The organism is Vibrio sp. KMM 9700 (genome assembly GCF_058545285.1).
Genome location: NZ_CM178589.1, coordinates 1,268,032 through 1,325,702, shown reverse-complemented (window position 1 = coordinate 1,325,702; position 57,671 = coordinate 1,268,032). Strand labels below are relative to the sequence as shown.

52 protein-coding genes (2 of these 52 only partly in view) are annotated in these 57,671 nt (G+C 41.2%); 21 read left to right on the top strand and 31 right to left on the bottom strand.

Annotation, left to right across the window (positions count from 1 at the left end; all coding sequences use genetic code 11):
* Nucleotides 1–329, top strand: the 3' end of a protein-coding gene (locus tag AC2VOY_RS05915) for an ABC transporter ATP-binding protein (RefSeq protein ID WP_491830374.1). It extends 673 nt beyond the left edge of the window; only the last 329 of its 1,002 coding nucleotides appear in the window; the start codon falls outside the window, past its left edge; the stop codon is at nt 327–329.
* A gap of 9 nt (nt 330–338) precedes the next feature.
* Here AC2VOY_RS05915 and AC2VOY_RS05910 read toward each other — a convergent pair whose 3' ends face one another.
* Together AC2VOY_RS05910 and AC2VOY_RS05905 are read right to left on the bottom strand one after the other, a co-directional pair.
* The gene (locus tag AC2VOY_RS05910) at nt 339–1,238 is read right to left on the bottom strand and encodes a DMT family transporter (protein WP_491830373.1); all 900 of its coding nucleotides are present in this window, start codon (nt 1,236–1,238) and stop codon (nt 339–341) included.
* A 118-nt stretch (nt 1,239–1,356) separates the two neighbouring features.
* Nucleotides 1,357–1,788, bottom strand: coding sequence for a universal stress protein (locus tag AC2VOY_RS05905; protein ID WP_491830371.1), 432 nt, complete (start codon nt 1,786–1,788; stop codon nt 1,357–1,359).
* A 262-nt stretch (nt 1,789–2,050) separates the two neighbouring features.
* On the opposite strand from AC2VOY_RS05905, the gene ftnA reads away from it, so the two are divergent.
* The 4 genes from ftnA to AC2VOY_RS05885 all read left to right on the top strand — a co-directional run bounded on the left by ftnA (nt 2,051) and on the right by AC2VOY_RS05885 (nt 4,684).
* A complete protein-coding gene (ftnA, locus tag AC2VOY_RS05900) occupies nt 2,051–2,581 on the top strand; it encodes a non-heme ferritin (RefSeq protein WP_491830370.1) in 531 nt (176 codons plus the stop codon).
* Between the two features lie 89 nt (nt 2,582–2,670).
* Nucleotides 2,671–2,988 (top strand): universal stress protein UspB, encoded by a 318-nt coding sequence (locus AC2VOY_RS05895; RefSeq protein ID WP_491830368.1) that lies wholly within the window; start codon nt 2,671–2,673, stop codon nt 2,986–2,988.
* 124 nt (nt 2,989–3,112) lie between these two features.
* Complete coding sequence (locus AC2VOY_RS05890; protein ID WP_491830367.1) at nt 3,113–4,300, top strand: BaiN/RdsA family NAD(P)/FAD-dependent oxidoreductase; 1,188 nt, start codon at nt 3,113–3,115, stop codon at nt 4,298–4,300.
* A 117-nt stretch (nt 4,301–4,417) separates the two neighbouring features.
* Complete coding sequence (locus AC2VOY_RS05885; RefSeq protein ID WP_491830366.1) at nt 4,418–4,684, top strand: hypothetical protein; 267 nt, start codon at nt 4,418–4,420, stop codon at nt 4,682–4,684.
* A 236-nt stretch (nt 4,685–4,920) separates the two neighbouring features.
* Here the strand turns inward: AC2VOY_RS05885 and ahpF are convergent, their stop codons facing one another.
* Both ahpF and ahpC read right to left on the bottom strand, forming a co-directional pair.
* Complete coding sequence (gene ahpF, locus AC2VOY_RS05880) at nt 4,921–6,489, bottom strand: alkyl hydroperoxide reductase subunit F (protein WP_491830365.1); 1,569 nt, start codon at nt 6,487–6,489, stop codon at nt 4,921–4,923.
* Between the two features lie 247 nt (nt 6,490–6,736).
* Nucleotides 6,737–7,294, bottom strand: a complete 558-nt coding sequence (gene ahpC, locus AC2VOY_RS05875; protein ID WP_491830364.1) for an alkyl hydroperoxide reductase subunit C — start codon at nt 7,292–7,294, stop codon at nt 6,737–6,739.
* A 436-nt stretch (nt 7,295–7,730) separates the two neighbouring features.
* On the opposite strand from ahpC, the gene AC2VOY_RS05870 reads away from it, so the two are divergent.
* From AC2VOY_RS05870 to AC2VOY_RS05850, 5 genes are all read left to right on the top strand, one after another.
* On the top strand, nt 7,731–9,905 hold the full coding sequence (locus tag AC2VOY_RS05870) for a bifunctional 2',3'-cyclic-nucleotide 2'-phosphodiesterase/3'-nucleotidase (protein WP_491830363.1): 2,175 nt from the start codon (nt 7,731–7,733) through the stop codon (nt 9,903–9,905).
* Between the two features lie 41 nt (nt 9,906–9,946).
* On the top strand, nt 9,947–11,599 hold the full coding sequence (locus AC2VOY_RS05865) for a hypothetical protein (protein WP_491830361.1): 1,653 nt from the start codon (nt 9,947–9,949) through the stop codon (nt 11,597–11,599).
* Between the two features lie 50 nt (nt 11,600–11,649).
* Nucleotides 11,650–12,030 (top strand): hypothetical protein, encoded by a 381-nt coding sequence (locus AC2VOY_RS05860; protein ID WP_491830360.1) that lies wholly within the window; start codon nt 11,650–11,652, stop codon nt 12,028–12,030.
* Between the two features lie 188 nt (nt 12,031–12,218).
* Nucleotides 12,219–12,665 (top strand): hypothetical protein, encoded by a 447-nt coding sequence (locus tag AC2VOY_RS05855; RefSeq protein ID WP_491830359.1) that lies wholly within the window; start codon nt 12,219–12,221, stop codon nt 12,663–12,665.
* Nucleotides 12,666–12,885: 220 nt separating this feature from the next.
* Nucleotides 12,886–13,182 carry a hypothetical protein gene (locus AC2VOY_RS05850; protein ID WP_491830358.1) on the top strand — a complete coding sequence of 99 codons (297 nt, stop codon included), beginning with the start codon at nt 12,886–12,888 and terminating at the stop codon, nt 13,180–13,182.
* A gap of 73 nt (nt 13,183–13,255) precedes the next feature.
* Here the strand turns inward: AC2VOY_RS05850 and AC2VOY_RS05845 are convergent, their stop codons facing one another.
* The 5 genes from AC2VOY_RS05845 to AC2VOY_RS05825 all read right to left on the bottom strand — a co-directional run bounded on the left by AC2VOY_RS05845 (nt 13,256) and on the right by AC2VOY_RS05825 (nt 21,267).
* Nucleotides 13,256–14,320: a fimbrial protein gene (locus tag AC2VOY_RS05845; RefSeq protein ID WP_491830357.1), complete on the bottom strand. Its 1,065-nt coding sequence runs from the start codon at nt 14,318–14,320 to the stop codon at nt 13,256–13,258.
* A gap of 11 nt (nt 14,321–14,331) precedes the next feature.
* Nucleotides 14,332–16,863: a fimbria/pilus outer membrane usher protein gene (locus tag AC2VOY_RS05840; RefSeq protein WP_491830356.1), complete on the bottom strand. Its 2,532-nt coding sequence runs from the start codon at nt 16,861–16,863 to the stop codon at nt 14,332–14,334.
* Nucleotides 16,864–16,958: 95 nt separating this feature from the next.
* Nucleotides 16,959–17,684: a fimbrial biogenesis chaperone gene (locus AC2VOY_RS05835; RefSeq protein ID WP_491830355.1), complete on the bottom strand. Its 726-nt coding sequence runs from the start codon at nt 17,682–17,684 to the stop codon at nt 16,959–16,961.
* A gap of 116 nt (nt 17,685–17,800) precedes the next feature.
* Entirely contained in the window at nt 17,801–18,340 is a 540-nt protein-coding gene (locus AC2VOY_RS05830) for a fimbrial protein (RefSeq protein ID WP_491830354.1), read from the bottom strand.
* A gap of 590 nt (nt 18,341–18,930) precedes the next feature.
* The gene (locus AC2VOY_RS05825; protein WP_491830353.1) at nt 18,931–21,267 is read right to left on the bottom strand and encodes a lamin tail domain-containing protein; all 2,337 of its coding nucleotides are present in this window, start codon (nt 21,265–21,267) and stop codon (nt 18,931–18,933) included.
* Between the two features lie 460 nt (nt 21,268–21,727).
* Between AC2VOY_RS05825 and AC2VOY_RS05820 the strand changes: the two genes are divergently transcribed.
* A complete protein-coding gene (locus AC2VOY_RS05820) occupies nt 21,728–23,194 on the top strand; it encodes an SLC13 family permease (protein ID WP_491830351.1) in 1,467 nt (488 codons plus the stop codon).
* A 76-nt stretch (nt 23,195–23,270) separates the two neighbouring features.
* On the opposite strand, the gene AC2VOY_RS05815 is transcribed toward AC2VOY_RS05820, so the two are convergent.
* The 8 genes from AC2VOY_RS05815 to AC2VOY_RS05780 form a co-directional block, all read right to left on the bottom strand.
* Entirely contained in the window at nt 23,271–25,007 is a 1,737-nt protein-coding gene (locus AC2VOY_RS05815) for a bifunctional lysophospholipid acyltransferase family protein/GNAT family N-acetyltransferase (protein WP_491830350.1), read from the bottom strand.
* An 11-nt stretch (nt 25,008–25,018) separates the two neighbouring features.
* Nucleotides 25,019–25,477 carry a hypothetical protein gene (locus tag AC2VOY_RS05810; protein ID WP_491830348.1) on the bottom strand — a complete coding sequence of 153 codons (459 nt, stop codon included), beginning with the start codon at nt 25,475–25,477 and terminating at the stop codon, nt 25,019–25,021.
* Between the two features lie 65 nt (nt 25,478–25,542).
* Entirely contained in the window at nt 25,543–26,007 is a 465-nt protein-coding gene (locus AC2VOY_RS05805) for a YHS domain-containing (seleno)protein (RefSeq protein WP_491830347.1), read from the bottom strand.
* 54 nt (nt 26,008–26,061) lie between these two features.
* Nucleotides 26,062–26,835, bottom strand: a complete 774-nt coding sequence (locus AC2VOY_RS05800) for an NRDE family protein (RefSeq protein WP_491830346.1) — start codon at nt 26,833–26,835, stop codon at nt 26,062–26,064.
* A complete protein-coding gene (locus tag AC2VOY_RS05795) occupies nt 26,822–27,379 on the bottom strand; it encodes a DinB family protein (RefSeq protein WP_491830345.1) in 558 nt (185 codons plus the stop codon). Before AC2VOY_RS05795 ends, AC2VOY_RS05800 begins: the two co-directional genes overlap by 14 nt.
* A 21-nt stretch (nt 27,380–27,400) precedes the next feature.
* Nucleotides 27,401–28,528: a D-alanine--D-alanine ligase gene (locus AC2VOY_RS05790; RefSeq protein WP_491830343.1), complete on the bottom strand. Its 1,128-nt coding sequence runs from the start codon at nt 28,526–28,528 to the stop codon at nt 27,401–27,403.
* Nucleotides 28,507–29,076, bottom strand: a complete 570-nt coding sequence (locus tag AC2VOY_RS05785; protein ID WP_491830342.1) for a DedA family protein — start codon at nt 29,074–29,076, stop codon at nt 28,507–28,509. Before AC2VOY_RS05785 ends, AC2VOY_RS05790 begins: the two co-directional genes overlap by 22 nt.
* Nucleotides 29,077–29,314: 238 nt before the next feature.
* Complete coding sequence (locus AC2VOY_RS05780; RefSeq protein ID WP_491830341.1) at nt 29,315–29,620, bottom strand: DUF4870 domain-containing protein; 306 nt, start codon at nt 29,618–29,620, stop codon at nt 29,315–29,317.
* Nucleotides 29,621–29,862: 242 nt separating this feature from the next.
* Here AC2VOY_RS05780 and uvrD point away from each other — a divergent pair, with 242 nt between their 5' ends.
* The 3 genes from uvrD (at nt 29,863) to pfkA (ending at nt 34,405) form a co-directional block, all read left to right on the top strand.
* On the top strand, nt 29,863–32,046 hold the full coding sequence (uvrD, locus tag AC2VOY_RS05775) for a DNA helicase II (RefSeq protein ID WP_491833030.1): 2,184 nt from the start codon (nt 29,863–29,865) through the stop codon (nt 32,044–32,046).
* Between the two features lie 76 nt (nt 32,047–32,122).
* Nucleotides 32,123–33,043, top strand: a complete 921-nt coding sequence (gene fieF / locus AC2VOY_RS05770) for a CDF family cation-efflux transporter FieF (protein ID WP_491830340.1) — start codon at nt 32,123–32,125, stop codon at nt 33,041–33,043.
* Between the two features lie 399 nt (nt 33,044–33,442).
* Entirely contained in the window at nt 33,443–34,405 is a 963-nt protein-coding gene (gene pfkA / locus AC2VOY_RS05765) for a 6-phosphofructokinase (protein ID WP_491833028.1), read from the top strand.
* Between the two features lie 342 nt (nt 34,406–34,747).
* On the opposite strand, the gene tpiA is transcribed toward pfkA, so the two are convergent.
* Nucleotides 34,748–35,518: a triose-phosphate isomerase gene (gene tpiA, locus AC2VOY_RS05760; RefSeq protein WP_491830339.1), complete on the bottom strand. Its 771-nt coding sequence runs from the start codon at nt 35,516–35,518 to the stop codon at nt 34,748–34,750.
* Between the two features lie 222 nt (nt 35,519–35,740).
* On the opposite strand from tpiA, the gene AC2VOY_RS05755 reads away from it, so the two are divergent.
* Entirely contained in the window at nt 35,741–36,097 is a 357-nt protein-coding gene (locus tag AC2VOY_RS05755) for a 5-carboxymethyl-2-hydroxymuconate Delta-isomerase (protein ID WP_491830337.1), read from the top strand.
* On the opposite strand, the gene AC2VOY_RS05750 is transcribed toward AC2VOY_RS05755, so the two are convergent.
* Nucleotides 36,092–36,712: a helix-turn-helix transcriptional regulator gene (locus AC2VOY_RS05750; protein ID WP_491830335.1), complete on the bottom strand. Its 621-nt coding sequence runs from the start codon at nt 36,710–36,712 to the stop codon at nt 36,092–36,094. The genes AC2VOY_RS05755 and AC2VOY_RS05750 overlap by 6 nt on opposite strands.
* Nucleotides 36,713–36,892: 180 nt before the next feature.
* Nucleotides 36,893–37,900: a class II fructose-bisphosphatase gene (gene glpX, locus AC2VOY_RS05745; RefSeq protein ID WP_491830333.1), complete on the bottom strand. Its 1,008-nt coding sequence runs from the start codon at nt 37,898–37,900 to the stop codon at nt 36,893–36,895.
* 247 nt (nt 37,901–38,147) lie between these two features.
* On the opposite strand from glpX, the gene zapB reads away from it, so the two are divergent.
* A complete protein-coding gene (gene zapB, locus AC2VOY_RS05740) occupies nt 38,148–38,390 on the top strand; it encodes a cell division protein ZapB (RefSeq protein WP_491830331.1) in 243 nt (80 codons plus the stop codon).
* 105 nt (nt 38,391–38,495) lie between these two features.
* Here the strand turns inward: zapB and rraA are convergent, their stop codons facing one another.
* The 7 genes from rraA to priA form a co-directional block, all read right to left on the bottom strand.
* Nucleotides 38,496–39,014: a ribonuclease E activity regulator RraA gene (gene rraA / locus AC2VOY_RS05735; RefSeq protein ID WP_491830330.1), complete on the bottom strand. Its 519-nt coding sequence runs from the start codon at nt 39,012–39,014 to the stop codon at nt 38,496–38,498.
* 92 nt (nt 39,015–39,106) lie between these two features.
* Nucleotides 39,107–40,015 carry a 1,4-dihydroxy-2-naphthoate polyprenyltransferase gene (locus AC2VOY_RS05730; RefSeq protein ID WP_491830328.1) on the bottom strand — a complete coding sequence of 303 codons (909 nt, stop codon included), beginning with the start codon at nt 40,013–40,015 and terminating at the stop codon, nt 39,107–39,109.
* A gap of 182 nt (nt 40,016–40,197) precedes the next feature.
* On the bottom strand, nt 40,198–41,535 hold the full coding sequence (gene hslU, locus AC2VOY_RS05725) for an ATP-dependent protease ATPase subunit HslU (RefSeq protein WP_491832953.1): 1,338 nt from the start codon (nt 41,533–41,535) through the stop codon (nt 40,198–40,200).
* 10 nt (nt 41,536–41,545) lie between these two features.
* Nucleotides 41,546–42,064 carry an ATP-dependent protease subunit HslV gene (gene hslV, locus AC2VOY_RS05720; RefSeq protein WP_491832952.1) on the bottom strand — a complete coding sequence of 173 codons (519 nt, stop codon included), beginning with the start codon at nt 42,062–42,064 and terminating at the stop codon, nt 41,546–41,548.
* 140 nt (nt 42,065–42,204) lie between these two features.
* Complete coding sequence (locus AC2VOY_RS05715) at nt 42,205–42,816, bottom strand: SPOR domain-containing protein (RefSeq protein WP_491832950.1); 612 nt, start codon at nt 42,814–42,816, stop codon at nt 42,205–42,207.
* A gap of 170 nt (nt 42,817–42,986) precedes the next feature.
* Complete coding sequence (cytR, locus tag AC2VOY_RS05710) at nt 42,987–43,994, bottom strand: DNA-binding transcriptional regulator CytR (RefSeq protein ID WP_491832948.1); 1,008 nt, start codon at nt 43,992–43,994, stop codon at nt 42,987–42,989.
* 154 nt (nt 43,995–44,148) lie between these two features.
* A complete protein-coding gene (priA, locus tag AC2VOY_RS05705; protein ID WP_491832946.1) occupies nt 44,149–46,347 on the bottom strand; it encodes a primosomal protein N' in 2,199 nt (732 codons plus the stop codon).
* Between the two features lie 327 nt (nt 46,348–46,674).
* Here priA and rpmE point away from each other — a divergent pair, with 327 nt between their 5' ends.
* Together rpmE and AC2VOY_RS05695 are read left to right on the top strand one after the other, a co-directional pair.
* Nucleotides 46,675–46,890 carry a 50S ribosomal protein L31 gene (gene rpmE / locus AC2VOY_RS05700; RefSeq protein ID WP_491832944.1) on the top strand — a complete coding sequence of 72 codons (216 nt, stop codon included), beginning with the start codon at nt 46,675–46,677 and terminating at the stop codon, nt 46,888–46,890.
* A 290-nt stretch (nt 46,891–47,180) separates the two neighbouring features.
* The gene (locus tag AC2VOY_RS05695; protein ID WP_491832943.1) at nt 47,181–48,440 is read left to right on the top strand and encodes a malic enzyme-like NAD(P)-binding protein; all 1,260 of its coding nucleotides are present in this window, start codon (nt 47,181–47,183) and stop codon (nt 48,438–48,440) included.
* Nucleotides 48,441–48,531: 91 nt separating this feature from the next.
* Here AC2VOY_RS05695 and metJ read toward each other — a convergent pair whose 3' ends face one another.
* Complete coding sequence (gene metJ, locus AC2VOY_RS05690) at nt 48,532–48,858, bottom strand: met regulon transcriptional regulator MetJ (RefSeq protein ID WP_491832941.1); 327 nt, start codon at nt 48,856–48,858, stop codon at nt 48,532–48,534.
* 177 nt (nt 48,859–49,035) lie between these two features.
* On the opposite strand from metJ, the gene AC2VOY_RS05685 reads away from it, so the two are divergent.
* From AC2VOY_RS05685 to metF, 3 genes are all read left to right on the top strand, one after another.
* On the top strand, nt 49,036–50,244 hold the full coding sequence (locus tag AC2VOY_RS05685) for an O-succinylhomoserine (thiol)-lyase (protein WP_491832939.1): 1,209 nt from the start codon (nt 49,036–49,038) through the stop codon (nt 50,242–50,244).
* Nucleotides 50,245–52,668 (top strand): bifunctional aspartate kinase/homoserine dehydrogenase II, encoded by a 2,424-nt coding sequence (locus AC2VOY_RS05680; RefSeq protein WP_491832938.1) that lies wholly within the window; start codon nt 50,245–50,247, stop codon nt 52,666–52,668.
* Between the two features lie 298 nt (nt 52,669–52,966).
* Nucleotides 52,967–53,869 carry a methylenetetrahydrofolate reductase gene (metF, locus tag AC2VOY_RS05675; protein ID WP_491832936.1) on the top strand — a complete coding sequence of 301 codons (903 nt, stop codon included), beginning with the start codon at nt 52,967–52,969 and terminating at the stop codon, nt 53,867–53,869.
* Nucleotides 53,870–53,961: 92 nt separating this feature from the next.
* On the opposite strand, the gene AC2VOY_RS05670 is transcribed toward metF, so the two are convergent.
* From AC2VOY_RS05670 to ppc, 3 genes are all read right to left on the bottom strand, one after another.
* Entirely contained in the window at nt 53,962–55,839 is a 1,878-nt protein-coding gene (locus AC2VOY_RS05670) for a phospholipase D-like domain-containing protein (RefSeq protein ID WP_491832934.1), read from the bottom strand.
* Nucleotides 55,840–55,962: 123 nt separating this feature from the next.
* Nucleotides 55,963–56,469 (bottom strand): PadR family transcriptional regulator, encoded by a 507-nt coding sequence (locus AC2VOY_RS05665; protein WP_491832932.1) that lies wholly within the window; start codon nt 56,467–56,469, stop codon nt 55,963–55,965.
* 136 nt (nt 56,470–56,605) lie between these two features.
* On the bottom strand, nt 56,606–57,671 hold the final stretch of the coding sequence (ppc, locus tag AC2VOY_RS05660) for a phosphoenolpyruvate carboxylase (protein ID WP_491832931.1). Its footprint extends 1,565 nt past the window's final position; only the last 1,066 of its 2,631 coding nucleotides appear in the window; the start codon falls outside the window, past its right edge; its stop codon occupies nt 56,606–56,608.

Below are 57,671 nucleotides of genomic sequence, written 5' to 3'. Positions count from 1 at the left end.
TGAGTTTATTTAAACAACCTGCGAGTATTTGGGCTAGTGAGTTTCTTAATGCCGGTAACTTATTGCAAGGTGAATCGATTGGAGAAGATAAAGGAACTTGGCTTGTGCCTCGAACGGCTTTTGATTTGACCTTGAAAAAACCAGATAGTAGATCGCAAGCCAAATCCTTAGCCATAGAAGTTAAAGATTGTTTATTTTTAGATGATAGGTTTGAGGTCGTGGGTAATTTAGGCGGACAAAATGTTTATTTTTATGCGGATAGGGCGTTGCAAAATAAACAAATTGTCCATGCTAGCTTAGTCAAAGAGTTGTTAGTACAGCTTAATTAACAGCCAAGCTTAAGAATTGACTTGTTGGGGTGACGCTAAGGTGCGCTTTTTCACCCAAGACTGATTAAACCAAAGTGAAAACACAATAATTGCGCCGCCAATGCCAAGGCGAAGCAAGTCGGCATCTTTGTTCCAAATCAGTAAGTTGACAATTAAACCTGCGGGCACAAGGGCGTTATTCATCGCTGCAAGTGTCCCTGCATTGACCAAGCAAGCACCTTTGTTCCATAAGAAATAGCCAAGACCGGAGGCGACAATTCCAAGATAAATCAAAATCCCCCATTGGGTACTCGTCGTTGGCATTTTGTCAAAGCTGCCAAATAAACTAAAACCTATGCATGCGATAATCACGGCGCCAAAGTAGAAATAACCAAAAGTTTTATGTGCGCCAAGGGTTTGCAACTGAGAGTCACTTTGGTTTTGTTCCATGATGTACTTATAGCTCACCTGACCAATTGCAAAGCAAAGGTTGGAAGCTTGAACCACGATAAAACCAAGCATAAAGTTTGGATTCACGCTGGCGTATTTGATCACCATAGCCCCTGCCACTGCAATCAAAGCTGTGACAAGATACCAAGGCGAAAAACGTCTTTTAAGTAAATCATAAATAAGCGTCACATAAACCGGTGTCATCACGGTGAAGAGCAAAACTTCAGGCACGCTTAAAAGTAAGAAAGATTGATAATAAAAGCAGTACATTAACCCAAGTTGCACACCACCTATTGCCATGAGTTGCAGCTTAAGCTTAGTTTTGATGCCTTTAAATTGGGTGAAGGGAATAAACACTAACGCGGCTAATACCACACGCATTAAGACAGAAAACCAAGCATCCACTTGGCCAGATAGATACACGCCAATTAAGCTAAATGAAAAAGCCCAGAGTAGTGTTACAAAAGATAGGTAAACCATTTAAACTCCATTAAGTTTACTATTTAATTTTTGGAGTTTACTTTGGATATAAAAAAAGTCTAGCGATTTTATGCAAAATTTTGCAAAGGTCTCTAGACTTTGAGTATTAGATAAAGCTTTATTCTTCTTCAGCTAGCGGGACGATTAAGGTGTCCACAGGGACTGAGTTGAGCAATGAGCGTGAGGTCGACAGTAAGCCACTCCAAAAATCCTGATGGTGACCACAAACAACCAGATCGACATGCTTTTCTTGGATCACATTTAAGATTTCATTACTAAAATCACCACTTGCTACTATGGTGTCTTCAATAGGAAAGTCCTTATCTTTGAGCAAATTCTTGATCTGTGCTTGTGTGGATTCCATCACAGCTTGCTGGGTTTCAGCAAAGTTAATTTCTACAAAGCCAGTATAAAGCTGGGCAAAGTTCACATCGATATGGATCAATGATAGTTTTGAATTGCAGGTTTTCGCAAGAGAAATTGCTTTATCTAACAGATGACTACTTTCTTCGGTTAAATCGACAGCAACTAAAATATGTTGATAGCTCATGATGGACTCCTTGGCTCAAATTTCTTCTTTTAGATTAACACCCGTTAGACATCTATTTTGCAGCTCGGCGCACAGAAAATAAACTTATTTTTAATAACATAGAGTTAAAGCCTTTCTTAATTTATAAGTTAGTATAAGCTTTTAATTGAGATGTTAATATCTTGTTAATAAAATGATATTATCGTTGGGAGTGAAGTACTCGTTCAGATAAGATACTATACTAAGAGAAGTTTCTTTTTTATCCCTTATCTTAGGAGTAATCATGTTGTCTGATGCAATGGTTAAAAAATTAAATGAACAAATAAATCTCGAGTTTTTCTCATCTAATCTATACTTACAAATGAGTGCATGGTGTGAAGACAAGGGTTTTGAAGGTGCGGCTGAGTTCTTACGCGCACATGCTGTTGAAGAAATGGAGCACATGCAACGTCTTTTTACTTACGTAAGCGAGACAGGTGCATTGCCTATTTTAGGTGCGATCGATGCACCTAAGCATGAATTTGCAGGACTTGGTGACGTATTTCGTGAAACTTACGAACATGAGTGCATGATCACTCAGAAAATTAATGAGTTAGCACATGTTGCGTTTACAACTCAAGACTATTCAACCTTTAATTTCTTACAGTGGTATGTTGCAGAACAACACGAAGAAGAGAAGTTGTTTAAAGGGATTTTAGACAAGCTTGAGCTCGTCGGTGAAGACGGTAAAGCCTTATTCTTTATTGATAAAGACTTGGCAGCTATGGCAAAAGCAGAAACATCCTCTGTGATGGCAGCAGCAAGCGCGGAATAACTGCTTAACATATAGGTTAAGAGTATCTGTAAATAATTCCAAGACTTGCTTTATCCTAACCTTGCCAGATCAAGATGTAAGGAGGAAAAATGAGTGGCGATCTTATTTTGGGTACCTTGCTAGTGGTCACCTTGGTAAATATTGCGCGTTGCCTTTCGACATTACGTGCCTTAATTTACATGATGAGAGAAGCAAATCCACTTCTGTATCAACAAGTTGATGGCGGTTTTTTTAATGCTCAAAAAGGGCTAACTAAACAGGTACGCCTCTACCAGTATTTAAAAAATAGGGAGTATGTGCATCATCATGATGATGTGTTTACTGCCAAGTGCGATAAGGTACGTAGTCTCTTTATGTTAAGTATTGGACTCTTTGCAGTCACAGTATTTCTTGCTTTTGGCGTATAAGCAGACGACTAGCTAAAATCTATGATAAAATTGTTTAAGGTGTGCATTTCGGTGCATGCCTTTTTTTGTGTTCTCTATACCTATTTTCTGTTTTTTATTGATATAACCAAGCAACGAGACTTCCATGACGAAAGAATATGATGTGATCATTATTGGCGCTGGTGCCGCAGGCCTTATGTGCGCAAGCACAGCAGCAAAAAGAGGGCGCAAAACTTTAGTCATAGATAGCGGTAAAAAGCCGGGACGTAAGATTTTGATCTCTGGTGGTGGTCGTTGCAATTTCACCAATATGGAAGTCACGGCAAGTAACTATGTATGCCAAAACCCGCACTTTGTGAAATCTGCATTATCTCAATATACCAATTGGGATTTTATTAGCTTGGTGTGTGAATACGGGATTGATTATGAAGAAAGAGATCATGGTCAGCTGTTTTGTCTAGACAGCGCAAAGGACATAGTGAACCTTTTGCTCAGCGAGTGCCAAAAAGGTGGCGTAGAGTATCAATATCAAGCCCAAGTGACGGATATTAAAAAGCAAGATCAAGGTTTTAGCTTATATAGCAATGGCAAAAAACTCACCACTGAGTCTTTGGTGATTGCAACCGGTGGTTTATCTATGCCAAAGCTTGGGGCGACGCCTTTTGGCTATCAAGTCGCAGAAGACTTTGGTTTAAAGCGCGTACCCACTTGCGCAGGTTTAGTGCCTTTTACATTGCACTCACAAGATAAGGAAGACTTTGCTGAGCTTTCAGGGATTGCGCTGCCAAGCGTGATTACTGCGCAAAATGGCACTAGTTTTAGTGAAGCTTTGCTTTTTACCCATCGCGGTATTTCTGGCCCTGCTGTTTTACAAATCTCATCCTTTTGGCAACCGGGTGAAGCTTTAGATATAGATTTATCCCCGCAGCAAGATTTAAATGATTTAATTCAAAATGTAAAAGCTGAGCACCCAAATCAAAGCTTGAAAAATACTCTCGCGAAAGTTTTCCCTAAACGTTTGGTTGAGATCTTTATGCGTCGCAATCAAGTCGAAGATAAACCGCTCAAGCAATATCATGATAAGCAAATCCAAGAGATTGCAGATATTTTCCATCATTGGCAATTAAAGCCAAATGGCACTGAAGGTTATCGTACAGCAGAGGTGACGTTAGGCGGCGTGGATACCGATGAGCTTTCTTCTAAAACCATGGAAGCTAAAAATGTCCCAGGTTTATACTTTGTGGGTGAGGTGATGGATGTTAGCGGCTGGCTCGGTGGCTACAATTTCCAGTGGGCGTGGTCATCTGGGTATGTGGCAGGGATGTGGGTTTAGATTGGTACACTGCTATTTCTAAATCGATAATGCCCCTTTCTTTGTTTCAGAGCTAATTTCTAGTTACTCATTATGCTATAAATTATCTAATATCATTTTTGAATCGAGAAGTAAGTTATGAGTAAAAAACAGTTGTCAGAAAAAGATCTTTTAGAAGGGTTAACAAGTCAGACTGCGCACTCCTATGAACTCGCGACTACAAGTGAAAAAGATTGGGGGTCTTATTCGGAAGATGTGGATAAGGCGGATAGCGATTTTCTAGTTGAACGACGTGACGTTTTTGGCCCTTCCCGAATTGAATTTGGGGAAGATGAACAAGATCAAGAACTAGTTAAGCAAAGAGAAAACTCCCCAGAAATTGACATTGATATTGATGATCTGTGAACCTGTAGTGGTCAATTAAAATTGGTCATAGACTTATGATAGCTGAGCTTTATTGCTCTATAGTTAACTTAGAGTGCAAACTTTATTGTTCCTAAACAAGTTTTATTCGTTTTATCCATTTCAATGAATAACCAAACAAAAAAATGCTCAACCCTTTAATCAGGTTGAGCATTTTTACTTCCTCAATACTTTATATCGCAAGCTAATCTTAGGCAGACTTAGCTTTGCAAGCTTGCTTATTGACCTTGACGAATCAAGTAATCAAATGCACCTAAGCTTGCTTTTGCGCCTTCACCCATAGCAATGATGATTTGCTTATATGGGACAGTGGTCGCATCACCCGCAGCAAATACACCTGCAAGGCTAGTATCACCATGTGCGCCAACTTTAATCTCGCCGCGCTCACTGAGTTCAACTTCAGAATCTTTCAACCAATCTGTGTTTGGTACTAGGCCGATTTGAACAAAAATACCAGCAACATCAAGTGATTTGATTTCATCAGTGTTACGATCTTTATAAGATAAAGAGGTCACACGTTTGCCATCACCCACAACTTCAGTGGTTTGCGCCATAGTAATGATATCAACGTTTGGCAGTGAATTTGCTTTGTTAATCAGAACCTGATCAGCGCGAAGCGTATCAGCAAACTCAAGAACAGTAACGTGTTCAACGATACCAGCAAGGTCAATTGCCGCTTCAATACCTGAGTTACCACCACCGATAACTGCTGTTTTCTTACCTTTAAATAAAGGACCATCACAGTGTGGGCAGTATGCAACGCCTTTGTTGCGATACTCTTGCTCGCCTGGGACGTTCATTTCACGCCAGCGTGCACCCGGAGTTAGGATAACACTCTTACCTTTTAAGGTTGCGCCGCTTTCAAGTTCAACATGGATAAGGCCATCTTCAGTGTGCTCTGCGCCCATAATTTTCTTCGCTAGCTGCTCTGTGGTGACATCTACATTGTAATTTTTTAGATGCTCACCTAGGTCAGCTGCAAGTTTTGGACCTTGCGTTTTTTGCACTGAAATAAAGTTTTCAATCGACATTGTATCCATGACTTGACCGCCAAAGCGCTGCGCCACGATACCAGTACGAATGCCTTTACGCGCTGCATAAATTGCGGCTGCACCACCTGCAGGGCCTGCACCAACGACAAGTACATCATATGGGTCTTTTTCGTTTAGGCTTGCAGCTGCTTTTTCTGCTGCGCTGTCATCAATTTTATTTAAGATTTCAGCAAGCGTCATACGGCCTTGACCAAAAAGCTGACCATTGACGAATACGCTTGGCACTGCCATGATTTCGCGATCTGCGACTTCATCTTGGAATAATGCACCATCGATCATAGTTGTTTTGATGCGAGGGTTTAACGCAGACATCATGTTGAATGCTTGCACGACATCTGGGCAGTTTTGACAAGATAGAGAAATAAATACTTCTACATCTAAGTCTTTGTCTAATTGACGAATTTGTTCAATTGTTTCTGCTTCAAGTTTAAGTGGGTGACCACCTGAGTGAAGCAAAGCAAGGACAAGAGAAGTGAACTCATGACCCATTGGGATACCAGCAAAGTTAATGCTTGTATCTAGGTGTGGGTTTTTCACTTGCATCACTGGTTTGCGAGCACTTGCAGCGTCATCACGGATAACTTTAATTAGTGAGCTAAGACTTGCAATTTCTTCTGCTAGCGTTTCGATTTGGCTAGCGGCTTTGCTTTCATCTAGGCTGACCACTAATTGGATATCATGCTTGAGGTTAGCAAGGTATCCTTTTAATTGTTCTTTCATTGCTTGTTCTAACATATCTATATACCTTAAATGGTCACTCTGGATAATTGTTTGTTCGTAAAATCTGGGCAAAAAAATAGCCCCCCAGTAACGTCAGTCGTCAGGCATTGATTACCAAGGGGCTAAGTATCTATTTGGATACTCGATATAATTGAAGTTGCAGCAAGGCGGCAAGATGATGAGACCCTATGAGCATATAATAATATGTGATTAGGGCGAATCAGCGTAGCTAACGCAGCTGCAGCTTCAAGAATGAAGAGTATTAGATTTTACCTACTAGGTCTAAAGAAGGAGCTAGTGTTTCTTCGCCTTCTTTCCATTTAGCTGGGCAAACTTCGCCTGGGTGCGCTGCAACATATTGTGCTGCTTTCACTTTGCGTAGTAGGTCTTCAGCGTCACGGCCGATACCTTCAGCAGTTACTTCCATCGCTTGGATAGTACCTTCTGGGTCGATAAGGAAAGTAGCGCGGTCTGCAAGACCTTGACCTTCACGCATCACACCGAAGTTGTTTGTGATTTGACCAGTTTGGTCGCCAAGCATGTAGTATTGGATTTTGCCAATAGTGTCAGAGCTGTCGTGCCATGCTTTATGAGTGAAGTGTGTATCAGTTGATACTGAGTAAACTTCAACGCCACGTTTTTGTAGCTCTTCATAATGGTCTGCAACGTCACCTAGCTCAGTTGGACATACGAAAGTAAAGTCAGCTGGGTAGAAGAAAAAGATTGCCCATTTACCTAGAACGTCCTTTTCAGAAACTTCTACGAATTCGCCATTTTTATAAGCAGTTGCGTTAAATGGTTTGATTTTAGTGTTGATCATAGTTTTCATTCCTTTCGTGTTGTGGCACTGATACGTTTAAAGTTTGGTATCGAATGCGAATTTTTTAGTTTCAGCCTTAAGAGATTAACGAATCAGCTTTTTGCTGAGAACTTCTTGGCTACGGGAGATATATTCGCATTAATTTTAGAGAAAGAAAAATTCTAATTATCTATTCAACCGATAGGTGTATCCTATCTTACGTTTTGAAAGGGAAGTTTCTCTGATTGAGTCATTAACTTTAGCATGAGCTAAGGATGTACAATTGTAACTAAATATTTCTCTAAAATTCCCTTTATTAACGGAGGGTTTCACTGGCTTTTCTGTTTAAGTCTTAATTATTCTCTGCTTTTGTGACGGTTCTGTATTATTTGTGACATATTACTGACATATCAAAAGGAAAGAATGTTCGTCTATTTAGATGTACTTAGGATGGAACATGAACCTTTTAAATTCAACGTTAGGGACTAAACCTACAAAAGCAGTATTAAGCCTGCTTATTCTTGCTTCACTTGCTGCTTGCTCAGATGATGACCATGATTATGACGTAGAGACTGAGTCAAGTGAGCCAATTTCTATGGATTTGCGTTTAATGGAAACGACAGATCTACATGGCACTATGATGCCGTTTAATTACTTTAGTAATACAGATCAGCAAGATTATGGCCTCGCTCGTACTGCGCTGGTGATCCGTGATGCGCGCGCTGAAGTGACCAACAGCATGTTGTTTGATAATGGTGATTTGATCCAAGGTAGCCCAATGGCAGATTACATGGCGAACCTAAGTGCTGATTATCTAGATAACAATATCCACTCTGTTTATAAAGCGATGAATTTGCTCGATTATGATGCAGGGAACATAGGTAACCATGAATTCAACTATGGATTGGATTACCTGAAAAAAGCGATTAGCGGCGCAGACTTTCCTTATGGCGTCGCGAATGTGTTTAAATATGATGCGGCTTTGCTTGGTGAAGAGAGCTTTAAATCCAATACTTGTGAACCGCAAATCGACGCAGAATTTTTAGCTCAAGCCGAGTCTTATTTCACCCCTTATCAAATCCTTGAGCGTGAATTTGTTGCAGAAGATGGCAAGTCTTACACTGTGAATGTTGGTGTGATTGGTTTTACCCCGCCAAATATTATGAGTTGGGATAAGAGTTATCTTGAGTGTGAAGTAGTGGTTGCCGACATTAAGACTACAGCCGCTTTTTATATCGACAAAATGAAAGCGGATGGCGCTGATATTATTGTCGCGCTGCCACACTCAGGTCTCGCTGGTGGTGATGCTGATCTAGAATTTATGGATAATGCGACTTGGCAATTAGCGCAAGTTGATGGCATTGATGCAATCATGTTTGGCCATGATCATAATAATTTCCCAACCGATGCCAATACTTATGATGGCATGCAAGGTGTCGATGCTCCGAACGGTAAGATTTTTGGCAAACCTGCGGTGATGCCGGGCTATTGGGGCAATCATTTAGGCGTGATTGATTTGTCACTGACCTCAAATGATGAAGGTCAAACTTGGAGCGTTAATTATGATGAGAGCCAAGCTAATTTACGCAGCTTACTTGATGATCCAAGTTTAGTGGATCAAGAAGTAGTGAGCGCCTTGGCAGAAGATCATCAAAATACGATTGATTATATGCAAACGCCAATTTTGAAAATCGATCAAAAAATTAATAGTTTCTTCTCTGCCATTGAACCTGATTTATCGGTTCAAATCGTTAATGAAGCGCAATTTAACTGGGGTAAAAAGCTAGTTGATGAGGGCACATTAACGCTAGAAGATAATGCGATTTTAATTTCAGTGTCGGCGCCATTTAAAGGTGGACGCAATGGCAGTGATGATTATACCAATATCGATAGCCAAGCTTTGACTAATGCGAGTGTGGCGGATTTATATGTCTTTGATAACAATACACCGGCTATCTTAAAACTGACCGCAGCCGATGTAAAAGACTGGCTAGAAGCGATAGCTTCACAACAATATAAAACTGTCACGCAAGCAGGTGACTCTCTGCTTAATCAAATGTTTAGAAGTTATAATCTAGATATCTTCTATGGTGGTTGGGACTCTCAAAAAACGCCAATTTCTCTCACTTATACAATAGATGTGAGCCAAGAGCCTAGATATTACGTCGATGATTTGGGTGATTTAATTAATGACGCTGATGGCAATCCACAATTAAATCCAAATGGTGATTTTCACCGTATCAGCGACATCATGTATAACGGTGCGCCACTTGCTGATGATCAACTTGTTTATGTAGTGACAAATAACTATCGTGCTTCCAACAACTGGATCCCAGGCGTAGATAAGTCTGAACTTGTGTATGAAGACGCGGCATTCTCGAACCGTGAGTTGGTGGATACCTATTTAAAAGAAATCGCTGCAATTTATCCAGATGAAGTGCCTTTGCATGAATTTACCAATGCTGAGAACTTTAGCTTAATTGGTTTGCCTGCCGGCACGTCGGTGAACTTCTTATCCGCACCTGCGGCGCAAGAATATGCCTCTGAGGTGGACAGTATCGACTTTACTTCACAAACTGGAAGCGTTGGCGATAACACCGGATTTAGCCAATATACTTATACGTTTGAATAGACCTTTCTATAAATATGCCAATTAAATATTGAGTGGCATATTTGCAAGAACTAAATATTTTAAATTTAATATATAAATTTTATAAGATAAATAGTGAGTTAATTATGAATAAAAGTGTTATTGCAATAATTATAAGTAGTTTTATTTTATCCGGTTGTGATTCAGACTCCAATAATAATTCGAGTAATTATGTAGATTCAAAGGATGGGGTATGGCTTAAAGGTGATATTCATGTTCATAGTGCTGTATCCAATGATGCAAGAGATACAACTGTTAATATTTTATATCATGCGTTTGATGAATTTGATATGGATTATGTATTTCTATCAAATCATTTACGATCGAATGGTAATGATAATTTAGATAATGAAATTGGCAATACTTTATACTCTAATAGGTTAAGAGATTATGAATTACCAGAATTAAGGTATCTTCAAAAAAATTTATATCAAGATAAAATATTAACGACAACTTTTGAATGGGACTTTCCTGGTTTTGAACATTATAATATTGGGATTATCACACCTAAAGAACAGGATAATGAGCGAATTGAAGCAATTAAAGAATTTGAATATATTTTTAGTAAAGAAAATACAATAGAAGATTTTGATCCTGCTGATATAGCTAAATGGGAAGAGGAAGGCATCCAGCGTCTCAATACAGAGGAGGAGGCTAGTAAAGCGCTAATTTGGCTTCAAGAGAATTTCCCTGATAATAGCTATGGAATGTTAAATCATCCTCGTCGTTATGCGGATACTTATACCCTTGCTGATATTCGAGATTTGAATTCGTTGGCACCAGATATATTTTTCCTAATTGAAGGTATGGTTGGAGGGCAGTTCCATCCTTATGATAGAGGCGATTATACAGATAGTAGTGCCGGCTTGTATGGAGGAGCGGATCCAATACTTGCTCAAGTCGGTGGTTGGTGGGATGCATTACTAAGTGAAAATCGAAATGTTTGGAATGTAGCGAATTCAGATTACCATTTTAAAATAAGTGCAGACGGAAAATATACAAGTGGCTACTTTCCTGGAGAATACTCTAAAAACTATACCTTTGTTACTGAAGGTAATGATGAATTAGCTGTTTTGGATGGCTTAAAGTCTGGGAATATGTTTGCTACTACAGGGGATCTGATTGATGCTTTAGATTTTAATATTCAAGCAAACAATCAAACTCAATACATGGGAGATAAAAATTTAACGGTTTCTCCTGGTGATACAGTAACGATTAATATTCGATTCCATAGTCCAGAGTTTACAAATCAAGAGATAACAGTTGGAGATGAAATCTTCGGGACTAAAGAAAATCCAGGTGTACATCATGTTGATTTAATTGCTGGAACCGTAACTGAATTAGTTGACTCTAATTCTGAATCATATAATACGACTGAAAATACGGATGCTAGTGTTATTAAAAGCTTTACTCAAGATGATTGGGATCTAGATAATGATGGTTATATGAATATTATTTATACATTTAAAGCTACAAAAAATCAATATTTTAGATTAAGAGGGACAGCTCTTGATTACAATGTTGAAGGGTTTACGGTTAATGGAGAGCCTCAGAAGTGGAAGTCTCTTAGTAAAGTCGATGGAGAAAGTGACCATAGTATCCAAGATCGTGCTAATAATCTAATCTATAAAGATGTATGGTTTTATTCTAACCCAGTATATATTAACGTAAATTAAGAGTAGGAAGGTGCAGTTAATATAAACTGCACCAATTTGAGTATTTAATTATGAATAAGTATGTATTTTTTATATTTTTATTTTTTTCTTTTCAGGTATTTGCTGGTCACTCTCACTCTACTGATCCTAGAGGAGAGTTACCTGAAAGTGTCAGCATAAAAATACCATTAATTGTTGAAAGTCAGAATCAATATGCTTCATTTAATATTGAATTAAAAAGCATAAAAAAAATATCAGATTTGAAGATTGAGGTTAGACCAAACTCTAAAGTTGAATTGCTTAATCATACAGTTATAGCTTCAGAGGTTGGTGTTACTCCTGTTCATGTAAAATTAAAAAAACCGGATACTAGAGGGGGGATTAACATCCTTATTTCTGGTTCACTGGAGAATGAACAATTTTTGACTAGTCGGTTTATTCTCTTAATCTAATTTAGATTTTATATAATATATCAGTAAGTTAGGATTAGTTAACTGTTAGTTTGATAGGTGTCAAGTTAAGTGTTGTAGCCAGTATTTTTCTTTTTATAGATAAAGATTAAGATTTTTATGCAGATATGGAATAAATCCAAGCATACCTAGGTCTTTAATTTGAATCTTATATTTATGGAGAAACGAAGATGGACAACACTTTACCTAAAGATCTACAGAAAAAACTCCCGCTTGGGTTATTTTTTATTCGTGCGACCCTTGCTTTAGTCTTTTTTGTCTGGGCATTTGATAAGCTCTTTAATACCGCGCATACTCAAGCGGTTTTTGCTGGGTTTTATGGGTTTGAAATTTCAACAACAGCCGCAATTGGTTTAGGTGTCGTGCAACTTGCTTTTGTCGCGATTTTTGCCGCAGGCTTATTTAAAAATGTCACTTATTTGTTGATTTTGCTCATGCACGCAGGTTCAACTTTCGTTTCTATGGGGAAGTATTTAGACCCATTTAATAATTTACTTTTCTTTGCTGCTTGGCCTATGCTTGGCGCCGCGTTTATTCTTTATAGCTTAAGAGAATACGATACGTTTTTGGCGCTAGGTAAAGTGAAACCGCAACAAACTCTCGCATCTGAGAGCTAAAATATTGGCAAGTTTAACAGTTGAAGCCAGTAGATATTCTCTACTGGTTTTTTTATGTGAGAAATAAGTCATGTTTTAGTTTATGGCGTGTCAATATCTAATCTAAGCATATGGATGGGTTAACAAAAGGTATTTATAAGAGTGCATCTTGAGTGATTTTTGAGTATGATATTTTCATATATCCCCGAATACAAAGGTGACTCTAGTGAAGGAAAGTACAATGACAGCGAGTCGAGAAGAGTCTTCTCGCCCAATAGCAAATGACAATGCGTCGGGCGCACCAATGATCTCTAGTGCTAAGAAAGCAAAAAAACTTATGAATTGTCCTGTTTGTGATTGGAAAGTGTCAAAAGCGGCACATTTTTGTCCAAATTGTGGCGAGCCGGATCCATCTAACCGATTAATGATAGGTGCTTGGATTTCACGTATTTTCTGGACGATTGTGATTATCGCAGTCGTTTATTTTGGTTATAACACGCTTTGGCCTATGCTTTTGGACATGATCAAAGATTTATAATAGCGAAAAAGATAAAGCAGCTATCGAGTATGCCTTGATAGCTGCTTTTTTATACCTAATGCTTTGCTGCGAGTTAGCGGTAAACTATCAGAACTTCTGCAATACCAGAAACGCTTCCCGTTGTGACTTCTTCTGCGGTTTGAATATAATTTGCACTTAGACCAAAATTAAATGCTCGTGGCATATCATTCTCATAATTATTTAAACTGAAAGTATCCGTTCCTGTATCAACATCTATGGTGCCGTCTATCATCTTATCCGGTGCATAACGTATGGCTCTGGTGTTCTGATTAATTTGTAAACCTACCCCTGTCGCAGTACTTGAAGACTCTAAAGATAAGATATCTGTGTTATTACCTTGATTGCTGGCATCGGATAAATAAGCAAAGGCATGAACACCTGCATCGCATACAAAGTTTAAGTTAAAGTTAGTTAAACCTAAGGTACTACCAATCCCAGTAAACTCTTTCTTGCCAACCGGCGGTAAATTGACGACTGTATTTGAGGTGCTTAAATTACAGGTATTTGTTGTGACAAGAACTGAGCTACTAAAACTTATAGTGCTGTTTGGTGCGGTTCTATTTGCCCACTCTCTATTTACGCAGCTAATTTGAAACGATGCGTTTGTGTTTCCTTCTGAAATAGTCTCAGCTGTTTTTACTATACGTATACGTAGCGGAACATTATGTGCTACATGTGGCGCAGAAGGTGGCTTAACGCCTAAATCTAATCTTACTTGTCCTGTACCTAATGGCAGAAGGTTACCCGATGCATCTAAAAATTGCATGCCAATACCATTAGGGAGGCCCGCAATTTTATAGGTTCTTGGCACAGTGCCAACGGGATCAAAGTCTATACCGCCTATAGTCCAATTTCCCCCATCACCACAACCATCATCGACATCTGCGTATTGGTCACAGGTTATATTCATATTCCAATATCGATCGCCGCCAGGAATGACATCTCCAATTTCTAAGTTGGAGTCGGCAACCACGATAAATATAGGTAGAGAATAAGGCAAATTAGGCGACTCACAATTAGCATAATATGCATCTGCATTAGCTTTGGGGATATGCATGCTTGTCCCTGCGAGTAGGAAAATTATCAGTTGACTCATTACGATAAAGCGACTTTGCATATGACATCCTTTTATTTACATTCAGCTTTTACTGGGCGGCCCTTAGCTTTTGCAACGGCTTGTTTATCAAACATAATCTGGCAACTTTGAGCTGCTCCTTGCGCACGCCAGTGGATAAATAGTTGTTCGACTTTTTGACGAAAATAAATAATTCCGCCTTGGCCAACAATAGTAATAGCTTGTTGATCTTGATCTAGAACTTGCGCTCCATAAGGTACTTTCTCTGATTGCAATCTAAGTAAAGTAGGCTCACCGGTTTGGGTATCGTATTTGAGCCTAACAATCGCCCCCTTGCGTGGCGCAACGCGTTGTGAAGTGCTTTGTAATTCAGTCAGATCGCTCACCTCTCGAGTATCTAAACTCACATTGTTATAGCGATAACTGGTTAGGTTGGCGACAGCGGTTTTTCCTGATCCTGTGAGTGTATTGCCCTGAGTACCCACTACTTTTGCGCCGGCTGCGCCATCAGCTTCAAGGATCGCCATGTTTTCACCTTGCGCTGAAGTGAAGATCAGCCCATCGGCATAACCAATCACAGTCCCTGAAGCGGACAAGGTATATTGATTAATGGCATCACTAAAAGAAGCGCCAGCATTGAGGCGTGAATAGGGTGCAGTGTAGTCAAGATTTAAACCATAACTTGTTGAATCATCACTTCTCTTCTCAAAGGTTTGATTGATATAAGCGCTGTAATTAAGCTGATTATAATCGCCATAACTAGATGAATAATCTGTGCGCACGCTGTGTTGCTCACTATTTTCATAGTAGTTATATTCTGTTGATAAAGAAGAATAATTAGTTGAGAAGTTTAATGGGATAGATAAGCGCACACGGTAATTATTATAATTATCATCTTCTTCAAAAACACGTTCCATACTGGTCGTGAGGCTTCCCCAAGAAAAGCTTGTACTATAACCAATCTGAAAATTGCTGGTGTCGTCTAAATCTCCCCAATAGGTGCTGCGAAGGCCATAAGCATAAACATTCCCCCAATCGCCTAATGATTGGCTGATATTAAACTGGAATCTTTGTTTTTCTCGAAAGTTACTAATAGATTCAGGATCAGACTCTTGCAAGCGTGCAAATTGATTAAAGGTTAAGTAATCTTCAGATGAGAAACGATATGCAGCCAATGCAAAGTTAGTATTGGTTGATTGAACTAGCTTGTTGTAAGTAATGCGGTAGCTCTGACCACTGCCAGCTGAAAGCTGATAATCATTTGGCTCTGGGATATCATTTGAGTAAGAATAGGTGGCATCTAAAGCAATGGCGCCAATCACGCTAGCATAAGCTATTCCTAAAGTTGCAGCATAATAATCTTGCGCAATATTTGCCCCTGTGTAAGTAGTAAAAGCGTTATTAATCCCATAACGATAGGTTCCTTGCATAAACCAAGGTGCGCCATGGGTTTGGTCATCACGATAACGCCCTGCGGTTGCACTAAAGCGGCTTTGACCTGGACGTAGCATTTGCACGACACTCGCATAAGGCACGATAAAGCTTTTGACTTGCCCATTTGATTCTTCGACTTCTACTCTTAAATCGCCGGCATACCCCGTGGCATAAAGCTCATCAATCACAAAATCACCGGGTGGTACATTGGTGCTATAGAGCAGCTGCTCATCTTGATAAACTTTGACTTTTGCATTGGTGCTGGCATTCCCGCGGATCACAGGTGCATAGCCACGCTCACTACTTGGCAGCATGGAGTCATCACTGGCAATGCTGACACCGGTAAAAGGTGTACTATCTAAGATATCCCCTTGAGTGTAATACTCACCTAAAGTAATTTGCGCTTTTAATGTATCAATATCTGTTTGCAAATAAGTATTTAAACTATTGTAATCAGATTCATAGTCTCCAGATTCTTCTTGATAGGAATAATTACCATTGTGGCGCAAGCGCCAGCGACCTAAGTTAAGCCCTGCGGTTAAGTTAAGATTATAGCTTGAGATAAAATCATCATCGTAATCATAGAAACTGGCAAAGGCATTGTAACGAATAAAGCCTGCATTAATGCCATAGCGCCAGTCTTTCGGGTCGATATAGTCACGATTTGGCTGATCAAGATAAGCTTGAGGGATCGATAGGCTTGCTTGCATTTTACCTAAATCAATCGTAAAGCTCGCATGTGGGATCAACTCATCTAAAATTAAGCACTGATTATTGGCTTGGGTTTGATAAAGCTCTTGATTGGGCAGCTCATTGATTCGTACGCCCCACATTTTAAAGTCTGACTCTTTAAAGCAGGTGATGGAGGTGTCTTGGTTTAGATCTGAGCGCACTTGAATATTTTGTTGAAAGGAAGTGCGATTATTTAAGCTTACCCAAAGATCATATTCTCCTGGTGGGATATAACCTGGTTTAGAGAACTGCTCAATATCAAACTGGCTATTAGAACCAAACAAGAAAGACGAATTAAATTCGTACTCTTGAGGCGCCGATTCTGGCGTTGTGGTTTGGTCTTCTTCACTTGCGTAACTCGTGTTAGCTAGGCAAGCGAGTAACCAAACTATGTAGGATTTCATAGTTAGGTTATTCATAATAGCGTCCATGTTAATAATATTTATAGTTTTTATTTTCTTCCGATAATCTTTCTCTTATCTATTTAGTTAGTTTGGCGCATGTTTTGAACGCTTTACTGCAAGCGATAACTTTGTGTGAGTACGCGGCCGCGATCGTTTATCCACTTCAGACTAAAATCACTCGCTTTATTTATGGCGTGTCCTGGGCTAATTTTGGCCGATGAAAAAGGCGCTACCATATCCACATTGGTAAGTTTAATTTCTTGCTTTGCAGCATTTAAACTGTGAAATGAAAAATAGTAAGGCGTTGGATTTTTTACCGTTAAGCTCGTATTTGAACCTGAGCCTGTCACTTGCCATTGTAAGTTTTTGATAGCTTGCTCTGGTGAACTCTTTAAACTTTCAGGGCGAAAGAAAAACTTTAAGCGTGAACGAATTGCCAACTGTAGAGAGTTGCTTGTCTCTTGATCTGCATTTTTAGCGGTTGGTGGCACTTCTAGTACATTTAGCCACAACAGAGTTTCTCTATCCTGAGGTAGATTCTTATCTATATAACGTACCCGTAAGCTTTGTCCTTGGTGGCCTTCAACACGAGTGATTGGTGGCGTAATTAGAAACGGCACATACTCACTACCAGGACGCGCCTTAGGATCACCCTTGTCTAACCAAGATTGGACTAGGCGTGGTGTTTCACTTGAGTTAGAGAGTTGAATGTTGATTTCTTTTGCATTTTCAGGGTACACAAAGCGAGTACCAGTAATAATAATGTTGGCATAACTAAGAGATATGCTTTGGATTAAAATATATCCATACATCATTAAGCGTATAAAAAATCTCATGCTATATCCTTATATGCAACTTTATTCGAGAATCAAGCCTTAACTATTTGCACAAATATTAGTTGTGATATTTAATTAAGGCTTATGCTCTATTTATTTTTCGAAAGAAAGAATGATTATCTATATTCAATAGAATAAACCGCTTGAGCTTCAACTAAGCCTGGCATTACGTCTCCAGTTGCATAATAACGAGCAAAGTAGTTCAGTGTGGCGTTTGAATCAGTATCTACAGCGACGACGGGGTTTTGACTATCATCGTTTAGGGTTAAATCTATAACAGTAAGTTCTGAATTTAATAGTTGAACTTCAACATTCGTTGCATAATCACTATTATCCTCCGTATTTGATTTATTGGATATATTACCTGTGCTCTGGTTTATATTATCTTGCTCAAAATAAGCACGTACAGACCCTGCAGGACAACCCTCTAAATTAATGCTAAACGGTGTTTCGCCAGCAGTGTCGCCGGCTACCCCTAATGCGGACTTACTAACAGTCGGTAGCGGCACTTCAATATCTGTACTACCTCCATTAATAACGCAGGTCTGATCTATTACTTCTCCATTAATAGTAATGGTGCCATCTGCTGCAAGAGTTGTTGCAGAATATAAACCGCTAGCAAGCATAGCGATTGTTACTGATATAGTCTTTTTCATATATAACATCCTGTTAGATTCAAAGATGATGAAGAGCGCTGAAAAAGATGTAAGAAGGTGCTTTTTTAATCAGCGCTGTGATTAATATAGCATTATTAATTATTTAATGAACAAAAAAATACTGTTTTATATAACCACTAAAACGATAGGGAAATATTCATATGAGTTATTTGGGAATAAATATTCTTATTTATATTCAGTTAGTTAGTTGTGATTTTGTGTTTTTATAAATAGTGAAATCACATTTTATTGTAACAATGTAAAAACCTTTTATAAAATATGTGAACTTAAGCGTGTTTTGGTAGAAATTACAAGGGGATACCCTTTTGTCAACTGTTTTATATAGCTTTCATATCATGCTAAATAACGAGCGATTAAGTTAATATATGCAACAATAGATTAATTACATATTAATAGTTAAGTCTATATTATATATATTATGAATGAATAGTTTAAATTGATATGGATATATTTCATTATTAATCGAATGGTTAATGGGGGGGGTGAACTTATTTTGCAAAGAAAAAAGGTGCAGTAAAAATGACTGCACCTTAAATATATTATATAAATATTAGGGGTAAAACTTTAAATTAATGCTCACCTATTTCTGAGATATCTGACTGGATATAGAAAGGTGATGTAATACTTGTATCCGAGATATTTCTTAGGCTACGAGTGTCACCTGAACCCGCGCTAATCGTACTATCTAGGAAGTTGATCTTGATGTCTGCCCAGTCATTATGATCTGTCCATGTATCTGTAGCATCTTCTGGCTCGTATGTTGAGCTGCTAAGAGCAAAGATATTAATCCCTGTTTTATCAGTAAGTTCACCATCGCAATCATAATCGATAGGGCTACCGCCACCTAAACCATCTGCTTCACTGACGTTCTTAGGGTTGATATCTGATGCTTGGCCATGTGAGTAGTCCATACGGAAGCTATCAGTATAGTAGCCATCAGTAAGCTTGCTACGTGAGCTAATATTACAAGCTCCTTCCATGCGATAATAATAGCGATCCCCAGGGTTTTCATCCGGATTTGGTAAACCGCCAATTTGGTATAAGTAGTTCATAATACTGAGATAGTTGGTTTTATAATTGACCTTATCATCCATACCGCCATGGCTGAGGCCTAGGTTGTGTCCAAGTTCATGCATGACGGTAACGGCTTGAGTATTCACCAAGCGATTCGTGTTTTCTTCTGCGCTGCGTGAGGAACTAGCTTTGGTTGTGAGTCCCATGCTACCAAAAGTGACAAGTACATCATTTCCATCGGTTTCAGCAAAACCGCTTGACCCTGATTTTTCTCCTGCTTCTTGGCTAAATCCATAAACCAAATAATGAAACAAGAAGAGGCGACTATAATCAAAGTGATCACGTTTATAGTCTCGCATATCATATTGACCTTCAGGTAAGGGAGCTGTACCTGTTTGCATTTTAATCCAAGGTTGGAATGGGACTTGGTTGCCTCCACCTAAGTTCATACCTTGGCCTTGGGCCTCAGCAAAAAGATCACCTACATCAAAATGCACAGCGATATTTTGTTTGGCAAATGCGTCGACAACTTTTTGCAGGGCAGCTTGATGTGGGATCACACCTTCGTCGGCTTCGCGTGTGCCACCATTAGTAGCGTCAATATAATCCACTTCAATGAAAATATCTGGCGTGCCTGCGCGTGCTCCCCATTCATATAAAGGCATGCCCGCAAGTGTTGTGCCGGGTTGCTCATTACAATCTGGGATCATATCGTTATCGGCATCGGTTGGATCGCCACAATAATCATTCGGCGCTGCGAGTGTGCTGGCGCCTTCTTGCCAATCTGCAGCGCTATTTGTATCTGCAGGAGAGCCAGTGGTTGCATCTAGACTTCTTGCAATGCCGGATGCGATACTGATATTCATGTTACTTCCAGATACTGGACTACCAGACCAAGATTCTGCTGTCGTTGGAGTATAATCATTCTTTCCCCAAGAGACGAAATCAGCCGTTTTTTGACTCGACTTTTGCACCAAATCAAGTTGACCTTCATTATCCCAATATGGGTAAATATTCCCTTGTTTAAGATAGATACGCTGTACAGAGTTTTCTAAATCAGCGTAGACACTTTGCGCACTGACAATCAGATAACCACCAGCGTTAATTTCTGCATCAGGTAAGTCAAATGTCACAAGATCTTGCGTTTTGGCGTGCGATCCTGACGATCTATCACTACCATAAGTGATCACTTGATAATTACTTAGGTTAATCGCTGCTGAGTTAGGGTTATATAATTCAAACCAACGCATACCATTGGTTGCAGGGGAGCCGCCGACTTCATTAATAACGAGAGTTTTATTACTTACTTCGACTTCTTGAGTGATTTGCTCTTCTGTTGCGCCGACTTCAGCGGCAAACTCATCATCTAATTTGGCCGAATAATTACCGCCAAGTTCTAGCTCTTCAGTTGGAGTCAGAACGACATCTGTACCTTGAAAATCTGGTTCTTCAAAGGTTACACAAGATTGAAAACCATCATTTGATAATTGAACATCACCTTGGCATGTCTCATCGATTGTGTTGACTTCTATCGGCATATTTTCAGAGCTGACCGTATCATCAAAAGTGAGAACAATAGGGGTGTTTGGGTCTAGCTCTGAAAAATTGGTTGAGGTGAGACTTGGTGGTTCAACTGGTTCAACTGGTTCAACTGGTTCAACTGGTTCATCTGGATCCGTAGGCGTTTCAGGCTCTGGTGGGAGCTGTGGATTTTCAGGTGTTGTGATTTCTTGATCGCCAAGATCTGTACCATAATCGGGCCCATCGGATGAACCACCACAAGCAATGAGTGAACTCGTTAATACACCAGTGATAAAGAGTTTAGTAATGAGGTTTTTCTTCAGCTCAGGCGAAGATTTACTTTGTATGTATTTCTTTGGGTGATATTCCATGAGTATTCCAGCCAATCCTTTTATAATAATTTACAAAAATGCAACAAAACCACAAAATAATCAAGTTTATTGTGATCTATAGTCTTCTTTTAACCTCTTTTTTAAGTATAAGTTACATTTCATTGCATAAAAACCATTCACTATGCGAATGTTTGAGTTGATTTGCATCAGAAGTGCAAATGTAGAGTTGAGGGTTTTGTGAAAAAAATCACGAATTGGGGATGCAAACATATGTCACTAAGTATTATATATTGAAACTTACTTTTTAATTTTAATCTGGTATATCAATGCCTTGTTGCTCACAAAATGTCTTTATTTTTGTTACTTAAATATAAAAAACAAGGTACAACATCAAGATAGTATTTACGTACTAATTACTTAGTAGTACTTGAGCCCTGCATCCTGAGGTAAATTAGATATAACTACAAAAACCTCATTAAATAGTTACAAGGAGTTACACATGCAAACCAAGCAACTGAGCACCCCAAAACCTCCTCTCTCCTCCTTTATTGGCTTATTCTTAGGTCCTTTGATTCAACTTATTACTTTGGTTTTTGATGCGCCTTTTGATGGCATGTCTGCATCAGCTTGGGCAATGGTGGGTCTGGCAACGTGGATGGCGATTTGGTGGGTCACAGAAGCGGCGCCCATTCCTGTAACATCGTTTCTACCTATTATTGTCTCACCTTTACTTGGCTTGGCATCGGTAAAAGAAGCGACTGCTGGATTTTCAAACCCACTAATCTTCTTGTTCTTAGGTGGATTTATTTTATCGATAGCGATGGAGCGTTGGAACCTACACCGACGGATTGCCTTGGTTGCGATGCTTGCGGTAGGCAATAAACCAGCGCATCAAGTCGGCGGTTTAATGCTTATCACTGCATTTTTATCTATGTGGATGAGTAATACGGCAACCGCAGTAATGATGCTGCCGATTGGAATGTCGATAATTGGCATGGTCAATGCAGATAAAGCTGAGGGTGAGAATTCAGGCTTTGCGAGTGCTTTGCTGTTAGGGATAGCTTATGCAGCGAGTATTGGCGGGGTGGCAACTCTCATAGGGACACCACCGAACGCACTTTTAGCGGCTTATCTACTTGATACCTATCAAATTGAGTTAGGCTTTGGACAGTGGATGCTGTTTGGGTTGCCATTATCAATTGCTATGTTGGCCTTTACTTGGGTCTGGTTAACTAAGTTTGCATATAAATTGCCAAGCACAGAAGTTGAAGGTGCACGCGATATGCTTAAAACCAAGTTGCATGACTTGGGCGATCTGTCTAAAGCTGAGAAGTGGGTTGGTATCATCTTTGCTTGTGCGGCAATTGGCTGGATCACCCGTCCTTTACTTGCCAAATGGACTGGGCTTGCGATTTCTGATACTGGGATTGCGATGTTAGCTGCGCTGCTGCTGTTTATTATTCCAGTTGATCGTAAAAATGGGATTAATATTCTTGATTGGGATACGGCGAAGAAACTACCTTGGGGCGTGTTGTTACTCTTTGGTGGCGGTTTAAGTTTAGCGTCACAAATTCAAAGCTCAGGTTTGGCAGACTTTATCGGTGATAGCTTAGGTTCAACCTCTGGTATGTCGATTGTCTTTGTTGTTCTCATTGTTACCGCTGTGATTATCTTCTTAACCGAAGTGACAAGTAATACGGCGACAGCGGCAGGTTTCTTACCTTTACTTGGTCCAATTGCGCTTGCTATGGGAGCACATCCAACCGCGTTAGCGATTCCAGCAGCGGTGGCGGCAAGTTGCGCATTTATGATGCCAGTTGCGACACCACCTAACAGCATAGTGTTTGCATCCGGTCAGCTTAAAATCACCGAGATGATACGCGCCGGCTTTATGCTTAATTTAGTTGGCATTGCTTTAATTACGCTAATGAGTTACTTCTTTGCTGGGGTCATCTTTGGTTATTGATCAAAGCTAAATGACAGGCATTAGAAAGGCGCTCGGGTTAACCTTGAGCGCCTTTCTTTTATTTTAAAAGCTAAGTTTATGCTTGATGATAAGTAAGGTAAGCGTTGGCATCGTCCTTGCCCATATATTTGGCAAGTGTCCGAGTTGGCACTTCACGCAAATCAACAAAAATCAGCCCATCTAATGCATCATTAAAATCTTCATCAACATTAAAGCTAACCAGTTTACCGTTTAGATTTAAGTATTGTTTTAATAACACAGGGACGCTTTGTTGGTTCAGTCGAACTAAGACCTTAGATAAAAGCTGAATATCTGCTAAAGCGCTGAGCATATCTTGACGCCATAGAGGAATATTGGTTTGTAAAGGGTTGCTAGCTTTTACTTGAGTTGCTTTGTCTTGATCAAAATAATGCATCTGCAAGGTAGAAACCATAAGCTGGCGGGCGACAGGGCTGTACTCGCTACTTATGCTGACAGGGCCAAATAGGTGCGTGTAGTCAGGATGGCGTGACGCATAAGCTGCAATCCCTTTCCAGAGTAAGAGCAAGGCAGTTAAGCTTTTTTGATAGGGTGCATCAATCACAGAGCGCCCCATTTCAATGGCTTTACCTGTGTCTTGGATAAAGCTTGCATCATATTCAAAAAGGGTACGCGAATATAAGCCTTTGACGCCTTTTTTAGCGATGATTTTATCTGACAAGCCAAGGCGATAGGCGCCAACTAAAGCTTGATTTTGTCTGTCCCAGACAAATAAATGCAGATAGGTTTGATCAAATTCATCTAAATCACACGCCTTGCCTGTGCCTTCATTGACTAAGCGAAAATTGGTTTCACGAATGCGTCCAATCTCTTTGAGTAAGTTCGGAATATGTTTCGCTTTGGTGCAATAGACCGAAAACTCTTTGAAATCTAGCAGGTGATCTTCTATGGCAAGAGCATTGATTTCTGAGGTTAAAAACTCGCTCGGGATAGGGTCGATAATTTGGGTCTGGTACTCCAATGCCTTTGGTGAATAGTCTGGGTGTGGGGCGAGCAAGTAAGTATTGAGGCGTAAATAATCTGTGATTTCTTGATCTGTTTTAAGTGAGCAGAGCTCCTTGTGTTCAATCACTTCGCCGATTGAGATTCCAATCGCAGCGGTTTGTTTGTTGAGTAGTTCACGCCCGAGCATTGCGGTGCGTAATAAAGGGTGAACTTTACCGGCGAGATAAAATGAACGGCTATTTTTACCATCAATATGAATGGTTAAAGCATCCGCTTGAGTACGTTTAATCAGTCTTGCCGCAGACTTACTCCAAGCGACGTCATTGAGCTGGCCATGTTGATCATAACTTGAGACTTCACCTGCAGGGAAGATGAGTAATAATCCTTCGTGCTCAAGATGTTTTTGTGCCTCGCGCATGGCTTTGATATTCGCTTTTAATGCGCCTTCGCCTTCAAATACATCGACAGCGATAAAGAGTTCACTTAATTCAGGTAGGCGCTTTAAATATTGATTAGCAAGAATTTTTACATCGGGACGAACTTGGCGTAGAACTTCTGCCAAAATGACGCCTTCGACGGCGCCCAATGGATGGTTCGCCACGACGACTACGGCGCCGGTTTGAGGGATATTTTGCGCAGAGCCTGCGGTAAGATGATAACTGATTCCAAGCACATCTAAGGTGTAACGCAAAAATGACTGGCAGCCTAAATTGCTTGGTCTTTGTTGATAAAAAGCATCTAGCTTATGCAGGCCTGTAACTTTTTCTGCAAGCCGCTCGATAAATTTGAGCGGTGTGTTAGTTGTCAAACGAAAGGGACTAGACTGCATAACTTTACTCCTTATTTGCTATCTTTGCCTAAGAATTGACGGAAGAACCCTTGTGGATCTCTGTAATCCTTAACCACTAAAGTAAATGCACAAAGCCAAACGACGCATGCCATAATAAAGAGAGTACCGCCATCATTGCCTATCACTTCCCCTGCAGCATTAAATTCTGGCATTTGGACGCCTAGTGGGGTGAATAAGTGAAAGAAAATCGCGCCACTAATGACGCCCAGTGACATCAATGCTCCCAAAGCATGCCAACGGCTAAACAGTAAAATGCTGGCGATAATTTCAGCCGTGCCAACCATATACGCGCCATAGTCAGCAAACCAATCAAAACCAGACCAAGCGCCTAAGGTTGAAAAGATATAAATTGTTTCAGGCGCACCAGTGAATTTAAAGAACATGGATTGCAAAAAGATGAAAGCAATCACGAGACTTAGAAGAAATTTTAATGACATTTTTTTGAACATATCTTTGCTCCTTGCAGGATATGAAAAAGATTGACTCAGAAGGTGAATGTCTGAGCTCTCAGAGTTTAATTATTTAGTACGTTTGGCCAATTTTGATCGGCTTTTTGGATAAGATTATCTTTGTCCGCAAGCCATTGCTTTTTGACTGACGCATCATAGTTTAGGTATAACTTGCCTTTATAAACCGTCCATTGCAGAGGGTCGCCAGAAGCTAATTGGTTTTGTGCTCCCACAGCCCATGCGCAATAGCCGCCATATTCTGGGGTATATTTTTCCATGTTGGCTTTAAATAACTCTAGATTTTCTGCAGAAGAAAAATACCAATCCGCGCCACGGTATTCGACCTTGTACTGATCACTGCCTTTGACTGGTTTGCCTTCGGTAAAATAAGCCACTGTATCGTAGCCCCCGACAGCTTTGTTGCTAAAGTAACTGGTATAGATTTCATCGGCGGCGCTTGCTTGAGTACTCACCAGTGCTGCAAATGTAAGTGCACAAATGGATAAATATTTTAGAAGATAAGCTTTCATTGTGATTTCCTTAATCATTCTCCCAATACCGCGAGATTTTGAGAGTTGGTTTGGTTAAATATAACTGGGTGCTTGGGTGGTTATTGAGCCCTGCTTAGTTAGTTCAAGTCTATGGGTATGTGGTAAATTTCCTTGGCAAGGTGAGCCTGGATAATAATTCATGACGCTTTGATCTTGGCTCACTTGGATATGTGTAAAGCTCACGCTGCAAGCATCTTCTCTATGCATACAAACACTTAACGCGCCTTTATTTGGTAAATGTGATCTATGGTAATTAAAATGCTGCGCAACGGCTTGATTACTATCACTGTGTGTCAGCACTTGGTTGGGCAAGCTAATGAGTCTTTCATAAGCATTTTGACGGGCAAGTTTGGCTTGTTCAAAATACACAGATGAAGAAATATAAGGCGAGCTGATGTTAGGTATGGGTTCGAGCACTATCCCATCCCAAGCAAAACCTGTGACTCGCTGTGGCTCAAATACGAATAAACTAAATCCGGCATAGTCGTTTAAATTTAATTTATCGAGCGCATGCCAAACCTCATCACAAGAGCGAGCAGCGGCTAGAGACTTTAAAATTAGACCGCGGCTTTTGGCTTGGGTCGGCGCGCTTATGCTCTGATATAAATTTAATAAACATAAGCTTAAGCCAAAACTATTTGTCGTAATCCAAGTTCCTGCGCCTTGTGGATCTATTGGCATTATGCAGCTAACTTGATTGACATGAACGCGCTGCGCAGGCAAAGCATGAGCTCTTTTTCTTTGTTCATCACGATTGAAAAAAAGATGATAGCCTTGCGGCTCAAAGAACCAGCTAAGACTGCACATTTTTCAGTCCTCTTAGATAAGTTGCTGTGGCTGGGGCATAGGAGAAAATATCTTGAGTTGGGACTTTGCAAAATTCAGTGATCACTCGTACGACAGCAAAATGATGTGTTGTATGGCTCGCTACAAAAATTAGCTCACGGCCTAAAGTGGACTCGGTTTTGCAAATAAATTGCTGATAAATAGATGTTTCAGTGCTGATGTTGACCTTTCTTTGAACATCATCTTGATTGAGAGAAAGCAGCCAGTGCTTGATTTGTTTAAATTCCTCAATTGCGGTTTGGCGGCAGGTTTCAATTTTCGCGCCGCGGCGACGCACATCATAATCGACTTCACCTGAATGACTTTCGGCGATTAACGCAAAATATAAATCATTGATATGTCGAAGGTGAGGGCCGATGCCACTTTCGACATAAGGCTTGGCATCATAGTTATATTGGTCATCAGTGAGACTCTCAAGTAGGCATATGCCTTGGTCTATTCCTTCTAGGTTACCTTGAACCAAGCTTGGAAGTGCTAACCTTTGAGTCGCTTGAGTATTGAGCATAATTGCCTCGCTAAATTTTATTTAATCCGTGGATGGGTAAGTTTTCATTAATGCCTTTTCTTCTTGATAAGCTTGCCAAAGTGCTTTGAGTGGTGGAACGTGATGACCTTTGGCTTTTTGCTTGGCACCGATTTGATACAAATGTTGATATTGCTTGAGCAAAGTTTTAAATATTTCAGATAATGGAGTATCGCTATCCCAAATGTGCCCAGCTTCGCTGCTCGCGCCATTCATCTCCAAAATTTCAAAGTCTTTGCCTTCCATTAAAGTGTCGATGTCTTTAAATTTCACATCTAACCGCCCGAAGTGATAACCCGGATAGTCATCAAAAATACGGTCTAAAGCGCGCGCCAGTGCATCACTGATAAAGCGGTTACCATTTTTAAAAATGCAGCCGAGGGAGTGACTGCCGGCAAAGGCTAACTGGAAGATTTCTCCTTGAGTGATAACATCTTCTAATCTGTCTTGATGACGTGGTAAGTAGAGATGCGCCAATTGGCTTGCTCTTGGGTCGGACTGGATTAACGCGCGCAAACTGCTAACGCCATCACCGACGACATAAGGCGAGTATTTCAGCGTAATCGAGAATACTTCGCCGTGCTTTTGATCTGGATGGCGAATATAAAAAATCCCTGCTTCGGCGTGATATTGAGATTTCTTTTGTAGTAAATAACTCGCATTTTCGGGAAAGTGACGGATATAGTCTTGCAGCTCAAGATCGTTTTCAATTAAGCGCACGCCGACACCACGGCAGCCTTTATCTGGCTTGGCGACCACTGGGTAGTTAAGTTTTTGAATATACATTTGTTCGCGAGTCGTCTTAACTTGATGCTCACACGGCGCGCTGGATTTTTTTACGCGGATAAACTGAGGGATAAATTGACTCGCATAAGGGCCAGCAAGGGATAAAATATCTGCTTTGGATTCGCCGACCATACCGCTTAAATATATGTTTGGGTTGGCAATTAAAGGTAAGCTGAAGCCACCATATTTGACTCCATGATAGAGGCTTTGCACCACTACCGGGGCATAAAAAAACCAAGCTGGCCAAAACTCAAACCGAGAAACGGCGCGTTTAGGAGTTGGCATTTCGGGCATGCCTAAATTCACCTTAGAAGGTTTTGGGCTCACTTGTAAACTCGATTGCATAATTTATTTCCTGAACGATTAATCCATACCAGTGTGCCTATGGCGAGTGGTGCAAGAATCCATTTCCAATGTGTATCCACGACCCAAGAGACGGAGCCTAAGTAATAAATCAGGCCAAAAATAATGCCGCTCCAGATACTTGTTGCGATCACTACGGCGAGCATAAAACGCCATATCGAAATCCCTAAAAAGCCGCATAAGCTATAGCTAATCGTGCGCAGTCCTGGAATAAAACGAATGGTCAAAATATTACTAAAGGTCTTGGTTTGTAGTTTTCTTTTTACTTGTTTCACTTTGGGCTTTTTGAGTAGCCAATAACGTAAACAGCGCAATTTTTTGGCTAAATAACCAAGGAAATACAAGGCAAGGTCACCTGTTGAAATACCAATAAAAATAGCCATTAGCGCAATGCTCGGGCTGACTTGATGTTGCGCAGAAAGGAGCGCTGCGGTGACGATTGCCAAATCTTCAAGAATGTAACTCATGATGATGAGGCTAAAAAATGCCATCCAAGGATCACCCATAAACTGGCTTAGATACTCAAACATAAAGCTCCAAGGTGAATAAATAATGAACAAGAGATAACACAGTTAGAAAATTAGGCGACTTAAAAAATTTGAAAACTTTAAGGGATTCAAGATTTAGAGAGACAGGAAGTGTTATTTTTTGCACTGCTTAACAGTTTGCCAAGAAGTGTTGCAAGGAAGTGAAATTTTTTGAGTTGTGTGAAATTTTACAAGATTGCCAGACTGAAAGCGGCATAAGGCTTTCAATCTGGCGGAGGCGTTATTTAAAGAAAGGGTAAGCAAAAGGAACATGGTAGTGACGATGATCTTTTGCCGCCACAATTCCCATCACACACACAATTAAGTGTACGACGCCTAAGATCTTAGCGATCAGGCTGATCCCAAGGATCGAAGCGACAATACCAACTAAAAGGCTGGTGATGCCCCAATTTAAAGCTTGGCGCGATTGCTCTTGAACATAGGCATCATCTTTTTTGAAAATTAAAAATCCAGCCCCAGAAATAATGCTAAAGGGCAGGCTTAAAAGCCACATGATCATAGCTGTAATATTTGAACGTTCGAACATAAAAACTCCTTTTTAAGTTATAAGCCTATTTAATGGTGTCTTCATTTGTAATTAAGTCCAAAATGAAAGTATTTATTCGGCTTTATTTTCTCTACAGACTGTCACACTTATGCGTAAATAAAAAGCTATTTTATCCCCTCTTAATGAGATTTTGGATAGGAGTAGAAAAGAGACCAAGAGTGACTTTTTAAGCGCCTTTAGGTAGACTAAAGGTAATGTATAAATAACCAGTAGCGAACCTTATAATGGATGCATCTTTACTTATTGACGGCTTAAACGATAAACAACGTGAAGCTGTTGCCGCGCCTCTTGAAAACCTTCTTGTCTTGGCTGGAGCCGGCTCAGGGAAAACCCGTGTATTGGTGCATCGTATTGCTTGGCTAATGGCGGTTGAAAATGCTTCACCTTTTTCGATTATGTCCGTGACCTTTACCAACAAAGCGGCCGCAGAAATGCGTGGGCGTATTGATGAGCTGATGATGGGCGGCGCCTCTGGGATGTGGAACGGAACTTTTCACGGTATTTGCCACCGCATTTTACGTGCTCATTATCTCGATGCACGCTTGCCAGAAGACTTTCAAATTCTTGATTCTGAAGATCAACTGCGCTTATTAAGACGTTTGATTAAAGCGCAAAATCTCGATGAAAAACAATGGCCAGCCAAGCAAGCTAGCTGGTGGATCAACGGCAAAAAAGATGAAGGCTTACGTCCTAAACATATTGATAGCTATCAAGATCCTGTGACCCAAACTTGGCTTGAAGTGTATAAAGCCTATCAAGAAGCATGCGATCGCGCTGGCTTGGTCGATTTTGCTGAAATTCTCTTACGCTGTCATGAATTGCTGCGCGATAAAGAGCATATCCGTGAGCATTACCAAGCTCGTTTTCGTCATATCTTGGTAGATGAGTTCCAAGATACCAACAACATTCAATATGCATGGCTACGCATGATGGCGGGCAAAAATTCGAATGTAATGATCGTGGGTGATGATGATCAGTCTATTTATGGCTGGCGTGGCGCTCAAATTGCGAATATTCAGAAGTTTTTAAATGATTTCCAAGGTGCTCGCACGATTCGTTTGGAGCAAAACTACCGCTCGACTAAAAATATTTTGAGCGCAGCGAATGAACTCATTAGCAATAACACCGAACGCTTAGGTAAAGAACTCTGGACCGAGGGCGATAACGGCGAGCCAATTTCTGTCTACGAAGCCTATAACGATCTCGATGAAGCGCGTTTTGTTGTCAGCAAAATCAAGCATTGGCAAGAATATGGCAATAAGCTTTCAGACACAGCCATGCTGTATCGTAACAATGCCCAGTCACGAGTACTCGAAGAAGCGTTAATCCGTGAAGGTTTGCCGTATCGTATTTATGGCGGAATGCGCTTTTTTGAACGTCAAGAAATCAAAGATGCATTGGGTTACTTGCGTTTAATGAACAATCGCAACGATGACGCAGCTTTTGAGCGTGTGGTTAACACTCCAACCCGTGGCCTTGGGGATAAAACCCTAGAAACCATTCGTTTTGCTGCACGTGATAGAGGCCTTACTTTATGGGAAGCCGGCGTGGCCTTAGTTTCTGAAAAAGTCTTAGCTGGTCGTGCTGCCGGTGCATTTAGCCGTTTTGTGGAATTAATTAATGCGCTTGAAGATGATACCCGAGAACTGGCGATGTATGAGCAATTTGACCACACGATTAAAACCTCAGGTTTGTTTGCCATGTATCAAGCTGAAAAAGGCGAGAAATCTCAAGCTCGAATTGAGAACTTAGAAGAGCTTGTGACCGCAGCGCGACAATTTGAGCGCCCAGAAGAAGCAGATGATATGAGTGAGCTATCGGCATTTCTATCTCATGCTGCGCTGGAAGCTGGCGAAGGCCAAGCGGATGAGTTTGATGATGCGGTGCAACTGATGACGCTACACAGCGCCAAAGGTTTGGAGTTCCCATTGGTGTTTATGCTTGGCGTTGAAGAGGGCATGTTCCCAAGCCAAATGTCAGCCGAAGATAGCACTCGCTTAGAAGAAGAGCGTCGTCTGTGTTATGTCGGTATGACTCGCGCCATGGAAAAACTCTATATTTGCCATGCGCAAATGCGCCGCCTATATGGGCAAGATAAGTACCATAAAGCCTCGCGTTTTATCAGCGAGTTGCCAAATGAGAATATCGAACATGTGCGCAGCCAAGCGCAAGTTTCGCGTCCGCAAACTGCCTCGGGATTTGGTCAAAAACCTGCGCCAGTGCGTCAAGAAAGCTTTAACCAAACTGGATTTAGTTTGGGACAAAGGGTGAAGCATGCCAAGTTTGGTGAAGGCACTATCATTAACTTTGAAGGCAGTGGTCAGCAAAGCCGTGTCCAAGTCGCATTTAATGGCGAAGGGATCAAATGGCTTGTGACGGCGTTTGCTAAGTTAGAAGTTTTATAGGCTTGTTCTCTAAGTCTGGCTTTTCATTAGAGTTTCTGCTTAAAATGTAACCTTACTACAGATATAAGGATGTTACATGCAAGATAGTCACAGCCAGACATACGCTAAGCTTGTTAATCGCGCTGCATGGCTTGCCATGATCACCGCCAGTATTTTGCTTTTGGTTAAAATAGTGGCTTGGTGGAAAACCGGCTCTGTGAGTTTACTTGCTTCCTTAGTGGACTCCTTGCTTGACATGGGCGCGTCCCTAACCAACTTAATTGTTGTGCGTTACGCACTACAACCGGCTGATAAAGAGCACGCTTTTGGGCATGGTAAAGCTGAATCTCTCGCTGCGCTTGCTCAGGCGATGTTTATCTCAGGATCGGCTATTTTCCTACTCTTAAATGGTGTTGAACGCTACTTTAAGCCGCAAAACTTAGTCAACCCTGAGCTAGGGGTATGGGTGAGTGGCTTTGCGATTCTCTTAACTTCCGCATTAGTTGTATATCAAAAATACGTGGTGCGTAAAACTCAAAGCCAAGCCATTGCTGCTGATTCTTTGCATTATCAAACTGATCTATTTATGAATATTGCAATAATGATTGCGCTTGCGCTCAGTTGGTATGGCTTTAAACAAGCGGATGCGATTTTTGCAGTATTAATTGGTGGATATATTTTATATAGCGCAGCGAAAATGGCATTTGAAGCGGTGCAGTCACTACTTGACCGCCAACTACCTGAAGAAGAAATTCAATTAATTCAAGAAACCGCATTAAAGATTGATGGCGTGCTTGGGGTGCATCAATTGCGTACGCGGATGTCAGGGCCAGTACGTTTTATCCAACTGCATTTGGAGCTTGCTGATAATTTAGTTTTAACTCAGGCACATAAAATTTCTGATCAAGTTGAAGATGCGTTAGATGGCTTATTTCCACATTCAGATATCATTATTCATCAAGATCCTTATTCAGTGGTTCATAAACAAGAAACAGAGCAGCTCAAGCAGCCGTTTTGATTTGGCAAAGGCTTATTTAAAACATTATACTCTTTCGTACGAATCACGATTTTTTCGTAATTTGTGTTAAAAATCTGTGCATAAAATGATATGAATCAAATTTAGTTTTTTGATGCGGATTAATATATTTTTAGCGTAAAATAAATTAAAATATAAGCAATATTTGTATAGTCATATACTTCCTTTGTGCGAGGCGTATTTGCGTCTTAAATCAAAGAGATGTACTAACTAATCGAATAACGTCAAGCACAGTCAGCTCCGACGCTTTAGGCGGACGAGTCAATAACAATAAATATGTCGCCAAAATTGGGGAAGAAAGGAGGAAACTGCTTTCGACATTTGGCAATCGACTGTGTGTCTAAACAAGTTCAACTAACTAACAAACAGCAGAGGCTAATGATGGTTAAAAAAATCGGTGTCCTAACAAGTGGTGGTGATGCACCAGGTATGAACGCAGCAATTCGCGGCGTTGTGCGCACAGCTTTAGGTGAAGGTCTTGAAGTGTATGGCATCTATGATGGCTACATGGGTCTTGTTAACGGCCGCATTGAAAAGCTAGATCGCTCAAGTGTATCAGATGTTATCAACCGTGGTGGTACCTTCTTAGGTTCTGCTCGTTTCCCTGAGTTTAAAGAAGAGTCTGTTCGTCGTAAAGGTATTGAGCAACTGCAAAAACACGGCATTGACGCATTAGTTGTGATTGGCGGTGACGGCTCTTACATGGGCGCGAAAAAACTAACTGAAATGGGTTACCCATGTATCGGTCTACCTGGCACCATCGATAACGATATCGCGGGTACAGATTACACTATCGGTTACATGACAGCGCTTAACACTGTTATTGATGCAATTGACCGTCTACGTGATACATCTTCATCGCACCAACGTATTTCTATCGTTGAAATCATGGGTCGTCACTGTGGTGATTTAACCTTAATGTCTGCGATTGCTGGTGGTTGTGAGTACATCATCACACCTGAAAATAACCTAGATAAAGACGATCTAGTTAAGTGTGTGAAAGAAGGTATCGAGAAAGGCAAGAAGCATGCGATTATCGCATTAACTGAATTGCAAATGGACGCAAACGAGCTGGCGCGTGAAATCGAAGCACAAACGGGTCGTGAAACTCGCGCGACTATCCTAGGTCACATTCAACGTGGTGGCCAACCAACTGCGTTTGACCGTATCCTAGCATCGCGCATGGGTAACTATGCTGTGCATTTACTTTTGGATGGTCAAGGTGGTCGTTGTGTGGGTATCCAGCAAGAAAAACTTTGTCACCATGACATCATTGATGCGATTGAAAACATGCGTCGCCCAGTGAAAAAAGATCTATACAAAGTTGCTCAAGAGCTGTTCTAAGCTTAGTTTTTAAGTTTAAGATAGAAAGTTAAATCTTGAAAAGACAATAAGCGGTCGCCTATGGGTGGCCGTTTTTTATGCGTGTATGGAAGTGACATTGAGAAAAGTAAAAGCCAGCAAATATCCTTATTCGCTGGCTTTTGATTTGCTAATAATTAAAAAAGAGGAATCAAATTAATCATTAGCAATTGAGGTTAAATAAAATAGCCCCTCGGTATATGAGACCCTAGTTTATCTAATTTTATTCCTTAACGATACTCTTATCTTAATCTAGTATTGTATCAACATATTGTTTTACAATTGTTTTGATAAGTGAAGTAGTCAGTTAAGGTTTTGAATAGATTAAGCTTTTGCTTTAGCTGCTGCTTTTGCGATAGCTGCAAAGCTTTTCGCGTCAAGTGCTGCGCCACCAACAAGAGCACCGTCGATGTCTGGTTGTGCGAAATAAGCTTCAGCGTTTTCAGGCTTCACAGAACCACCGTATTGGATGATTACTTTGCTTGCAACATCAGCGCTTTCTTTTGCGATGTGTGCGCGAATTTGTGCGTGGATGTTTTGTGCATCTTCAGCTGTTGCTGCTTTACCAGTACCGATAGCCCAGATTGGTTCGTATGCGATAACAGCGCCGTCAAGAGCTTCAACACCTTGAGTTTTGATTACTGCGTCAAGTTGACGCGCACAAACTGCTAGTGTTTCGCCAGCTTCGTTTTGAGCTTCTGACTCACCGATGCAAAGAACAGGTGTTAGGCCGTTTTCTTTTAGGAAAGCAAATTTTTGTGCAACGAATTCATCTGATTCATTGTGATATTCACGACGCTCAGAGTGACCGATGATGATGTGTGTTGCACCAAATTCTTTAAGCATTTCAGGAGACATATCACCTGTGAATGCACCAGAGTTATGGATATCTGAGTTTTGGGCACCTAGGATAACTTTGCTACCCGCTTCTGTTAGCGTGCGCTCAGCAAGGTCGATGAAAAGTGCTGGTGGCGCAACTGCAACGTCAACACCGTTTACGCCTTCAAGCTCAGCGTTTAGACCATTTAGCAAAGTAGTTACCATTTCTTTGCTGCCGTTTAGTTTCCAGTTTCCCATTACTAGAGGATGACGCATAAGATATTCTCCGATATATTTTTAGTTATAAAATAAAACTTGTTCAATAAGAATATAACAGATAAATATGATCAGATCATGATTCTTATCATCAGATCTTAGGAATTATTTTAGTGCTTGAAGGGAGGCCTAGAAATATTTATTGATTAATAGATAAACTCAGATGAAGTTATGCTAGGTTATGTTTCTAACTAAAATTTTTAGCTGCACAGGAGATGGCAAATGCCACATATAGTAATGGAGTACTCAAATAGCCTAGAAGAAAGGGCGAATGTTCAAACCTTGCTCGAGGCTTTGCATCAAGCTGCGATTGACAGCCAATTATTTGATATTCATTTAATTAAAAGTCGTGCCATGCGCTTTAATCATTGGTTGGTTGCTGATCAAGCTGATGTTTTGGATTTTATTCATGTCAGCGTGGATATACTTGAAGGCCGCAGCCTTGAGCAAAGAGAGGCGCTGTCAAAAGCTATGCTGCAAGCCTTGCAAGCACAGCTAGATTTTCCGCTTAGCTTAACGGTCAACGTGCGTGAAATGAACCGTCAGGTTTTTCAAGGCGTTTCAGCCTTTGATTCATGATTTAGGCTGGATTAAATAAGCACAACGGCGCTGTTTTTGCTGAATATGTTCGATGCGTTCGATGCGGCATTCATTTTCAAACAGCGTCTGTAAAATATTCAGCTCAGATTGACAAAAAAGGGCGCAATGTTTGGCTGCTTGGTGAATCGTACAATGGTTTTCAATAAAGAGTAAGCCTTGTGGGTGCGTCTCAATTTCTGCCATATAGCCTTCAAGATCGCGTAATTTAGCGAACTTTTCTAATCGTTTCTGCCAACTCGTATCAAAGCCAAGCTCATCTTGATAATGTTTAAGTAGTTTTTGTTCACGTTTAGCGGTTAAAATATCTAACCCTTGTGAGCCAAAACTCTCTTCTACCGCATTGAGTACATCTATGGTTAAGTCGCTGTGCCTGTCGACAAAATATTGATGCCCCTGCGAGGTTAAAAACCAATATCGGTGCGGACGTCCAACTTTCACCTTTACATCTTCAAAGCTAACTAACTCTTTGTTTGCTAAAGCGCTAAGGTGCTGGCGAGCGCCCATTGCCGTCATATCTAAATGCTCAGCTAAGGTTTTGGCTGTCAGGCGGCCTTCTCGTTTTAGAAGATGGAGTATTTGGGTTGGTGTTTTCATTTAGTCTGATTAACGTCCTGTTTTAAGAGATCAAGCTGAGTTTATTGGCTTCAGTATGAAGTTTATATTAATAAAGTAAAGTCTTCACTAATACAAACAACAAATCCTAGCTATAACAAAAAACGCAGCCCAGAAAGACAAGGCTGCGTTTTAATTGAAAATCAGATTAATAAAAAGAAATTAAAGGATAAACTTCTTCACTTCATCATCTTTACGCTCAAGATAGTGAATCGACTTGATGCGACGGATTGTGCGTGACTTACCGCGGATAACTAAGGTTTCAGTAGTGGCGATATTGCCTTGACGAGTAATCCCTTCAAGTAGATCACCTTTAGTGATTCCGGTTGCCGCAAAAACTACGTTATCGCTTTGCGCCATATCTGAAAGCATCAAAATTTTGTTGGCTTCAACGCCCATTTCTTTGCAGCGTTCAAGTTCCATTTCACCAAATGCGCGGTTTTCTTCTGTGTCACCTTTGACTTCATGACGAGGAAGTAGGCGACCTTGCATATCACCACCTAGTGCGCGGATCACTGCTGCAGACACAACACCTTCAGGTGCGCCGCCGATGCAATACATCACATCCACTTCGCTATCTGGCATACAAGTTAGAATTGATGCTGCGACATCACCATCAGGCACAGCAAAGACGCGAACGCCCATCGCTTGCATTTGGCTTATCACTTCATCGTGACGTGGTTTTGCCAGCGTGATAACGGTGAGTTCAGTTAAGGCTTTGCCAAGTGCTTGGGCAATATTTTCTAGGTTTTCAGTCAGAGGTTTAGATAGGTCAATGCTATCTTTTGCACCAGGGCCGACAACTAGTTTTTCCATATACATATCAGGTGCTTTTAAGAAGCTGCCTTTTTCACCAGCAGCGAGCACTGCTAATGCATTGGATTGGCCCATTGCTGTCATGCGGGTGCCTTCAATTGGGTCTACTGCGATATCTACCGCATCGCCACCAATACCAACTTCTTCACCAATATATAGCATTGGTGCGTCATCGATTTCACCTTCGCCAATGACGATTTCACCAGCAATTTCAGTTTTATTGAGTAGGTGACGCATAACGTGTACGGCAGCGCCATCTGCTGCATTTTTATCGCCACGGCCTAACCATTTATAACCAGCTAGGGCAGCACCTTCTGTTACTCTTGAAAAAGCTAATGCTAAATCGCGTTTCATTTTGACTCCAATCTCTAAGCTAAAAAATCGCTGTGAATTCTAGCATAATTTAAAAGAAAACGTTTGCTAATTTTCAGCTGCCCTGAGTTAATCGGCTATTTTGGATCAGATGGAAGATTTTTTAGATTAATTAGTTATTTTTTTGTAGATTAATAACTGAAAACCCAATTGCTCCCTAGCATGAGTTAAGGGCTTGTAATAGAATGTAGATAACAGTTTAGATGGATCACAGACACAGGTATCAGATATGTCATTTGAAGTATTAGAACAACTAGAATCCAAAATCCAAAACGCAGTGGATACCATTGAGTTATTGAAAATGGAAATTGAAGAACTTAAAGAGCAAAACGGTCAACTTACGCAAGAAGCAAATTCTTTAAAAGAAGGTCGTGAGCAGCTAGAACAAGAAGCAGAAAAAATGCGTGAAGAGCACAATGCGTGGCAAGAGCGTATTCGTGGTCTACTTGGCAAAATGGATGAAGTTGAGTAATCAAGGTTCTCAATCCAATCTGAATACTTAATCTAAGTATGAATAAAAGAAAACAGAGCTCAAATTGGGCTCTGTTTTTATATGGATAAGATTTTGATTTAAGACTTAAAGTAAATCGTCATCATCTTCATCGATTTCAAAATCAATATCGAGTAATTCTTGTGAGAGAATGATCCCAGTATTATCAGCATAGATATAATCTTCAGGTAAAAATGTCACGCTGCCAAAGTTCACCGCGATATCAACTTCGCCAATTTCTTGATTGCTTGCGCCAACAGGGATTGATGCTAAGGCATGAATACCAAGATCATAAGTTTCTAAAGCGTCAACTTCACGCACAGAACCATAAACAATTAAACCTTCCCAACCATTGGCCTCAGCAAGATTTGCTAAGTTTGCATCAATCAGCGCACGACGCAATGAGCCGCCACCATCAATCACAAGCACACGGCCTTCACCATTTTCAGATAATACAGAGCCGATTAAACCATTATCTTCATAGCATTTAATAGTTGTTACTTGACCACAAAAAGAAGCACGAGCGCCAAAGTTGCTAAACATTGGTTCGACGACATCAATTTGATCTTGGTAGATATCACATAGTGCTGATGTATTATATTCCATGTTAAAACCTTCTATTGGCTGGGATGATGTTCAGTTGTTTAGTATGACGAGTCTAGGTACTGATTGCAATCGTAGGCTGCATATTTGAAATCTTAACTACCCAAGACTAAGATGAATGCGAAAATCAGATTGGTGATAAGCGCACATTTCACCATTTCAGGCATCATAGGGATAAACTCTTTCGGTTCTTGAATTCGTTTGACTGCAATTGCATGCTTAGCAATTAAAACCAGCGGGATCAACATAAAGCTAATTAAGTATTCATTGACTAAGTGCAAGTTTAAATAAAGGCTAAAGCTCACCCAGCCCACACATAAAATCATCCAGTGATAGCATTTCGCACGTTGCGCGCCAATACGCACCACAAGGGTACGTTTATTACTTGCGGTATCATTTTCAATATCACGCATATTATTAATATTTAAAACGCCCGCAGCAAATAAACCACAGCCAATAGCAGGTAAAAGTAAGCTTAGGTTTACCGCGCCAGTGTGGAGGAAAAAAGTGCCGAGTACGCCGAGCAAACCAAAAAATATGAAAACCGACACATCACCCAGTCCAACATAACCGTAAGGCTTGCTTCCCATGGTATAAGCCATTGAACTTAAAATAGATAATAGACCAAGTAAAATGAAGGCAATAATATTGGTCGGGTTTTGCAAGGCGTAAAAAACCAAAGCTAGACCGCTGATAATGATCAATAAGATATTTAAGCCAATTGCTTTTTTCATTTCGGCTTGAGTGATTTCACCTTTTTGCAGACCACGAATTGGCCCAATTCTGTCATCATTATCCGTACCTTGAACTGTGTCACCATAGTCATTGGCAAGATTTGAGAGAATTTGTAATAGAGTGGCAGTGATAAGGGCTAGAAGTGCGATCGCAAAAGAAAAGTGCCCAGCGACATAAGCCAAGCTACTGCCGACAACGATCGAGCAAATGGCAAGCGGAAGGGTTTTAGGGCGCGCGGCGTCAAGCCAAATCGAAACAGATGCATTCATAATATTAGACTGAGTTATTCAAAAGATTGCTGCGAGTATATCCAAGTCTGTAGTTTTGTGCCACATCAGCGAATCTTGATGTCGGCGAGATGACTCCCATTTTTGCCTCTTTATTCAAAGACAAAAACAATAAAGCCCCACCGAAGCAGGGCTTATATTATGAATTTTTATTCTTGGAAAAATTAAAGAATAAAGCGGCTTAAATCTTCATCTTCAACCAAGTTACCTAAACGCTCTTTGACATATTGACTGTCGATGGCAAGTTTAGTCCCTGGTTTGTCTGTCGCATCAAATGAAATTTCTTCCATTAAGCGCTCCATCACAGTATGCAAGCGACGTGCACCGATATTCTCAGTGGTTTCGTTTACTTGCCATGCAGATTCAGCAATTTTGGTGATGCCATCTTCGCTAAACTCAATGTCCACATCTTCCGTTGCCATCAATGCTTTGTATTGCTCAGTTAAAGACGCATTTGGCTCGGTTAAGATACGTTTGAAATCTTCTGCGCTAAGCGCTTCAAGTTCAACCCGAATCGGCAAACGGCCTTGCAGTTCAGGAATTAAATCTGAAGGACGCGCTACTTGGAATGCACCCGATGCAATAAACAAGATGTGATCAGTTTTGACCATGCCGTGTTTGGTTGAAACAGTGCTGCCTTCAATCAGTGGCAATAGGTCACGCTGCACACCTTCGCGTGAAACGTCAGGGCCTGAGCTTTCACCGCGCTTACAAATCTTGTCGATTTCATCGATAAAGACAATCCCGTTGTTCTCGACATTAAAGATCGCTTGGGTTTTTAAGTCTTCATCATTAACTAGTTTGCCAGCTTCTTCTTCAGTTAAAGCTTTAAGCGCATCTTTGATTTTCATTTTGCGCGTTTTCTTCGCATCACCGCCAAGGTTTTGGAACATGCTTTGAAGTTGGTTGGTCATCTCTTCCATGCCAGGAGGAGACATGATCTCAACGCCTACTTGTGGCGCAGCCACTTCAATATCAATCTCTTTATCGTCTAACTTACCTTCACGTAATTTTTTACGGAAGATTTGACGCGTATTGCTTTGCTCAGCAGGCTTATCTGTATTTGCATCCCAAGACGCTTCTTTTGGCGGCGGCAGCAGGGCATCTAAAATACGCTCTTCGGCATGCTCTTCTGCGCGATACTGAACTTTATCCATCGCTTGCTGGCGGGTTAGTTTGATCGATACATCCGTCAGATCGCGGATAATCGTCTCAACTTCTTTACCAACATAGCCAACTTCAGTAAATTTAGTCGCTTCAACTTTGATAAACGGCGCGTTTGCAAGTTTTGCTAGGCGGCGTGCAATTTCAGTTTTACCTACACCTGTTGGACCTATCATTAAGATATTTTTTGGCGTAACTTCTGCGCGTAGGTTTTCGTCTAGTTGCATACGACGCCAGCGGTTACGCAGTGCAATCGCGACTGCGCGTTTTGCTTTATCTTGGCCAATGATGTGGTTATTTAATTCATGAACAATTTCACGAGGTGTCATTTCCGACATATATTTGTCCTTATAATTCTTCAATCGTATGCGTGTGGTTGGTGAATACACAGATATCACCAGCGATTTTTAATGCTTTTTCAGCAATTTCACGTGCGCCTAAATCAGTGTTCTCAAGTAGCGCCGTGGCAGCTGCTTGGGCAAAGTTGCCACCAGAACCAATCGCCACTAAATCATTTTCAGGTTGCACAACATCGCCATTACCTGTGATCACAAGGGAGGCGGTTTCATCGGCAACCACTAGCATGGCTTCTAATTTACGCAAGGCGCGATCGCTACGCCATTCTTTTGCAAGTTCAACCGCAGCCTTGGTTAAGTGGCCTTGGTGCATTTCTAACTTGCGTTCAAATAATTCAAATAAGGTGAAGGCATCAGCAGTACCGCCCGCAAAGCCAGCAAGAACTTTCTCGTTATATAAACGGCGAACCTTGCGTGCATTGCCTTTCATGACAGTATTTCCAAGAGAGACTTGGCCATCTCCTGCGATTACAACTTTATTATTTCGGCGAACAGATACTATGGTAGTCACAATAAACCTCTTTTTAGCGGATGTGATGCTATGTCTAACAGATATAAGGTTTATGTCTCTATATTTCAAGGGGGGCGATGGGTTTCTGAAAAAAGATCAAAAAAAAGAGCCCCTTGATGAGACTCTTTTTACTGTTGCTATTATTTGACGATCAGCTTGAGATAATCTTGCATGATCATACAAGGTTCAATTTTCACACGTTGCAGGACGTGCTGATCTTTTACTGCTGAGCGTTTGAATGGATAAGGGCCGAGCACAACACGATACCAAGAGCTGCCGCTTTGCTTGACAATTTTGCTGCTCAAACCTTGGAACGCGATATTTGCTTTACGCTTTTGCGCATCGCTATAATTTTTATAAGCGCCGCATTGCATAATATAAGGCACACTTGGTGCTTTTTGTTCTTTGGCTTGAACTTTGATTTCGCGCTCAGGTAAGTCTTTGACATATTCCCACTTCTCTTTAGGAGGAGGCGGGATATCATTTTCAGCCTTGGTTGCTGCTTGAGTAGTCGCTTGTTTTACCATCGACTCAGGCATAGGGGTTTCAGATAATGGCTCGACAGGCGGAGAGTCGTGCAAAAAATAAAGTAAACCACCTAACCCTGCCATTGCGACGCACGCAATTACCGCCGCTTTTACAGGAAAAGCACGTTTAGTTGGTTTGGATTTAGGGTTTTTCTTTTTGGAAGTTGGGCGCTTATTATTTGATTTCGGCGCACTTCCTTTTCTTACGTAATCTTTTTGGGCCACAGCTTTGTATTATTTTATAGGGAAAATCCCTAAATGTTAGGGTAATTTATCGCCAAGAGCAATCTTTATTTATTTTTCAGACATAAACAAGTAAGCGGCCTAAAAAATTAAGCCGCTTACTATATTCATTAAATAATCAATATTCCCAAAGATTTGTTGAGTTGGACAGATTAGCCAATTCGACGAGGTGGTGCGACACTTTCACGTATGACTATTTCAGCATTTAATAAACGCGAACCTGATGGAACATCTTGACCTTGAATAGTTTCGAGAAGCAACATGAAGGCTTGCTTACCAATCTCGTATCTAGGTTGTGAAACTGTGGTTAAAGGTGGATCGCAATATTGAGAGAAATCAACGTTATCAAAGCCAATGATTGAAAGGTCTTGCGGGACTTTAAAACCCATTTCTTTCGCTTGTTTCATCGCGCCAATTGCCATCATGTCATTGTGGCAGAAAATAGCTGTGGGTGGAGCAGGCATAGATAGAAGTTTCTGACATAAGTTGCGCCCGCTTTCAAAAGAAAACTCACCTTCAACTAAATAATCTTTTTGCATTTGGATACCAGCGCGACGCAATGCTTGACTATAACCTTGATTTCTAAATTGGCCTATGGTTGAACTGGCAGGGCCTGAAATTTGCGCAATACGGATATGACCCATTTGAGTTAAATAATTTACCGCTTGAAAAGCTGCGGTTAAATTATCTATATGTACGGTGGGTAATTCAAGGTCTGGATCAAATTCACATGCCATCACCATAGGTGGGAAGCTTTTACTTTCTTCACCTAATAAATGCGGCATTTCAGAGCCAAGAATTAACATTCCATCAGCTTGTTTATGCAGCGACATATCTATTTCATCTAATTTACAACCAAGATTTTTTGGACAGTTTGCAATCAAGACAAGGTAGCCAAAACTTGCAGCTGTTTCTTGAATACCCTGAATAACTTGAGAATAATATGGGTCGCAAACATTGGGTAATAAAGCGACGATCGCTCGTGATTCATTTCTTTTTAAATTGCGATTTAAAACATTTGGCGCATAACCTGATTCCAGCACAGCAGACTCAACACGTTTACGAGTCGCAATTGAAACTTTCTCTGGATTCATTAACGCTCGCGAAACTGTTGCTGTGGATACGCCAGCAAGCGCCGCAACCTCTTTCATTGTCGCCATGAATATTCCTCTTTCTTATATGTCACCTGGTAATATTGTTTAAATAACTTTATTTATTATTTGGAATAAAGTTTACGTGACAGGTTGGAATATTAACGCGATCAAAGTGGAATATTTCATTATATTAGTGGGGATTAATCACAAAATTTTATATTTAACTCATATCTTGTGGCTCAATATCTATATGCCAACGTAATTTTTTAGCATTTGGTAACATTTGTATTACAGGTTTAGCACTTGAAATAATTTTTTGTAATTGTGTTCTGGTTTCGCAATGAAATAATAATTGCCAGCGAAACATACCTGCGCGTTTTGCAAGGGGTGAAGCTATTGGGCCTAAAACATAAGCCTTATCATCAAAATAAGGGTTGGCTTCAAGTGTCATTCGCACTTGTTGTAAAAATTCTTCAGCCAGTGGACTATCGACTGCTGATGCACGAAATAAAGCTAAAAAGCTAAACGGCGGTAGGTGCGCCATAGAACGCTCGGCCAAAATTTGTTTGGCAAAGTGCTGATAGTCATGCTGAATCAGTGTTTGCAGCAAACTATGTTCAGGGTGATGGGTTTGCAATACGACATGACCTGCTTTACTTGCTCGTCCCGCACGTCCTGCGACTTGAATAAATAATTGGGCAAGGCGCTCGGCGGCGCGAAAATCACTGCTATATAGCGCAGAATCTATATCCAACAAGCCAACCAAGGTCACATTCGGAAAGTGATGCCCCTTGGCGAGCATTTGAGTGCCAATTAAAATCTGATGTTTGTTTTGATGGATCTCGTCAATCGCAGCTTCAAAACTACCTTTGCGTCGCGTGCTGTCCCTATCTATGCGTATAGTGCTAAATTCTGGGAATAACTCCCCGAGCTTATCTTCGAGCTGCTCTGTGCCGACACCGACAGAAACCAGTTGAGTCGAACCACAACCTTGGCATTGATGCAGTACAGGATGCTCGCTGCCGCAATGATGGCAACGAATCGCTCGATGGCCTTGGTGATACGTATAATAAGCATCACAGCGCTTACATTCGGCTATCCAACCGCATTCGTGGCACATTAGGGCAGGCGAGAAGCCACGACGGTTTAAAAACAGTAGGACTTGGTTGCCAGCGTTTAAATGTTGACGCATTTGCGCGATTAAAGGTGCGGACAAACCTGATTCTAAATAGACGCCTTTAATATCCATTACTTGATGCGTGGCAGGGTTTGCTTTCCCCGCGCGCTGAGAAAGGTTGAGATAATGATATTTACCTTGCTCAGCATTATAGATGGTTTCAATGGATGGGGTTGCAGAGCCGAGCACGATAGGTATGCCTTCACGGTGCGCACGCATGACAGCCAGATCGCGCGCATGATAACGCAGGCTATCTTGCTGTTTATAAGAAGCATCATGTTCTTCATCGACAATAATGATACCTAAATCAGTAAAAGGGGTGAACAGAGCCGAGCGTGTACCTATGATGATCCCGGCCCGTTTTTGTTTTGCATTGAGCCAAGCATGTAAGCGCTCGGTTTCATTCAGGCCTGAGTGAATCACATCCACTTCAACCATAAAACGGCGTTTAAAGCGGTTAATTGTCTGCGGTGTTAAGCCAATTTCAGGCACTAACACAAGCGCTTGTTTACCCTCGCTTAGTACCTTTTCGATGATATTTAAATAAACTTCGGTTTTGCCTGAGCCGGTTACGCCATCTAATAAATAGGCATGAAAGCCACTTGCTTGATTAATGCTAGCCACGGCAATCGCTTGATCTTGATTTAATTGCAAACCTGTATCGCGTAAGACTTGGCTTGGCCATTGGCTAGGTTTGAGTTCGACTTGCACGGATTCAATAAAGAATTTGCCCTCTAGCGCTTTGAGCGTGGTCGAGCTTATCTCTTGAGCCAGCAGGCTATCATGTGAGGCAGGCGCATCCATTAAGGCGCGTAGCGCTCGCTCTTGTTGATGCGCACGTCCTAGGCCCTGAGCTAATGCTTTTTGACCAAGGGAGGTGATTTGCCAAGTTTTAATTGCCGCAAAACTGGCAGGCTTGGCTTTGCGCAATGCGCCGGGAAGAGCGCCAGCAAGCGTCTCACCAAGTGGGTATTGATAATATTGGCTCGACCATTTTAAAAGATCGAATAGCTTGGTTGGCCAAAGCGGCTGATTATCTAAGCTTTGCGAAATCGCCTTGAGCTTATTGATATCAAAATCAGACTCATGAGTGCGTTCAATAACAATGCCGACGAGCTTTTGACGACCAAAAGGCACCAAAACACGGCCACCAATGACGATGGATAGATGCGCAGGGATAAGATAATCAAAGCATTTATCCAAAGGAACAGGCAGGGCTACTCGGGCAATTTGGGGCAACATATGGGCTCTTTTCTCGTTAGCAAGGCGTTTGATCTTAAATCAATGTGCGGATCAGGTAAATAATGAAATTTATCTAAAGCTTTTTCTCTCTTTATACGAGAAGATAGAAAAATAGGAGACAAATCGAAAACGATGGCATATTTCAACCAATTGATTTTTCTTAAAGACTCAAAAAAAGATGAAAAATCAAGCAAACTTGTTGATCCTTGGCATAAGTTTCTTTAGTATATGCACCCTTGATGATGTGCTTGCATATCTTTTTTGTAAATAACGTATGGTGTCTAGTGTAGAGCTAGATAGCGATGCGGCCCAATTTGAGGTTTTCCCATGAAATCAGGTATCCACCCAGAATACAAAGCTGTTAAAGCTACTTGTTCTTGCGGTAACGAGTTCGAGTTCAGCTCAACTCTAGCTAAAGAAGAAATCAACCTAGACGTATGTGACAAATGTCACCCGTTCTACACTGGTAAGCAACGTATCGTAGATACAGGCGGCCGTGTTGATCGCTTTAACAAACGTTTCGGTGCTCTTAGCAGCAAATAAGCGTTTATGCTTAGAAAGCCAAATTGTTTCTTTTGATTCTCATTTGGTTTTCGAAAAAGAAGGGCACTGCGGTGTCCTTTTTTGATCTTACCTTTTCATCTTTTTCCTCCTCTTTATTTATTCCTACTCAATTTCTTTGCGCTTTTCTTTTGCTGCTGATTTGTGAGATCTATTTTTTTATATTTCTTATGTTAAGATTAGTTTTTCATTTTAACAATTACTTATCTTTTGTGTTGTTTATATGTAAACACATCTAGCGATAAGATCACTAATAAGCTCAGGAAAACAAAATGTCTGACGACAAGCAATATGAAGAATTTCGCCAAAAAGCGCTTGATTATCATGCAAAACCTATTGCGGGTAAGCTAGGTGTTGCATTAACTAAACCTGCCGATACGGTAGAAGATCTCGCTCTTGCTTATAGCCCAGGCGTTGCGGAGCCAGTACGTGAAATCGCACAAAACCCAGAAAATGCATACAAGTATACCAACAAAGGCAACATGGTTGCGGTGATCTCAAACGGGACTGCTATTTTAGGTCTAGGTAACTTAGGGCCACTTGCATCTAAGCCGGTTATGGAAGGTAAATCTTTACTTTTCAAACGCTTTGCAAACCTTGACTCGATTGATTTGCAAGTCAAGCACCGCACTTCTGAAGAGTTTGTGAATACAGTTGCAAGCATTGCTGATACCTTTGGTGGCATCAATCTTGAAGATATCAAAGCACCGGATTGTTTTGAAATTGAACGCCAACTGATTGAGCGTTGTGATGTGCCAGTTTTCCATGATGACCAACACGGTACTGCGATTGTGACCGCAGCAGGTATGCTTAATGCAATCGAGCTGCAAGGCAAAGATTTAGCTAAAGCTAAGATTGTATGTTTGGGCGCGGGCGCAGCTGCCGTTGCGTGTATGGAGCTTTTAATTAAATGTGGCGCACAGCGTGAAAGAATTTATATGCTTGATCGTAAAGGCGTGATCCATACGCGTCGTGATGATCTAAATGAATATAAGCAGCTTTTTGCCAACAATACAGATAAGCGTACGCTTGAGGATGTTATTGAAGGTGCAGATCTTTTCCTTGGTGTATCAGGCCCTGATCTTTTACCACCAGAAGCACTTGCACTTATGGCTGAAAAACCAATTGTGTTTGCATGTTCAAACCCAGATCCAGAAATTAAGCCAGCACTTGCGCACCAAGTTCGTGATGATTTGATCATGGGTACAGGTCGCAGTGATTATCCAAACCAAGTCAATAACGTGATTTGTTTCCCGTTCATTTTCCGTGGCGCTTTGGATGTTCGTGCAAGCCAAATTAATGATGAAATGAAACTGGCAGCAGTAGAGGCGATTCGCCAACTGGCGAAAGAAGAAGTGCCTGCTGAAGTATTAAAAGCATCTGGCGTAGATAAGCTAAGCTTTGGTACAGACTACATCATTCCAAAACCTATGGATCCACGTTTGCTTTCTCGCGTAGCTAAGGCTGTGGCGCAAGCTGCGGTTGATTCTGGCGTGGCGCGTATTGATATGCCTGAAAATTACATGGCTTAATCTAGTTTAGATTTAAGTCTGCAAAAATAGAAAAGGGAAGCTGATTGAATTTAGCTTCCCTTTTTAATGTCTTAATTTTATCTTTTAACGCTTAATCTTGATGATCATCGAGTGATTCGAACTCAATTCCCATCTCTGTCATCAAACGTTTCACTTCTGCAGGTAAATCATCCGGACGATCTTTACGCAAATCTTCATCGGTTGGCAGTGGCTGACCAGTATAAGCATGCAAGAAAGCTTCACACAAAAGTTCGCTGTTGGTTGCATGGCGCAAATTATTAACTTGACGACGAGTTCGTTCGTCGGTCAAAATCTTTAATACTTTCAAAGGGATAGATACAGTGATCTTTTTGACTTGCTCGCTTTTTTTACCATGTTCGGCATAGGGGCTGATATAATCACCGTTCCAGTCGGCCATGAGACACCTTTATATATAAAAAGAATTAAAAATAATGAAGGGTATTTTAGCGGCATCTACTGCCAAATGTAAAGACATTTAGACGTCTAGAAGTGTTGACGTCTTATTTTTCTAAGAGTAGAGTAAGATGAGATAGATAGAGTATAGACCTAAACTCACGTCAATAAGGATATTAGCATGACGCAACCTAAGCACCCAGAATCAACTTCTTCACATTCAACTAGCCAATTATCAAGCGGTACGATTGCTGTGCGTACAGGCATTGAATCAGATACGCAATATCACGCTGTCGTGCCACCGATTTATCTATCAACGAATTATGCTTTCCCTGAGTTTGGCGATGTACCTAAATATGATTATACCCGTTCAGGCAACCCAAATCGAGGCCTACTTGAGCAAGCATTAAGTGAGCTTGAACAAGGCGCTGGCGCTGTGATCACCAACTGCGGCACATCAGCATTAAACCTTTGGGCAAGTGCTTTTGTGAGCGCTGGTGATATTATTGTCGCGCCACATGATTGTTATGGCGGAACATATCGCTTATTTAACTCGCGCGCGCAAAAAGGTGACTTTGAAGTTTTATTTGTTGATCAAAGTGATGAAGAAGCGCTTCGCGCGGCATTGGCGCGTCAGCCAAAGCTGGTTCTGCTTGAAACGCCATCAAACCCATTAGTGCGTGTCGTCGATATCGAAAAAATCTGCCAAGCAGCGCATCAAGTCGGCGCAAAAGTTGCTGTTGATAATACGTTCCTCACGCCAATTTACCAGAAGCCACTCACTCTTGGTGCTGATTTTGTGATTCACTCGACAACTAAATATATCAATGGTCACTCTGATGTGATTGGTGGTGTTGTGATTGCCAAAGAGCAAGCCGATGCGGATGAATTGGCATGGTGGGGCAACTGTATTGGCGCCACTGGCACGCCATTTGATAGTTATATGACATTGCGTGGTCTACGTACGCTTGGCGCGCGTATGCGTACTCATGAACAAACGGCAAATGAGTTGCTCGCATTTTTGTGCCAAGAGCCTATGGTCAAAGTGGTCTACCACCCAAGCCTTGAGACTCACCCAGGGCATGAGATTGCGAAAAAACAGCAAACTGGCTTCGGGGCTATGTTAAGCTTTGAGCTAGATGCAACAGAGTCGCAACTTAAAGCCTTTGTTGGCGGCTTAAAACTATTTTCTTTAGCCGAGTCACTCGGAGGTGTCGAGAGCTTAATTTGTCACCCAAGCTCAATGACGCACCGTGCGATGTCGGATGAAGCCCAAGCACAAGCAGGTATTTCTGTAAATTTATTAAGAGTGTCAGTTGGGCTGGAAGATCCTAAGGATCTTATTGCTGATCTCACTCAAGCGTTTCAAATTGCAAAAGAGGTTGTCTAAATGACGATAAAGCGCCAACTCCATAAGTTCGGTGGAAGTAGTCTTGCGGATGCGCAATGCTATCAAAGAGTGGTCAAAATTCTTCAAGAGCACTCAGGGGAACAAGATTTAATCGTAGTCTCTGCTGCAGGGCAAACGACCAATAAGCTCATCTCATGGATTGATGCTTTAGATAAAGACGGCCGCCTTGCACATGAAGTCTTGCAAGATATCAAGCTGTTCCAAACCACTCTGATTCAAGACTTATTAGATAAAGAAAATGCGAATCCTTTGATTGATAAGTTAGAAAACGAGATCAATCATCTTGGAGAAATGGACTATATCAATGCTAAAGCGCAACGTTGTGATGTGCTTGGGCATGGTGAAATGTGGTCCTCTCGCTTACTGGCAGCTTTATTAAATCAATCTCATATGGCTGCAGCGCCACTTGATGCGCGTCGTTTTTTACGTGCTGAGCGCAGCGTACTGCCTGAGGTTGATCGCGGTCATTCACTGCCTTTACTGCAAGAGATTTTAGCTCAGCAAGGCGCACAACGTTTTGTTATCACAGGTTTTATGGCGCAAAGCCAAGCGGGTGAGACCATTTTGCTTGGGCGTAATGGCTCGGATTATTCTGCGACTGTGATTGGCGCATTAGCCGATGTCAGCCGTGTAGTGATTTGGAGTGATGTGGCAGGCGTATATAGCGCAGATCCACGTAAAGTCACGGATGCATGCTTATTACCTTTATTGCGTTTAGATGAGGCGAATGAACTGGCACGTTTAGCTGCGCCCGTGTTGCACTGCCGTACGCTGCAACCTGTGGCGCAAAGCCATATTGATTTAAGCTTGCGTTGCAGCCACAAACCTGAAGCAGGCTCAACCCGTATTGAACGTGTACTGGCATCAGGACGTGGGGCGAAAATCATTACCTCACATGAAGATATTTTATTAATTGAGTTGCCACTTGCTTTTGATCATGTCGCGCAGCGTCAATTAACCCAAGTTGATGAGCTTCTAAAACACGCTCAATTAGAGCCTTTAGCTCAAGAATATCAAGAAGATATCCGCGTACTACGTTTGGCTTATCCAAGAGAGGTGATCGATGAAGTTCAAGATGTATTGGCGAATTCTAACTTAGGCCTTGAAGCCAAAGTGAGTGAAGGTTATACCATGATTGCAGCGGTTGGCGCTGGGGTGACGAATAATCCGAATCATTGTCATGGTTTTAATCAGCATCTAAAAGATATGCCGGTTGAATTTTTATATGAGGCTGAGTCTGATTTAAGCTTGGTCGCAATCTTAAAAAATATCGAATCAAACCAAACTGCGCAGCTCATTTGCCGTATCCATGAGCAATTGTTCCAAGCACAAAAACGTGTCGCGATTGCTTTGTGTGGCAAAGGTTATATCGGTACCAACTGGTTGAATCTATTTGTTGAACAAAAAGCTAAGCTTGAAGCCCGTTGGGGAATGAGCTTTGATCTGATTAGTATTCTAGATAGTAAAAACTATTGGTTTGATTTAAAAGGCATTGCACCGGAAGTTGCACTCGAAGAGTTTGATAAGCATTGTCAGCCTTATCAAGAACTTGAATGGTTAGACGCTTTGGCAAACCAAGATGTGTATGATGAAGTCGTGGTCTTTGATGTGACATCCAGTGAAAAGGTTGCAGATTTATATCCTATGATCGCAGAGCAGGGCATGCACTTAATCTGCGCGAATAAAATTGCTGGTGCAGGCTCAACCAAGCAGCATTTGAAGCTAAAAGACGTGTTTGCGAAAACTGGTCGTCATTGGCTTTACAATGCAACGGTTGGTGCGGGTTTGCCGATCAACTATGCGGTGCATGATTTGCTTGAAAGCGGTGATACAATTACAGCTATTTCTGGGATTTATTCAGGTACTTTGTCTTGGTTATTCCAGCAATATGATGGCAGCGTGCCTTTTGGTGACTTAGTTGATTTAGCTTGGCAACAAGGCTTAACTGAGCCGGACCCACGCGCTGACCTTGACGGCACAGATGTCATGCGTAAGCTGGTGATCCTCGCGCGTGAAGCTGGCCTTGAGATTGAACCTGAAGACGTCAAAATTGAATCTTTGGTGCCAAAATCGCTGCAAGATTTAGACGTTGATGACTTTTTTGACAACTTGCATTTGCTAAATGAAGATCTTGCTGAGCGTTTGGCTAAAGCGCAGGCGCAAGGTTTAGTTCTACGTTATGTCGCGCGTTTTTCTCCGCAAGCTGGCGCAACAGTGAGTGTGGAAGAGTTAACGCCTGAGCATGCGCTGGCAAATCTTTTACCTTGTGACAATATCTTTGCGATTGAAAGTCATTGGTATAAAGATAACCCGCTGGTGATCCGTGGCCCAGGTGCTGGTCGCAGTGTGACAGCAGGTGCTTTGCAGTCAGATCTTAATCGTTTAGCTGGTTTGATTAAGTAAATTATTCTTGCTCAAGCAATAGCGATAAATAAAGTAAAGATTGGTTATGTTGGATGTTTCGAATGCTCTAGTAGTGAAATATCAGCATAATCAATCAATACTAAACTCCCTTCTAAAATTAAACGCTTTCTTATTTTCTCAACTTGAAAATTCTTCATCTTAAATCAAATAAAATTCAACAATTTTTCCATTGACAAGCCCTCTGTTTAAAGGGATATTTAGATGTATAGACGTCTAAACTTGATGAATATAAATCAAGCTAGAACATGGATTGAAGTTTTAAGATAAGGATTGTCACATGTCATATACACACGCAGGGCAGATTGATGCACTAAACCATAATATCGCCGAACTTGCAGGTAAAATTAATGTATCTTTCGAGTTTTTCCCGCCAAGTAGCGAAAAAATGGAACAGACACTTTGGCAATCTATTCACCGCCTTAAGACTCTAAAACCTAAGTTTGTTTCAGTGACTTATGGTGCTAACTCTGGCGAACGTGACCGCACCCATAGCATTATTAAAGAAATCAAAGATCAAACCGGTTTGATTGCTGCGCCGCACCTGACTTGTATTGATGCTAGCCGTGATGAACTAAAAACGATTGCAAAAGATTATTGGCAAAATGGGATCAAAGATATTGTCGCGCTGCGTGGCGATTTACCGCAAACCGGTGCTAAGCCTGATATGTACGCATCAGATTTGGTTGAGCTTTTAAAAAGCGTGGCAGACTTTGATATTTCTGTTGCGGCTTACCCAGAAGTACATCCTGAAGCAAAAAGCGCGCAAGCAGATTTAATCAACCTAAAACGTAAAGTAGACGCTGGCGCAAACCGTGCAATTACTCAGTTCTTCTTTGATGTGGAGAGTTATCTACGTTTTCGTGATCGCTGCGTGAGCGCAGGCATTGATGTTGAAATTATTCCAGGCATCCTCCCTGTTTCAAACTTTAAACAAGCGAAACGCTTTGCCGATATGACACATGTACGCATTCCAAGCTGGATGGCAAAACAATATGAAGGCTTAGATGATGATCCTGTGACTCGTCAAATGGTTGGTGCAAGCCAAGCGATTGATATGATTCGTGTATTAAGCCGCGAAGGGGTGAAAGATTTCCACTTCTATACCTTGAACCGTTCGGAAATGACGTATGCGCTATGCCATACGCTAGGTGTGCGTCCACAAGCGATTGTGACTGAATAAAAATTCCTAGTTAATAAAACTAAAAAAGCGAGCCCTAAGTTATTTAGGTGCTCGCTTTTTATATTTTGGTCTAATCTTTTAATGCCGCTTACTTAGAAAAGCCAAATCAACCCTGTTGCTTTCATGACTCTAAAGCGAATACGCTGAGTTGAGTGAGAGGCTTTTTTCACATTATCCGTTTCGATGATGCGGTCACGCAATTCAAACCATTCAGGACTTCCCCAGCGATATGAAATATCTTTCAAAGCTTCAAAGTGACGCGCAAGTTGGGTGCTCACTTCTGGAGAGACATAGTTAAATCCCATCTCGTTATTATACAAACGTGAGCGATAATCAAAGTTTGAGGTGCCGACAAAGCCGGATTCATCACTAAAGAAGAACTTGGCATGTAGCAGACCATATTCTTTATTACCACCAAGTAGCGTGGAGTCTATACGACCAGTTTGGTAGATCTTCAACCTTGGATTATTCGTGAGCTCTTGCCATTCTTTTGAATGGATCATTTGCTGCACTTTATCGCTATTTTCTGGGTTATTTATCCAAGTTTCGCGCATTTCATTTGGCAGCAATAAGCGCGGCGCTGTGTCCATATCAATTACCGACTGGGTAAAGTCATTGTCACTCGTAATAATCGAGTTGGTGATCACCTCAAAGCTAATGCCTGGGTATTTATCTAAAAACTCTTTGACCACAATCGCACTATCGATAACATCTTTACCAAATTTATCTTGGAAGGATGGGGCGAATAGATAAGGTGAAATAATGCGGTAATGGCCTTCGATTTTTCCATTACGTTCAGCATCTTGCAAAATACTATTGAGTAGCCCTTGGATAGAGTTGGCATTGTTTTGCTTAATTTCAGACGCCTTTTCAATCACATTCTCACTAATAAAGTTAGTCAGCTGGTGCTCAAGACGGACTGGCGTTTTGATCCAACCATGTGACAGATACTCTTCCGTATCTGAATACGGGGCGGCAAACTCTTCAGATTGTCTTAGTTTGGCTAGCTCTTTTTGCGCTTTTTTACGCCAAGTATCATAACCTTTGGTATCTCTTGGCTCGGTAATATAAGGCGTGTGCGGCGCTTCGGCTGCGGTTTTAATCAGGCGGTTGCCTTTGTGCAAAAACAAGAAACTATAATACAGGCTAGTGATATCCCCCAAAGAAAGAGTGCGTCCTGTATCTGGATCTTTTTCACGGCCATCAGAGGTTAAAATCATCTCTAAGTCACGAAAGCCAGTAAAGTCACTGTTACCATCTTCGTCTAACGCGTAGTAATCTAACGCGATATTGCGTCCACCTGTCATGATCATGTCTTTTCCAGGAAATGCACCATCTTTGATGATAAGTTTATCGTGGGAGCGACGGTTACTGTTACTTTTAAGATCAGTCAAGGCATTAATAATCACAAATTGAATACGCGCTTTGTGCCGGGTAGGGTTGCCTTCTAAATCTTTGATATATCCTGCATTTTTATTACAAGTTGTGAGTGCTTTGAGTGGCGCGTGAGTAAAGCTAAATGAACCAAGTGAATCCACCATAATACGAATATCAACGCCACGTTCGACGGCATTACATAAAGCCCCCATGACAGAGTAACCAACTAGATCAGGCTTAAAAATATAATAAGCTAAGTCCAAAGTGTGTTCAGCATGATCTATCATCCAAATTTTGGTTGCCAGAGAGCGGTGTGCATCCACTGGCGCTGAGCCGACGATTTTGACTTGGGATGGGCTAAAAGGGGCTTTTTTTAAGGTTGCAAGTTCAATAGGATCTTCACTTAACTCGTCGTCATCGACCCAAGTACGCGAAAGATAAAGGCGGTCAAATAACTCAGTTTCATTGGTGACATTGGTCGGTACATCTTCTTGTACCGCTTGAAAGGAGGCAATGCGATGCTGCTCGGGGGTGGCGCAGCCTAAAATGGCTAAACTGAGCAAGCTGGCACAAGTTCGACGAAAAGAAAGCATAAAGACAAAAATCCCTTTGATTGTGAATGACTTGGGTAAGTAATTAACATTTTAGTTCAAAAGTATAAAGATTGTAATGGCTTAGCTTGGTTTTAATGTAAAAAGAATGTTGCAGAAATGGAATTAACCCAAGAGTTCGGTATGAACCTCCTTAAACCATTCATGTTGTGATTGAAACTCAAATAACTGGCGTTTAAGCGCAAGCCTTTCTTGCCAGTTATTTATTTGCTCGAGCTGCTCTTGAAGGTGGCTGATCTGTGCATTTAACTGTGCTTGCTTCGCTTCAACTTGTGGGAGCAAGTCAGATTTATTTTGCTCTGAGGCATATAAAAGTTTAACTAAAAACTCATCTTTTATAGTCTGCGTTTTAACAGGAGTGATAAACCATTGCTGAAGGGCTTTTTTGCCTAGTTTAGTGATCTGATATAACTTACGGCTTGGCTTTCCGACTTGCTTAATCGTCTCAAATTTTACCCAACCTTTCTTCTCCATATTGCTCAAATCACGATAAATTTGCTGATGGCTGGCTTGCCAAAAATTGGCCAGATGTTGGGAGATTTGTTTTTGGATGGCATAGCCTGTAGCCGGCTCAGATTCAAGCAGACCTAAAATAAGATAGGGCAGTGACATGTCTTACCTATTGAATATCAAGAAAATAAAAATAAAAAAGCTACCCGATAGCCTCTTTATAGAGAATATTAGGGTAGCTTTGATTGGCATAAATTACACTCATTATTTTAAGTGCAATTTTTCCTTATATAAGTGCTTAGCCTGTATTACGCATACCAGCTGCAATGCCTGCAATCGTTAGCATCAGTGCTTCTTCAAGCTCTGGCGCTGGGGTTTCGCTTTGACGCGTACGATATAAAAGCTCAGCTTGAAGCATATTCAATGGCTCAATATAAATATTGCGTAAACGAATCGACTCTAGGCCCCAAGGGTCGCTTTGCATTAGGTTTTCGTTGTTTTCAACATTTAGCACTGTGACAATATCTTTTTCAAGTTGGGCACGTAGCTTATCACCTAATGGTTGCAATTCTGCCTCGGTTAAACGCTCATCATAGTATTTCGAGATATCTTGATTACACTTAGTGTAAACCATTTCTAGCATACCAAGACGGGTCGAGAAGAACGGCCATTGACGGCACATTTCTTCAAGCATAGGTTTATGCCCTTGTTCCATCACATGTTGAATTGCTTCACCTGCGCCAAGCCAAGCTGGCAAGATCAAGCGGTTTTGACTCCATGAGAAAATCCAAGGGATCGCACGTAAGCTTTCGACGCCACCTTTAGGATTACGTTTCGCTGGGCGTGAGCCAAGTGGTAGTTTGCCAAGTTCAAGCTCAGGCGTTGCCGAGCGAAAATATGGAACAAAATCAGGTTCGCCGCGAACCACTTTACGGTAAGACTCGCATGAAACATTAGATAGCGTATCCATGAGTTCACGCCATTCTTTTTTCGGCTCCGGTGGCGGTAATAAGTTTGCTTCTAAAATCGCAGCAGCATAAAGACCAAAGCTATTTTCAGCAACTTCTGGTAAACCAAGTTTAAAGCGGATCATTTCGCCTTGTTCGGTTACACGTAGGCCTCCTTTCAAGCTGCCCGGTGGTTGTGAAAGTAGCGCTGCATGTGCTGGCGCGCCACCACGACCAACCGTACCGCCACGACCATGGAATAAGGTTAACTCAAGGCCTGCTTCATCAAAGACTTTGACGAGTTTGTCCATCGCATCATATTGCGCCCAGCCAGCGGCCATTACACCTGCATCTTTGGCTGAATCAGAATAACCAATCATTACCATGTGGTGGTTATTGATATATTTGCGATACCAC

Bases quoted from the DNA above. Each gene is read 5' to 3' on its own strand.
- AC2VOY_RS05910 (WP_491830373.1), bottom strand. From the start codon at position 1,238: ATGGTTTACCTATCTTTTGTAACACTACTCTGGGCTTTTTCATTTAGC.
- AC2VOY_RS05905 (WP_491830371.1), bottom strand. From the start codon at position 1,788: ATGAGCTATCAACATATTTTAGTTGCTGTCGATTTAACCGAAGAAAGT.
- ftnA (WP_491830370.1), top strand. From the start codon at position 2,051: ATGTTGTCTGATGCAATGGTTAAAAAATTAAATGAACAAATAAATCTC.
- AC2VOY_RS05895 (WP_491830368.1), top strand. From the start codon at position 2,671: ATGAGTGGCGATCTTATTTTGGGTACCTTGCTAGTGGTCACCTTGGTA.
- AC2VOY_RS05890 (WP_491830367.1), top strand. From the start codon at position 3,113: ATGACGAAAGAATATGATGTGATCATTATTGGCGCTGGTGCCGCAGGC.
- AC2VOY_RS05885 (WP_491830366.1), top strand. From the start codon at position 4,418: ATGAGTAAAAAACAGTTGTCAGAAAAAGATCTTTTAGAAGGGTTAACA.
- ahpF (WP_491830365.1), bottom strand. From the start codon at position 6,489: ATGTTAGAACAAGCAATGAAAGAACAATTAAAAGGATACCTTGCTAAC.
- ahpC (WP_491830364.1), bottom strand. From the start codon at position 7,294: ATGATCAACACTAAAATCAAACCATTTAACGCAACTGCTTATAAAAAT.
- AC2VOY_RS05870 (WP_491830363.1), top strand. From the start codon at position 7,731: ATGAACCTTTTAAATTCAACGTTAGGGACTAAACCTACAAAAGCAGTA.
- AC2VOY_RS05860 (WP_491830360.1), top strand. From the start codon at position 11,650: ATGAATAAGTATGTATTTTTTATATTTTTATTTTTTTCTTTTCAGGTA.
- AC2VOY_RS05855 (WP_491830359.1), top strand. From the start codon at position 12,219: ATGGACAACACTTTACCTAAAGATCTACAGAAAAAACTCCCGCTTGGG.
- AC2VOY_RS05850 (WP_491830358.1), top strand. From the start codon at position 12,886: ATGACAGCGAGTCGAGAAGAGTCTTCTCGCCCAATAGCAAATGACAAT.
- AC2VOY_RS05845 (WP_491830357.1), bottom strand. From the start codon at position 14,320: ATGCAAAGTCGCTTTATCGTAATGAGTCAACTGATAATTTTCCTACTC.
- AC2VOY_RS05840 (WP_491830356.1), bottom strand. From the start codon at position 16,863: ATGAATAACCTAACTATGAAATCCTACATAGTTTGGTTACTCGCTTGC.
- AC2VOY_RS05835 (WP_491830355.1), bottom strand. From the start codon at position 17,684: ATGAGATTTTTTATACGCTTAATGATGTATGGATATATTTTAATCCAA.
- AC2VOY_RS05830 (WP_491830354.1), bottom strand. From the start codon at position 18,340: ATGAAAAAGACTATATCAGTAACAATCGCTATGCTTGCTAGCGGTTTA.
- AC2VOY_RS05825 (WP_491830353.1), bottom strand. From the start codon at position 21,267: ATGGAATATCACCCAAAGAAATACATACAAAGTAAATCTTCGCCTGAG.
- AC2VOY_RS05820 (WP_491830351.1), top strand. From the start codon at position 21,728: ATGCAAACCAAGCAACTGAGCACCCCAAAACCTCCTCTCTCCTCCTTT.
- AC2VOY_RS05815 (WP_491830350.1), bottom strand. From the start codon at position 25,007: ATGCAGTCTAGTCCCTTTCGTTTGACAACTAACACACCGCTCAAATTT.
- AC2VOY_RS05810 (WP_491830348.1), bottom strand. From the start codon at position 25,477: ATGTTCAAAAAAATGTCATTAAAATTTCTTCTAAGTCTCGTGATTGCT.
- AC2VOY_RS05805 (WP_491830347.1), bottom strand. From the start codon at position 26,007: ATGAAAGCTTATCTTCTAAAATATTTATCCATTTGTGCACTTACATTT.
- AC2VOY_RS05800 (WP_491830346.1), bottom strand. From the start codon at position 26,835: ATGTGCAGTCTTAGCTGGTTCTTTGAGCCGCAAGGCTATCATCTTTTT.
- AC2VOY_RS05795 (WP_491830345.1), bottom strand. From the start codon at position 27,379: ATGCTCAATACTCAAGCGACTCAAAGGTTAGCACTTCCAAGCTTGGTT.
- AC2VOY_RS05790 (WP_491830343.1), bottom strand. From the start codon at position 28,528: ATGCAATCGAGTTTACAAGTGAGCCCAAAACCTTCTAAGGTGAATTTA.
- AC2VOY_RS05785 (WP_491830342.1), bottom strand. From the start codon at position 29,076: ATGTTTGAGTATCTAAGCCAGTTTATGGGTGATCCTTGGATGGCATTT.
- AC2VOY_RS05780 (WP_491830341.1), bottom strand. From the start codon at position 29,620: ATGTTCGAACGTTCAAATATTACAGCTATGATCATGTGGCTTTTAAGC.
- fieF (WP_491830340.1), top strand. From the start codon at position 32,123: ATGCAAGATAGTCACAGCCAGACATACGCTAAGCTTGTTAATCGCGCT.
- pfkA (WP_491833028.1), top strand. From the start codon at position 33,443: ATGGTTAAAAAAATCGGTGTCCTAACAAGTGGTGGTGATGCACCAGGT.
- tpiA (WP_491830339.1), bottom strand. From the start codon at position 35,518: ATGCGTCATCCTCTAGTAATGGGAAACTGGAAACTAAACGGCAGCAAA.
- AC2VOY_RS05755 (WP_491830337.1), top strand. From the start codon at position 35,741: ATGCCACATATAGTAATGGAGTACTCAAATAGCCTAGAAGAAAGGGCG.
- AC2VOY_RS05750 (WP_491830335.1), bottom strand. From the start codon at position 36,712: ATGAAAACACCAACCCAAATACTCCATCTTCTAAAACGAGAAGGCCGC.
- glpX (WP_491830333.1), bottom strand. From the start codon at position 37,900: ATGAAACGCGATTTAGCATTAGCTTTTTCAAGAGTAACAGAAGGTGCT.
- zapB (WP_491830331.1), top strand. From the start codon at position 38,148: ATGTCATTTGAAGTATTAGAACAACTAGAATCCAAAATCCAAAACGCA.
- rraA (WP_491830330.1), bottom strand. From the start codon at position 39,014: ATGGAATATAATACATCAGCACTATGTGATATCTACCAAGATCAAATT.
- AC2VOY_RS05730 (WP_491830328.1), bottom strand. From the start codon at position 40,015: ATGAATGCATCTGTTTCGATTTGGCTTGACGCCGCGCGCCCTAAAACC.
- hslU (WP_491832953.1), bottom strand. From the start codon at position 41,535: ATGTCGGAAATGACACCTCGTGAAATTGTTCATGAATTAAATAACCAC.
- cytR (WP_491832948.1), bottom strand. From the start codon at position 43,994: ATGGCGACAATGAAAGAGGTTGCGGCGCTTGCTGGCGTATCCACAGCA.
- priA (WP_491832946.1), bottom strand. From the start codon at position 46,347: ATGTTGCCCCAAATTGCCCGAGTAGCCCTGCCTGTTCCTTTGGATAAA.
- rpmE (WP_491832944.1), top strand. From the start codon at position 46,675: ATGAAATCAGGTATCCACCCAGAATACAAAGCTGTTAAAGCTACTTGT.
- AC2VOY_RS05695 (WP_491832943.1), top strand. From the start codon at position 47,181: ATGTCTGACGACAAGCAATATGAAGAATTTCGCCAAAAAGCGCTTGAT.
- metJ (WP_491832941.1), bottom strand. From the start codon at position 48,858: ATGGCCGACTGGAACGGTGATTATATCAGCCCCTATGCCGAACATGGT.
- AC2VOY_RS05685 (WP_491832939.1), top strand. From the start codon at position 49,036: ATGACGCAACCTAAGCACCCAGAATCAACTTCTTCACATTCAACTAGC.
- AC2VOY_RS05680 (WP_491832938.1), top strand. From the start codon at position 50,245: ATGACGATAAAGCGCCAACTCCATAAGTTCGGTGGAAGTAGTCTTGCG.
- metF (WP_491832936.1), top strand. From the start codon at position 52,967: ATGTCATATACACACGCAGGGCAGATTGATGCACTAAACCATAATATC.
- AC2VOY_RS05670 (WP_491832934.1), bottom strand. From the start codon at position 55,839: ATGCTTTCTTTTCGTCGAACTTGTGCCAGCTTGCTCAGTTTAGCCATT.
- AC2VOY_RS05665 (WP_491832932.1), bottom strand. From the start codon at position 56,469: ATGTCACTGCCCTATCTTATTTTAGGTCTGCTTGAATCTGAGCCGGCT.